The sequence below is a fragment of the Leisingera coralii genome (assembly GCF_049056525.1).
GTDB lineage: Bacteria > Pseudomonadota > Alphaproteobacteria > Rhodobacterales > Rhodobacteraceae > Leisingera > Leisingera coralii.
This window is the reverse complement of sequence record NZ_JBHUPT010000016.1, coordinates 1-51373: the sequence shown is the minus strand read 5'-3', so window position 1 is coordinate 51373 and position 51373 is coordinate 1. Positions and strand designations below refer to the sequence as shown.

The following is a 51373-nucleotide window of genomic DNA, read 5'->3' as shown; positions in this document are numbered from 1 at the left end:
ATCGCGCGCCGCAAGGCGCGCGATGCCACGCCCAACCGGCGCGGCGGTGCCAAAGGCACGGCCGGCGGCGGGCGGGAGTGCCTGTTTCTCAGAAATCTGATGCCGCCAGCCGCAGCTTTCCGCCGGGGCCGTCGCGGCACGCCTTGGCAAACCGCGAAACCGGTGATTGAGTGGCGCCATGCTGCGCTCCAAACGCCCCCAGATCCTCACTGGCATGGCCCTCGGCGCCCTTTGGGGCGTCTTGGTCACCGGCTTGCCGCAATGGCTGGGCTTGCCCTACATTCCCGCGCCCATCGCCTTGCCCGGCGCCTTCCTGGCGCCGGGTCTGGTGCTTGCCCTGATCATCGGCCGCCTGGCCCAGCGGCGGTTCTTTGACGACGCGATGATCGACGGAGAGCCCTTCTCCCCAGGCTCCCCGGCCGAAATCGACCAGCGGGTGCTGACCAACACCGTCGAGCAGCTGGTGCTTGCGCTCGCTGTCTGGCCCTTTGCTGCCGTCACCCTGGGCGGCGCCGTGGCCATTGCCCTCGGCCTCTCGTTTGCGCTGATGCGGCTCTTGTTCTGGGCCGGCTACCACCTGTCGCCGCCGCTCAGGGGGCTGGGCTTTGCCGGGACGTTTTATCCGACGGTGATAGCTGGGATTTGGGCGCTGGCGGTTTGGGCTTGAAACAGTCCCGCCCGGCGAAGCGCCGCCTGAAATTCCCGCCTTGCACCCCGCCAAAGCACCGTTAGTCTCTGCGCCAAAGAGGAGGGCGCGCATGATACTCGATCACCTGGCGGTGGCAGGCAAAACGCTGGAAGTCGCCGCGGCGCATGTGGAGCAATCCCTGGGCATCGCAATTGGCCCCGGCGGCTGCCATGCCCGCTACGGCACCCACAACCGGCTGATCGGGCTGGAGGACGGGCTGTACCTGGAGGCCATCGCCATCGACCCGGAGGCCCGGCCAGAGGAGCAGCCGCGCTGGTTCAATCTCGACCGCTTTGAAGGCCCCGCGCGGCTCAGCAACTGGATCCTGCGCAGCGAGGACCTGGAAGCGGCGAAGCCCCTGCTGCCGCCCCATGCGCAGCGGCATGTGCAGATGCATCGCGGCGATCTCAGCTGGCTGATGACGGTGCCAGCGGACGGGCTGCTGCCCTATTACAACCTGTTCCCGGCGGTCCTGCAGTGGCAGGCAGAGCCTCCCGCAGGCAAACTGCCGCAGTCCGGCTGCCGCCTGACCCGGCTGGTCCTCAGCCACCCGGAGGCCTCTGATTTACAGACCGCGTTGGACCGCATCCTCAGGGACCCGCGCCTCAAGGTGGAGCAGGGCGCGCCGGCAATGATGGCGGAATTCGACACGCCGCATGGGCCGAGGCAGCTCAGATGATCATCCGCCCCGCAACCCCGGCTGATGCCGAAGCCGTCTGCGCCATCGCCAACTGGGTGATCCGCGACACCCTGGCGACCTTCAACACGATCGAGAAAACACCGGACCAGGTGCGTCAGCAGATCGCCGCCAGTAACGGCAGCTACCTGGTGGCCGAACAGGACGGGGAGATCCTGGGCCACGCGCATTTCTTTCCGTTCCGCTCCGGCCCCGGCTACCGGTTCACGGCGGAGCACACCATTCATCTGCTGCCCGCCGCGCAGGGCAAGGGCGCGGGCCGCAGGCTGATCGAGGCACTGGAAGAGCAGGCCAAACAGGCGCAGATCCATGTTCTGATCGCCAGCGTCAGCAGCGCCAACCCCGGTGCCATCGCCTTTCATGCCGCCTTGGGCTACGCGGAAACCGCCCGGATGCCGGAGCTCGGCTGCAAGCAGGGGCGCTGGCTGGATACTGTTTTCATGCAGAAAATCCTGACGCCGGGGATTCCCGCCCCTGACAGTGCCGCCAAACCCGGATAGGCTGAGCCCCATGTCACTTTGGACCCGCATATCCGACGCGCTGTCGGCGCTTGCCGCAGGCGAAAGCCTGGCCGAGGTTTTCGACCGCCTGCGCGCCCCGCCCGAGAGAACCGTGGCCTTTGCCATTGCCGTCATCGCGCTTGGCGCCAAGATGGCCAAGGCCGACGGCCAGGTCACCCGCGACGAGGTCACCGCCTTCCGCGAGGTGTTCCAGATCGCGCAGGATGACGAGGCCGGCGCCGCCCGGGTCTTCAACATGGCGCGCACCGATGTGGCCGGCTACCAGGAATACGCCCGCCGCATCCAGAAGATGTTTGCCAACGATCCGACCACGCTCTGCGACCTGATGGAGGGGCTCTTTCATATCGCCATGGCGGACGGCTTTTATCACCCCGGCGAAAACGAGTTCCTGGAGGAGGTGAGCCGCATCTTCGGCCAGACCCCGCAGCAGTTCCAGGCGCTGCGGGCGCGGTTCGTGCCGGATGCGCCCAAGGACCCCTATACGGTGCTGGGGGTCAGCCCGGACATGCCGCGCGAGGAGATCCGCAAGCACTGGCGCAAGCTGGTGCGCGACACCCACCCGGACGCGATGATCGCCCGCGGGGTGCCGGAGGAAGCGGTGCGGCTGGCGGAAAAGCGGATGATCGACATCAACCGCGCCTGGGATGAGATCAGCGGGTGCGGCGGCAATGCGGCTGGCCACGTATAATATCGAGTGGTTCGCCTATCTGTTCGACAAGAACGACAGGCTGATTCTGGACGGCAAGCCGTCCGGCGTCCACAGGGTTGACCGCTACACGCAGGGACGGGCGATTGCCCATGTGCTGCGCCGCCTGGATGCCGATGCCATCATGGTGATCGAGGCCCCCAATACGGGACGCACCCAGCGCACCACCCGCGCGCTCGAGGCCTTTGCGGCGGAGGCGGGCCTGCGCGCGCGCGAGGCGGTCAGCGGCTTTGCAAACGACACCCACCAGGAAATCGCGCTGCTCTATGATCCGGACGTGCTGGAGGCAGTTCATGACGCCCGCGCCAGCGCCGCAGCGCCGCGGTTCAACGGCGTGTTCGAGATCGACCTCGACGTGGATGACCAGCGGGACACGGTTGAGTTTTCCAAACCGCCGCTGGAGCTGGCTGTCACCACCCGGGGCGGCACCGCGCTGCGGATGATCGGCGCGCATCTGAAGTCCAAGGCGCCGCATGGGGCCAACGGGCCGGAGGAGATCACAGCGCTTTCCATCGCCAACCAGCGCAAGCAGTTGGCGCAGGCGAACTGGCTGCACCGGCGGGTGGCGGAGCATGTGGCCGCGGGCGAGCATGTGATCGTGCTGGGCGATCTCAACGACGGCCCCGGCGCCGACGACTACGAAAAGCACTTCGGCCAGTCCTCGATCGAGATCGTGCTGGGCGACCTGCTGAACGACCCCAACGCGCAATCCCTGCTGCAGCCGCGCGCCACCTCGCTGCCCAGCACCTCGCGGTTCTACAATCCTGATTCCAAACGCTATTTCCCGGCGCTGCTGGACTATGTGATGATCTCCCACAGCCTGATGGGGTTCGATCCGCAGTGGCGGATCTGGCACCCGTTCGACGATGCCGAATGCTATGCCGACGAGGAGCTGCGGGAGGCGCTGCTCAATGCCTCCGACCATTTCCCGGTGACGCTGGATATTGCTTTGGCGTGAGGACAACAGAGGCCGTTGCCGGCCGTTTTGCCGCCAAGGTGCAGTAACGTCCGGGCAGGGAACGTGCGGGGAAAGTCGGCTTTGTGCCCATTGCTGCCGTCACTCGGCTGCGCGGATGCTGGATGCGCAAAGGGCCGCTCGCCCCCCGGGAGCGGGCATTGCTCTGCCGGGCACCGAGATGAAAGCGGGTCTTTTCCGGCATCCAGGACAGCGGCGGCTATGAGCAGACCTCGGGCACAGTAAGCCTTGGCACTCATGGCGAAGCCAAAGCCGGGCACGCGGCGAAACACCGTACCAAACCTCGCAGTCCGCGCAGCCGCATTCCCCAGCCAAACCCTTTTGAAAGGGGCGCCCTGATGCCCGGACGCCCCATCCGTTTCCGGGGCGGGGAAAGAGCTGCAGGCTGTATGTGCTCTCGATGCTATTCGTCAGGGCTGACCTTTATCATGATATGGGCGTAAGGGGTGTCTTTCCACATCACGTATACCGGGTCGTTCGGGTTGGTGGACAAACCGTCAAGCATTGCCTTGTCCGGCACAATCACCATCAGGTGCGGGCCTTCTTTGACCCAGTCGTCGCTTTTGCCGGGATCGGTGGCGTAGGGATCGCTGTTGCTGACACCGATGGCAGTTCCTTCGCCTGCGAGCATGTAGGACACGCTGAGTTTATCGGGTGAAAACTCCTGCTTGTTCATTAGTGCGGTAATCAGCGCATCCCAAGTCGCGTCGTTGCACATAGGGCCGATAGCTTCCTGTTGCGGATAGCATGTGTAGCCGTTTGAACCGGCACGAAGGACCGTGCCGTCCGGGGCCTTGATGGTTGCTTCCGCCGTTACCGCAGCCGGGGCAGCGCTTTCGGCGCTGGCAATCATTGCGTCAGTGTCTGCAAAAACCGCAGCAGCGCCTGCAAACAGCGCCAGGCATGTGCAGGAAAGAAGGAATGTGGTTTTCATGACGGCCTCCTGATGGAAATTTTACGAACGGAACGGACGTTCGCGCGCACCTGCATGAATTTATCTGTGGTAATAGAATACCCCTTGCAAAGTCATGCTTTGCAGGGATGCGCTTGGTCAATTTCGATTCGAAAGGACTCAGTTCCCGCAGTATACCATCTTCCCGGGTTGGGCGGTGATGGGGGCGTCCTGGCTGACCGGTCATGCCGCCCGCCCGTCGAACGCTGCTTCGGTGCATGCCCCGCCTCGGCGCCGTCGCGTTGAGCCGAGGCCGGCTCCGGGCCGTCACCCCATTTTGCAAAGTCCGCCTTCTGCGGAGAGCAGCCGTGCCGCTTCGATATGGCTGTATTCGCGGCGAATGACCGGGAAGTCCCGCCAGCCCCAATCCCGCCAAGCACGGCGCTGTTGCGCAAACCCTCTGTTCGCGCGGAGCGGGCGCCCCTATATTGGCCTCATGAAACAGATCCTTCTGCCCGCCGCCCTGATCGCCCTCCTGTCCAGCCCGCTTGCCGCCCAGGAAGCGGAAGGGGAGGACAACGGCACTTCGCTGATGGAGCGCGGCGCGGAGCTGTTCTGGGAGGGGCTGCGCCAGGAGATGGCGCCGGCGCTGGAGGACCTGCAGGGCATGATGGAGGAGATCGGCCCGGCGATGGGCGCTTTCCTGGCCGAGATGGGGCCCGCGCTGGCGGAAATCGCCAAGGAGGTGGAGGATTGGAGCGCCTATGAGCTGCCCGAGATCCTGCCAAACGGCGATATCATCATCCGCAAGAAGCCCAAGGACAACGCGCCCGCCGACAAGGAAACCGCGGAAGAGGAAGGCGTCACCGAGATCTGACGCCCTCCGGCAAGCTTATTCCTGCACCGTCTCCGGCGGCGGGGCCGGCTTTTTGAAGGTCAGCTGCACCTCCGCATCCAGCGCCTTGCCCAGAGAGTTCAGCCGGGCTTCGGCCACTTCGCCGTAAAGCGGCCGCGCCGCGTCCGGCAGGTCCACATGCAGAACCCGCTTGCGCGGCTGCCAGCGCAGGGTGCCGATGTTGCCGTTGCCGGTGACCATCAGCATGGCGCCGAACCGCATCGCCTTGCCCAGCACCTCGGCCTCGTGCTGACCCTTCTCGTCCAGCAGATGATAAAGGTATTCGAAGCTGCTGCCGCGCCGCTTGTTGCTGTAGCGGTGCAGCAGCGCCAGCCCCAGGAACACCCGCTCCGAATGCTTGAGCCCGCCCAGGTTGGCGCGGGTCGCGTTGTCGAAACAGACCTCGGCGCGGTAGTCGGGATGGGCGCGCCAGCTGACGTCATGCAGCAGGCAGGCGGCCTTGACCAGCCGCCGCTTGCTGTGCCGGGCGCCGCTGAAAATGGGGCTCACGAAATCATACAGCGTCTTGCCGAAGCCGGGGACGCGGGCGTCCTTCATCTCGGCAAAGCGGGAGGCCTCGATCAGCGGATCGCGGGCGCGCAGCCGCTGCGGCATCTGCTCGTACAGCAGCCCTTCGCGGATGCCATAGCTGGAAACCGCGATATCCTTAGGCTTGAAGGTCTTGATCAGCCGGGTCAGCACGTCGATGGCATAAGGCACCAGCGCCATCCGGCTGGAGGAGACCCCGCAGGCCTCGCGCAGCTTGTCCAGGTTGCGGGTCTCGATATAGCGGGCAGTCTCGCGCACGTCCTTGGCGGACATCCGGTATTCATGCAGCACCTTCAGCGGATAGCCGCGCCGGTGCATGTCGATGCGGGCAATGGCGCGCCAGCTGCCGCCGACCAGGAACAGCCGGTCGCGCTGGGTGCCCATCTCTTCCTTCAGCTGTTCGATGACAGTCTTGATGTAGTCCTTGCGGCCCTTGCGACCGCCCTTGATGTCGCGCAGCTTCAGCGGCCCCAGCGGCGAGGTCACCCGGCGGCCCACGGTGTTCTCCTGGATCTCCGCCAGCTCCATCGAGGAGCCGCCGATATCGCAGACCAAGCCATAGGCGCCGGGCCAGCCCAGCAGCACACCCTGGGCCGACAGCCGCGCCTCTTCGCGGCCGTCGATCACGTGGATCTTGAGGCCGGTCTCGCGCAGCACCTCCTCGCAGAACTCCGGCCCGTCCTCGGCATCGCGCACCGCGGCGGTGGCCACGGCGGACAAGGGCGGCAGCCCCATGCCCTTAGCCAGATACTGGAACCGGCGCAGCGCCGACAGGGCGCGGGCGCGGCCCTCGGGGTTCAGGCGGCCGCTGTCGGACAGGCCGGCGCCAAGCGCGCACATGATCTTTTCGTTGTAGAAATAGGCCGGGCTGCGGGCGGCGCCGTCGAACACCACCAGGCGGACTGAGTTGGAGCCGACATCGACCACCCCCACCCGGGACAGCGCCCTGGCACCGGGGTCGTGAAAGATCGGACGCCCGAAGGGGCCCCAATCGGTGCTGGCGGCGGCGGGGTCCTGGGTCACGTTCATGAGGGCTCCGTCTTGCAATCCGCGGTCAGGATGGTGCAAGGGCGGGCAGGGGTCAACCGCTTGCGGATGCGTCATTTTCCGTTGCCTCTTCGCGGATCTCCGACAGCGCCCGCACCGCCAGGGGGCGGGACAGGCTGCGTTTTTCAGCCAGCGACAGGTGGTCAAGCCGCCGCACGATCTGCGCCGCCGCGGCAAAGGAGCGGTTCATATGGGCCACCAGATAGGGAATCACATCCGGCTTGGGGGTGATCTGGCGGTCGTTGAACAGCTTGGCCAGCACTACCGCAAGCAGCTGATCATCCGGCGGCTGCAGCTCAGCATGGGTGGCGGCCTGCACCCGGCTTTGCAGGTCGGGCAGGGTAAGGCCCCAGAGGTTGGGCGCTCCCTGGCCGGTCATCACCAGCGAATGCCCCTGCGCCAGCACCAGGTTGTGCAGGTGGAACAGGGCGTTCTGCCGCTCCGCATCGCCGGCGATCTGCGGCACGTCCTCCACCGCGATGGGGCCGTGCGCCAGCTCCGGCACCGCCTCCGCCGTCAGCTTGGCCGCGGGGATGATGCGCGCCCCGGTCTGGCTGGCCCAGACATGCGCCAGATGGGTCTTGCCGGAGCCCTTGGGCCCGGTCAGCACCAGCTTGCCGCTGGGCCAGGCAAAGCCGGGATCGAGCAGAGCCACCGCCATCGCATTAGAGGGGGCCACAAAGAAATCATCCCGCCCCAGCGCCGGTTTCGCCGGGAGATCAAAGCTCAGCTGCTGTGCCATGACGTTATTCCGATCCCGCGTCGCGGTGGCCCTGGCCCTGGTACAGGCGGCTGTCCAGGTACTGCTCGGTCACGAAGCGGGCAATCACTCCCAGCGCTGCGGCGACGGGCACCGCCACCAGCATGCCGACAAAGCCGAACAGGGCGCCGAAGACCGACAGCGCCAGCAGCAGCCAGACCGGGTGCAGCCCGACCGAGTCGCCCACCAGCTTGGGGGTCAGGAAGTTGCCTTCGACCACTTGGCCGATGGCAAAGATCAGCGCCACCAGCCCGATCGAGACCCAGTCGCCCCAGAACTGGAACAGCGCGAGGCCAATCGCCAGCGCGCCGCCAATGAGCGCGCCAAGATAGGGGATGAAGGTGATCAGCCCGGCGATGAAGCCCACGGCGAGGCCGAAGTTCAGCCCCACCACCATCAGCGCCACGGCGTAATAGGTGCCAAGGATCAGGCAGACGGTGCCCATGCCGCGGATGAAGGACGCCAGCGCCGCGTCGATTTCACCGGCCAGGCGGCGGATCACCGGCTGGTGGTCGCGCGGCAGCAGCTCGTCGATGCGGGCGACCATCCGGTCCCAGTCCAGCAGCAGATAGACCGCCACCACCGGCACGATGACCAGCAGGATCACGATGTTGAAGAAGGAGGCCGCGCCGCCCAGCACCGATTGCAGCACCTCCATCGCACGCGACTGCAGCGTCTGCATGAAGGAGGTGATCGCCTGGTGAATGCGGCTGTTTTCCTCGAAGACGGAGGGGAAATGCTCGATGGCAAAGGTGCGGGCATCGCGCAACAGCTGCGGCAGCACCTGGGCCAGGTCGATCATCTGCGAAATCAGCGTTGGCACCACGATCAGCAGCAGCAGAAGGAAGATCAGCAGCGCGCCGACGGTGATGGTGGCGGTGGCGCCGGTGCGGCTCATGCCCCAGGCTTCCAGCCGGTCGGCAACCGGGTCGATCAGATAGGCGATGGCGGCGCCCAGCACGAAGGGCATCAGCACATTGCCAAGCGCCCACATCACCACCGCAAAGACCAGGGCGGCGATGCCCCAGTATTTCAGCTGCTGTTTTGCTGGTAGCGCCATGGTCCGCGTGCCGCCTTTGGTCCGTTTGCATCAGGATCTTGGCGCCAGTCTTCCCTGATGGGGCAGGGGCTTGCAAGGGGCGGGGGCGATTCCCCTGTGGGCAAGGCGGGGATAAGGCGGAAAAGGCCGGGGGCAAGTGGTGGAAACACTTGCGTTGTGGTTCTCATTTGAAGGGCGAAGATGTTTCAACCGAACGGTTTTGAAACTAATGGCCAGCCGGGCATTCCCTCATGGCTTTACTTACCTCGTTCTCTGAACTCCTGCCCGCGATGTCGTAGTACAGCGCAACGGCTGCCCGGCACCCGGCTTCTTGCGTTTCTGCGAGAGCGAACAGATTGATGAATTTTATCAGGACTGGACGCTCGCCTGTCAAAGTGACATCGACCCTTTTTGTGAAATCTTCCGCGCGCATCAGGCCGCCGTGCATTGCAGCCTGCTGTTCGAGGGATCCCAGCTGGTAAATGGATTCCGGTTCTGCCAGGAAATAGACCCACACGTCAGCTTCCCAGAATGAATGCCAGTCTGGCGCGTAGCTTACGAGTCGTGTCTTGGCGTCCAACTCGCGGAGTTTTTCACGGAACCCCGCGGGGGCTTGGTGCACTGACATCGTAAGCGGACGCTCGAACTTTGCCGCAAAGGCCTCCAGTCGTAAGTCCTGAGCAAAAGAAGGCGCAACGGGTAAGATAGCAAGCAAACCCGCAAGCGTTGATGAAAGAATGTGTTTGCCACTCAGGGCGCGTGCTTGGACTTGAGCAATAAGTTTTTTCATAAGGTCCGACTGAAATGGATTGGACTTGCAGGGCTCAATTTCGGCTATCAGAAACTTGGCGAACGTGCCCTGAATTGGCAGGCTTTGCCAAGTCCCGAATTTTCCGCCTTGATCATTCAGCTGCGAAGGGTCCCCAGCTCCGGGGTGTCTTCGCCTGCATCCTCATCCGGCCAGTTGGTGCGCCAGACTTCGGCCGACCAATGGCCGCAATGCACCGCGGGGCGGTCAAAGCCTTCGACCGGCGGCAGCAGCGGCGCGACCACCACGTCATGGCGCGGCACCGCGAAATAGGGGAAGGAGTAGCGCTCCCGCCCGGTCTTGTTCACCACCCGGTGCGGGGTGGAGACCAGCCGCCCGCCGGACCACAGCTCCAGCATGTCGCCGATATTCACCACAAAGCCGCCGGGCGGGCGGTCCGGGGTGATCCAGCCGCCGTCACGGGTCTGCACCTCCAGCCCGCCGACCGGGTCCGGTGCGATGATGGTCAGAGTATCGGTGTCCTTGTGCGGGTGGATGCCAAAGCCTTCTTCCTCCGGCGCCTGCGGCGGGTAGTGCAGCAGGCTCATGTTGGTGAGGGGCGTCTCGAACGGCTCCTGAAACGCCGCGGGGTCCAGCCCCAGCCCCTCGGCCAGTGCGCCCAGAAGGAGGTGAAACACGCCGTCCAGCTCCGCCCAGTAGCCGAGGATCACCTCCCGCGCCTCCGGCACCTCCGCGGGCCAGCGGTTGGGGCCGTAGAGCGGGCAGGCGGCGCGGATGGGATCACCTGCCGCGACTTCATGGTGCAGCTTGTAGCCCTCGTATTTGTCCGCCGTCCCCGAACCGTCGTTCGGCGTGAAGAAACCCATCGGTATATAGCCGCGGTAATTCTCCCGCGTAATTGCCTGATCCCACTTGGATTTCTCATCCACGGCAAAGATCGCTTGGACCGCCTCCCGTACCCTCTCCACCGTCTCCTGCGCCACGCCGGTGCCGGTGACCGACAGGAACCCGATGTCCTCCGCCGCTGCCAGAATGGCCTCGACGGTCTGCTGCCGCTGCGGATGGCTGGCCTCCCGCAGCGGCGTGATGTCGATGGTCGGGATGGCTTGCGTCAATGGATCCGTACCCCCTGGCGTTTCAGCTCGGCCTGCACGGCGGTGATGTCCACCGCGTCGAACTCGCAGCCCGATTTCACCGACAGCGCCGCGGCGATGCCCGCGCCCTGTCCCGCAACGGCGCAGCAGGCCATGTTGCGGGTGGCGGCATGGGCGATCTTGTCGCCGCCAATAGCACGGCCGGTGACCAGAAGGCCCTGAACGCCCTTGGGCAGCATCGAGCGGTAGGGGATCTGCATGTAGCGCCCGGTGGTCGGCAGGATCAGCACGCCGTAGCCGTCGATGAACTCCGGATAGATCCCGATGGTGTCGTCAAAGCGGCCCTGGTTGCGGGTCTCATCCTCGGTGATGTTGTGATAGGCGTCGATCTTGCGGGTGTCGCGGATGCCGATGGTCATGCCGAAGTTGCGCAGCCGCGCACCCTCGCAGCCCGGTGTATAGGCGCGCAAGGCATCAATCGCATGCATCGCCTGCTTGCGGCCCTCGATCTCGCCGCGGGTCATGCTGTCGGGGTCGGTGCCGTCGATGCCCGCCAGATGCACCAGGTTCATATAGGTCATTTCCCCTGAGTCATGCACCGCGCCCCAGGTGCCGCCGATGGTGTTGAGATGCGCCGGAATGACCCCGTCGCGGATCGCCTGGGCAAATGGCTTGGCCAGGAAGGGAGAGAACATCTCGTCCTCCTTGCCGCTTGTCTCCACCTGCCATTCGCCGGTCGACCAGTTGGCATAGGTCTGCGGGTCGGCCTTCACGCCCTCCATGAACTTCTGCTTGTCGACGCCGGCGATGTGGAACATCACGCTGGCCGCCTGCATCTGCTCCACCGGGGTCTTGATGCAGGGCGCGCCCATCATATGCGCGATGTCGGCATCGCCGGTGGCGTCGATCACCCGTTTCGCCAGCACCGCCTCGCGGCCCGCCTTGCTCTCGACGATGACGCCGGTGATCCGGCTGCCCTCGCGGATCGGGGCCACGAACACCCGGTGCAGCATCGGGTGGATGCCGGCCTCTTCCACCAGCTTGTCGGCCACCAGCTTGAAGCCCTCGCTGTCCAGCTCATAGCTCAGCGACTGGCTTTCCGGCACCGCCGCACCCATCGCCTTGGCACGTTCCTCGAACTCCCAGCCGATGCCGCCGGCCTCCACCGTTTCCTCGTGGCGGTACCAGGCAAAGCCTTCGACGCCCACGGTGGTGATATTGCCGCCGAAACAGCCGAAGCGGTCCAGGAGGGTGACCTCCACCCCCGCCCGCGCCGCCGCCAAGGCCGCCGCCAGCCCGCCGGGGCCGGAGCCCACCACCAGCACGTCTGTTTCGTGGATGACCGGAATCTCGCGCGCCGGCTCATGGATGGTTTTGGTCACGTCTCTCTCCCCACGGAATCTTTGCGCCCCGGTGTGTCCGGGGCGTTTCCGCTAACACTTTCGAATCTTGAATGGCGATTCAAGTTCTTTTGCGCCGCGGGGGCACAAAAGCGACATGGAAGGGGGAGGTCAGGGTGTGCAGTCCTGCCGCCCTCGCGCACCCCAAGGCCCGCGCCTTCCCGGGGGGAAGGTCAGGCGCGGGCCGTGCCGCTGCGCGCCACGTCCCAAGGGCACACCGCCGCCGCCGCATTGGATCATCCCCTTGCCCGTCCCCCTCGCAGCCACTAAACCGGGCGGGAATGTGACCTCTCAAGCCTTCATGGAGCCAAGATGCGCCTGTCCCGCTATTTTCTGCCGGTTCTGAAAGAGAACCCCTCGGAAGCCCAGATTGTCAGCCACCGGCTGATGCTGCGCGCCGGGATGATCAAGCAATCCTCCGCCGGGATCTACTCCTGGCTGCCCTTGGGCTTCAAGGTGCTGAAGAAGATCGAAAGCATCGTCCATGACGAGCAGATCCGCGCGGGCCACATCCCGATGCTGATGGCCACCATTCAGCCCGCCGACCTGTGGCGCGAGTCGGGCCGCTATGACGACTACGGCCAGGAAATGCTGCGCATCAAGGACCGCCATGATCGCGACATGCTGTTCGGCCCCACCAACGAGGAGATGATCACCGACATCTTCCGCGCCCATGTGTCCTCCTACAAGGACCTGCCGCTGACCATGTACCAAGTGCAGTGGAAGTTCCGCGACGAGATCCGCCCGCGCTTCGGCGTGATGCGCGGCCGCGAATTCTACATGAAGGACGGCTACAACTTCGACCTGTCGAAAGAAGATGCGCTGCACGCCTACAACCGCCATCTGGTGAGCTACCTGCGCACCTATGAGCGGATGGGCCTGCAGGCGATCCCGATGCGCGCCGACGGCGGCCCGATCGGCGGCGACTACACCCATGAATTCCTGGTGCTGGCGGAAACCGGCGAGTCCGAGGTGTTCTATGACTCCGCGGTGACCGACCTCACCTTCGGCGACCGTGACATCGACTATGACAACGTGGCGCAGTGCCAGGCGGTGCTGGAGGAATTCACCTCGCGCTATGCCCGCACCGACGAGACCCACGATGAGGTGGTGTTCCAGGAGCAGGTGCCGGAAGAGCGCCGCCGCTTTGCCCGCGGCATCGAGGTGGGGCAGATCTTCTACTTCGGCACCAAGTATTCCGAGTCGATGGGCGCCACCGTGCAAGGCCCGGACGGCAAGCCGGTACCGGTGCACATGGGCTCGCACGGCATTGGCGTGTCGCGCCTCCTGGGCGCGATCATCGAAGCCAGCCACGATGACAAGGGCATCATCTGGCCCGAGGGCGTGACCCCGTTCCACTGCGGTATCGTCAACCTCAAGCAGGGCGATGACGAGGCCGATGCGGCCTGCAACCAGCTCTATGCGGCGCTGAGCGCGGCCGGGCTGGACCCGCTGTACGATGACCGCAACGAACGCGCCGGCGGCAAGTTTGCCACCATGGACCTGATCGGCCTGCCTTGGCGCATCACCGTCGGCCCGCGCGGGCTGAAGAACGGCGTGGTCGAGCTGACCTCGCGCCGCACCGGTGAGAGCGAGGAGCTGAGCCCGGAAGAGGCGGTGAAGAAGGTGGTTGCCATCTTTGAGAAACACCGCACCGGCCGCGGCTTCTGAGCTTCGGCGCGCAACAGTTTGTACGGAAATGGAAAAGGGGGCCGTTTGGCTCCCTTTTTTACGGGCTGACAACGCCCCGTGCGGCTCCTCTCAGTTGCGCGCATGGCTTTCTTGTTCCGTTGATGGCTGATGGCCTGCCTTTTCTCTTGCCCGGACCCGCCGCCCGCCGCAGGGTGCCGTCGAAGGAGGACTTGAGATGAAACAAATCCTGGCATTTGGCGACAGCCTCACATGGGGCAGCGATCCGCACAGCGGCGGGCGGCATCCATACCGAGACCGCTGGCCGGTGGCACTGGGCGAGGGGCTGCAGGACGCGGTCGTCTTTGCGGAAGGCCTGCGCGGGCGGACGACGGTGCACGCGCGCAACTCCGCCTGTGTGGAGATGCGCGGCGATGCGGTTCTGCCGGTGCTGCTGCACAGCCATGCGCCGCTGGATCTGGCGGTGATCATGCTGGGCACCAATGACATTTACGAAGGCCACGCCAGCCACCTGATCCGCGACGGGCTGGAACGGCTGGTGGAAATCATCCGCCATCACCCCTGGCGGCTGCCGGAGCCGGCTGCGCCCGGAATCCTGCTGGTGGCACCGCCGCCGATGAGCCCGTGCGGCGACCCGGATATCACGCCGGACAAGGTGGCCCAGTCCGAAGGGCTGGCGTCGGTAATCGAACCGCTTGCCGTGCAGCTGGGCTGCGGTTTCTTCGATGCGGCAGGGGTGGCGCGGGCCTCGGAGGCGGATGGGTATCACCTGGAAGCCGCGGACTCGCGGGCGCTGGGCGAGGCCTTGCGCGCGCCGGCGGCCCGCCTGCTGAACGGCTGAGCCTTGGCGGCCAAGAGTTTTGAGAAAAACTCTTGGCAAATCTTTTCCCAAAAAGATTTGCGCGCCCGGGTGCGGCCGGATCCTGCCGCGGCAGGCGGATAACCGGGCGGAAATGCAACCACACCTTGACCTCGCGCGTCAGGCAGCACAGGTTGCGGGCAAAATTCCCGGGCAGGACCGCATATGGCCACGACACCACCGCCGTTTTCACGTTTCGAATGGATCATCGCCTGGCGCTATTTGCGCGCCCGCAAGGCCGAGGGCGGGGTCAGCGTGATGACCTGGATCAGCCTGATCGGCATTACGCTCGCGGTCTTTGCGCTGATTGCCACGCTGGCGGTGCGCTCCGGTTTCCGGTCGGAATTTGTCGGCACCATCCTGGGCGCCAATGCCCATGTCACCGTCTATTCCTATGGCGAGGTGAACGAGGCCGGGGTGCTGGACCGCTCGCTGAAGGATTACGAGGCGCTGGCAGAAACCGTGGCCGCGGTGCCCGGCGTCACCCGCGCAGCCCCGCTGGTCAAGGGGCAGGTGATGGCGAACCTGCGCCAGCGCAACGCGGGGGTCGAGGTCTATGGCATCTCCGCCGCGGATATCCAGGGCATTCCGGGCGTCGCCCAAAGCGAGGAGGCGCTGGGCGATCTGGTCCGGTTCGAGGAGGGCATCGCCATCGGCTCCGGTGTTGCGCGCGAACTGGGGGTCTCGGTCGGCGACAAGATCAAGCTGATCTCTCCCAACGGTGTGAAAACCGCCTTTGGCACCAGCCCGCGGGTCAATGCCTATGAGGTGGTCTATATCTTCACCGCCGGGCGCTGGGACATCGACCGCACCCGGGTCTATCTGCCCTTTGCCGAGGCGCAAGCGTTCTTCAACCGCGAGGGCGTCGCGGATGAGATCGAGGTGATGGTGGAGGACCCCGAAAACGTTGATGCGCTGGCGCTGGAGATCCAGCAGGCGGCGGGCGGCACCACGGGCGTCTGGACCTGGCGTGATGCCTCCGGCGGCTTCCTGCGGGCGCTCGAGGTCGAGGACAACGTGATGTTCATCATCCTGTCGATCCTGGTGCTGATCGCGGCGATGAACATCGTCTCGGGCCTGATCATGCTGGTCAAGAACAAGGGCCGCGACATTGGCATCCTGCGCACCATCGGCCTCAGCGAAGGCTCGGTGATGCGGGTGTTCTTCATCTGCGGCGCCTTCACTGGCGTCATCGGTACCGTCTGCGGCGTGGTGCTGGGCTGCCTGTTCGCGCTTTATATCGATCCGATCTTCTCCTTCGTGAACTACCTGATGGGCGGCGGTGTCTGGGATCCGTCGATCCGCGGCATCTATGCGCTGCCGGCCGAGTTGCGGCTGGCGGATGTGCTGTCGGCGACGGCGCTGTCGCTGGGGCTGTCGTTCTTCGTGACCATTTTCCCGGCCCGCCGCGCGGCGCGGCTGAACCCGGTGGAGGCGCTGCGCTATGAGTGAGATCACGCTGGAGCTGAAGGGGATCACCAAATCGTATCTAAAGGGCACGCCGGGGCAGGTGGACGTGCTGCGCGGCGCCGACCTGACCTTGCAAGCGGGCGAGGTGGTGGCGCTGGTGGCGCCATCGGGCGCGGGCAAGTCGACGCTGCTGCATATCGCAGGCCTCCTGGACACGCCGGACGCGGGCGAGGTGCGGGTGGCCGGCGAGGACGTGACCCGCAAGGGCGACCGCCGCCGCACCCGGGTGCGCCGTCAGGAAGTGGGCTTTGTCTATCAGTTCCACCACCTGCTGCCTGAGTTCACGGCGCTGGAGAACATCGTGCTGCCGCAGCTGGCCAATGGTGCGGCGCAAAAGGCGGCAGTTGCGCGGGCGGCTGACCTTCTGGGCACCGTGGGCCTTGCAGGCCGCGCTGATCACCGGCCTGCGGCATTGTCAGGCGGGGAGCAGCAGCGGGTCGCCTTCTGCCGGGCGCTGGCCAATGCTCCGAGGGTGCTGCTGGCGGATGAGCCGACGGGGAACCTTGATCCAGGCACCTCGGACCAGGTGTTTGCGGCGCTGATGGAGCTGGTGCGCGGCACCGGCATGTCAGCGCTGATTGCCACTCACAACCTGGAGCTGGCGGCGCGGATGGACCGGCAGGTGAAGCTGGAGAACGGGCTGCTGGTGCCGGTTTAGGTGCCTACCGCCCGGAACAAGGCGCGCAGCGCCGCCGGGCGAGCGCCTGCCCGCCCCACCGGGCTGGCGCTTTCGAGAGGGCAGTGTACCTTTGTTAACTCGTACGGACGCAGCAGGGATAAAGTGGCATTCACCAGCGTTGCAGCGCCATCCCGCGGGCAGGCGCTCGCCCGGCTGTTCCCCCGCCATTTGACCTGATCCTCGGCACTGGTCCACTCTTGTCCGGAATGGTTCCAGTGACGGTGGTTTCGGATGCAAAAGACGGTCTCGGTCCTGAAGGATCTGGTGGTCCTGTTGCGCGATATGTCGGTGATTGCGCTGTTTGCGGTCTTCCTGCTGTTTCCGCAGAAGCTGAACGGCATTCTGGTCAGCGCCGGTTTTGAGGAGGGCAGCTTTGCCGGCTTCAAATGGAAATTCAGGCTGGTCGAATACGACAGCACGGTGGCGGAGCTGCAAACCGCGCTGGCGGAAGCGCAGAAGGTGAACGCCCGGCTGACCGAGGCGCTGCGGGCGGCGGAGGCCGGGACCGGGGACTTGCAGCGCGAGGCGGAGCTGGTGCAGCAGGACGCGGCGGCGGCGCTGGAGGCGGCCAGCAAGACGGTGGCCGGAAATCAGCAGCTGGTCGCACAAGCCAGGGCGCAGCTGCAGGAGGAAGCGATCCGCTATTGCTACCAGGAGGACAGCGGCAGGAAAGGGGCGCAGAACTTTCTGGTGGCCTGCCACACCACGCCGGAGCGCTGTGAGCGGGCCAAGGAGAACCCGGCCACAAGCTCCTCTGCCTGCGTGGCATTGGACATGAACACGGCGCCCTGGCAGCCCAGCCCCGGCGGTTTCTGGGGGTCGCTGTTCCAGTACAGCGCCGCGCCGCTGCCCGCGCCCTTCCCGCAGGTGGAGTGACGGCACCGGCGGAACCTTGCCTGCCGGACCGGTGCGGCTTTGGCCCGGGGGCGGCATTTTGCTAACAGGTGTTCAAGCCGGGGCTAGCAGGCTAGGCTGGCCAGGGATGCGCAGAAAGGGCTGAAACGTGGTGAATTCCGTAATCGAAAAAGACGTGACCGTTGAAGGCAATATCTCTTCCAGCAAGGGCAGTGTCGAAGTCCGCGGCCGGGTGGTCGGCGATCTGTCGGCGCAGTCGGTCACGGTGCACGCAGGCGGCACCGTTGACGGTGCCCTGACGGCGCAGTCGGTGGCGGTGGAGGGCACCTACAGCGGCAAGATCCAATGCGACGACCTGCGGCTGGCGGCGAGCTCTCAGGTGCAGGCGGATGTGTCGGCCAAAACCATGGCCACCGAAAGCGGTGCGCAGCTGGAGGGCACGATCCGGATCACCGGCAAGGAGTAAGGCTGCTGGAACACCGGCCCGGAGCGGGGCTTGGAATTGCTGCTGGCGCCCATGCGGATTGCCGGCTAGGAGCGGGTGTATGACTGACAGTTTGCCGCCGTGCCCCGAATGCGCCTCTGCCTATACGTACCAGGTGGATGCCCTGCTGATCTGCCCTGAATGCGCACATGAATGGCCTGCGGACGGGACCGCGGACACTGCCGTGGAGATCCGTGACAGTGTCGGCAACTTGCTGAGCGATGGGGATACCGTGACGGTGATCAAGGACCTGAAGCTGAAGGGCACGTCCTCAGTGATCAAGGTTGGCACCAAGGTGCGTGGCATCCGGTTGGTGGATGGCGATCACGACATCGACTGCAAGGTGCCGGGGGTAGGGCCGATCGGGCTGAAGTCCCAGTTCGTGAAGAAAGTGTCCGGCTGAAAACTGTGCGCCGTCAGGCCGGAAACCGCAAGGCGGATGCTGCGAAGACGTCATTGCTGCGGCGTGCCGGTTTCGGCCCGCCCGGCTGTCAGCGAAACTGACAGTTTTGATCCTGTCGCCACAATTGCCGCAAGCATTATCAGGGCAAAGATAGAAAAGGCCGGGATGCGCCAGACCAGGGACCGTTTTGTGATGGCGGCTCCGGTATCCTGCCGCTTGGCGGCAACTGCACCGTAGAGCCAGATCCCGGCCAGCATCCCGGCCAGCATGGGCAATGACGCCAGTATCACGATAAGGCCGTCGGGCCAGCCGTCCGGTTTGCCGGCGGGGAACGCGGCGGGAAACAGCAGGTTTGCAGCTAGGGTGCCAGCCAGCCCGCCGGTGAGGGTGTAGACAAACAGGAGGGGGAGCTGCCGCAGGCGTGTGTTCTTGTTCATAGGAATTTACCAAAAATAATGGAGCGATACGTCGCCTTTTCTAACGCCGCCTACTTAAAAGCACACTCGGGTTGCTGAATGCGTGACTGGGTTTTCCACGCGAACAGCACCATGTTAAGGGGCGTGATGGCGCGCCAGCCGGGCATAGGACGTGTTTGAGGAGTCCTTCACGCCATCTGGGTGATCCAAACCCCCAGCGCCATCACGGAAATACCGGCCGCGCGGGTCAGGGTCAGCGGGCTGATCTGGGCGCCGAACAGCCCGAAGTGGTCGATGGCTGCGGCAGAGATCAGCTGGCCGATCAGCACGAAGAACACCGCGTTGCCGACCCCGAAATGCGGCGCCACATGGGTGATCGACAGGACGTAGAAGGCCACCAGAACCCCGGCCAGGAACAGATGCTTGGGCGCCGCCGGGATCTTTGCCAGCGCCTGCGGGCCTGCAATCAGCGCGTACAGGATTGTTGCGAGCAACGCGATCAGGAACAGCACCACAGCGGCGGAGGCGGGGGAGCCGATCAGCTTGCCCAGTGCTGCGTTCAGAGCCGCCAGAACCGGGATGCCAAGGCCTGCGGCCAGCATGATGAGGGCATATTGGGTCATGTCGCGGCTCCTGCAGGTGTCTCTGCGGTTTTGTGGACGCAAATCCCCTGGCAGCACAAGTGCTACGTTGCGGCCCGGTGCCGGAATTCGGCGCGAATTCCGGCCATGAAAAATCGATTTTTCATGGCCGTTTGCCTCGCAGGAAAACGGCGGGTCAATCGCAGATGCCGTCGAGCTCGGCGCCTTTCCACGGAAGGTAGACATCGCTTTCGCGGCTTTGCGGCAGCGGGCTCACCGGCATGGCGGCGGCCAGCATCCGGTGCAGCCGCCGGGTGCGGGGCGCCTGCGGGGCCAGGGCGCGGCAGCAGACGTATTCCTCCATGATGGCGCCCTGCTGCTCATACCCGTAGGTCAGGAAATCCGGCTCCCCTTCCAGGTCGAACAGATAGGGGTCGCGGCTTTGGCCATGCTCCACCGCCGCCCGCAGCGGCGAATAGCCGGTGCGCCTGCGGTTCTGCCATTGCCAGGCGTGGGTGACCTCATGCGCCAGCAGCATCGCCTCCACCAGGTGCAGCCGCTCCGGATACTCCGGCAGGTAGTTCTCCAGGTACCAGTCGCGGGTGAAGAAGATCCGGTTGAACAGCGCCACCGCGGCGGGGGAGGAGGTCACGATCTCCTCCTTCACCGGCGGCAGGATGCGCTCGCGGCAGGTGACGCGCGGGCGCGGCATCCGGCGGAAGGTGACGGCGCCGACCGGTGCGCCCTTCACGATGCGGATCCTGTCCGCATTCAGGCTGGCGCCGTGCAGCCCATCCAGATAATCGCGTTCAGTCTGCGTCAGCGGGCGGCCGCAGGCGGTGAGGATCAGGAATGCGAGGAGCAGCAGGCGGATCATCTGCGGGGGCCTTTGCGTCAGCAGCTCATCGCCAGCACGCGGCTGATTTCGGTGAGCGAGCGGCCTGATTGCTCCATCCATTCGTTGAAGGCAGCTTGCACCGCCTTGAGCGCGGTCTTGGAGGTGGCGGGTTTGTCGATCACGCCTTCGGCGATCAGGCGGGCGGTGACGTCCTGGCTGAGGATGAAGCTGTCGCGGCCGGCAAAGCGCATGGCGTACTGGCCGGTGTTGCCGCCAAGGCGGGCGCCGCGTTTCTTGAGCATCTCCAGAAGGCCGATGTAGCCGGTGGAGGGCCAGCCGCCGAGCACCTTTCCCGCGCCGCCCTCATCGCGGAGCTCCATCAGGAAGGCGGCGTTGGCGCGCACGGTCGCCAGCTTGGCGCCGTTGCGGACCACGCGGGTGTCGCCGAGGATCTGGTCAAACTCGTCCTCGGCCATGAAGGCGCAGGGACCCAGTTCGAAGCCGTGGAAGACCTCCTCGAACCCGTCCCATTTCGCCTCGATCACTTTCCAGTTGAAGCCCGCCTGGAAGATGCATTTGGTCATGGTCGAGAGCCAGCGGTCCTCGGGCAGTTCCGTCACCTTGGGGTCGGGTTTGGAGAGCTTTTCCTCCAGCGCCTCCGGCCCGCCGTGGCGGTCTGCGGAAATGGCGTAGATCTCATCAAAGCTGCGCATGGCGGGTCCTGTTTTCGTCTGGTCAGGTTAGCGGCGCTGGCGCAGCTCGACAATGGATTTGCCGAGGCGGAAGGGGGCGGCGAAGCTGACCAGGCAGAGGGCGATGATCTGCAGCACCAGGATATGAGCGTTGTCCTGCAGGTATTCCCATTCGTCCTTGAGCTTGGCGACATGGGCGATCAGGTCGTCATAGGCGCGGGCGATGATCAGGTAGTCGCCGGCGATGGCAGGCACCTTGCGGCGCAGGGTGTCGACCGCGGCCTGGGCGGGGGCGTCGAGCGAGGTGAAGACCAGGAAGGCCTCCGGGTCGAAGGCGCTGGCCTGGGCTTCCATGTCCTTCATCTCGTCCCTGCCGCCGCGGCTGCCGAACAGGAAGCTGAGGCCTTGCAGCGGCGCGACCTCATCCGTCACCGCGATGAACAGCGGCAGTTCAGCGTTGCCCGCGGTGGAGGCGGAGAGGAATTCGACCTTTTCGCACAGCACCGCGATGTCGGTGTCATAGGCGGGGTCGCAGAAGCGCAGGCGGAAGCGGGCGGCGTCGCGGTCGAAGGCTGCCGTTGCGGCATAGGCGATGTCGATCTGGCGTTCGAGCTTGGAGCTGTCGGCGGCGTAGATGCCGGAGATCACCGCGACCAGCGCGCCGAAGCCGCCGAGGACCACCCAGACGAGGTCCGCCAGCTTCCACGCGCGGTGGCCTGCCGGTTTGCGGAACAGGAAGGCGGTGCCGACCAGCCCTGCAAAGAAGAACAAGAGGAGCAGGGGCAGCTGGTTGTCCGCGATGAAGGCCATGCCCGGTCTCCTGGTTGGGGATGCTGGCCTAAGCTTAGGAAGGGAAAGGGGTTTCAGGCAACCGGCTTCACGCAGGTGTCATGCGGGCACAGGGGTTCGGCCCGGCGGAAGGGGGCTCCGTCCGGGGGGATGGCTGTGGGGCCGGATTGTTTTCTGGCCGGTGTTCAGTGGCCGGATAAGAGGAGGCGGCGCCGCCGGAGGGCGGAGGGCCGGGCAGGGGGTCGCAAGCCCCCATGTCCGCTTGAAAGCTCTCGGTTTGCGGAGAACCCCTGCACCCGATGAAGGAGGTGGTCTTGGGGGTTCCCGTATCTCCTGGTGGTGCGGGGTGTCAGTCCGCACCGGTGTCGCGACGGTTTGGAGGATGGCAGAGCGGGGTTAAGGGCGCGCAAGCGGGGCGTGCGGTGGTTTGGGGTTTGGCGCAACACCCTTGACCGGGCCGCTTGCGGCCCGGTCTGCGCCCGACCTCCCCCACGGGAGGGCGCATTCGCTTCCTCCCGAGGCCGGGCACAGACCTATTGGTGGATGCCCCCGGCGGGAGTATTTTTGCAAAGGTGAATGGTGGGGCGGTGTGCCCACCTTGGACGTGGCGCGCAGCGGCACGGCCCGCGCCTGACCTTCCCCCCGGGAGTTCACGCCGGTTCCCGCAGGGACAAACAGTCCGGGGGACTGTTTGAGGCGGGGACGGGCGGAGCCCTTCGCTGATGCCGGTGCCTTGGAAGGTGACGGTGGCGGTGTGTCCCCTGGGTCGTGTCGCGCAGCGGCACGGCCCGCGCCTGACCTTCCCCCTGGGAGGGCGCTTCACGCCTCCCCAAGGTCAGGCGCGGGCCTTGTGGTGCGGGAGGGTGGCAGGAAAACGCGCCTTGGGCTCCGCCCGATCAGGCCTGAAACGCTCCCCCGGAGCGTTTCCGGGACGGCCTTCACTCCCCCCGGGAAGGCGCATTCGCGCCCTCCCAAGGTCAGGCGCGGGCCTTGTGGTGCGGGAGGTCCGAACTGCGATCTTTCTTGAAATTCGGGAGCAGAGTTGCTAGGTAGAAGACGCAGGTTGCGACCACTCGAATGAACTGGAGTGCACCTGCTTTTGGAGGCGGCTTAAAGGGCCGCCTCTTCTCATTTTTTCAAGAAAACAATTCCATCTGCTCTGGAAGGGTTCACCTTCCTATTTCTCACCTGTTTTGGAATTTGGTCGAAAAAGTTCCCGTGTCCAAGTGACGCCTGCCGAGCGCCGAGAGTGCCTTTTTCGGATTTAACTTTTGAAAGGGCTGCATAGGCCACTAGATCAGCGATTTGAATAAAGTGAGAAAGTTTGGAGTCTTTAAAATTAGCATCCTTCAACCCTCTGTCTAGTGGAATGCTTTTGGACTTGGTGCCAGTTCCCCAAGCGCCAAACGCTGACCCTGTAGGTAGGTGGACTCTAGCCTTTCGGTAGAGCTTTAGATATTCTCCGTGACCTTCATCAAAGAATACCAAACAGGAGGACTTTTGGACTTCCATTGATTTTTGAAGTCTTTGCAGCATAGCATACAAAGAACTCTCCAACTTGTTGTATCCATACAGCGAAGCTCCTCGCTCGGCAGCGACTGCAAAAACGGAACTATCTGGAAGAAAGCTCAAAGTAGAAAGGGCATACCGATAGGCATCCGCAGCTTTCGGTCCGTGTAGGCGCGCTTTGCCACCATTGTAGGAATTCCTACCTGGGGCAAGTTTCGACCCTTTGAGCTCTTTTTTTACCGGGATGTTGAAATGGTGCTTCAAACTGGCTCGCCAGTCTTTAGCTTTGCTAAGAAAATCGTCCCAATTTTCTTGGATATAGGGAGCGCCGCCAGATATTCTGCTTTTCAATGTAGGAACAAGGACGCAAGACATCACGAAGATGTCTTTGTCGTCTGATTCATCAACGTATGCAGAAAAAATCTTATCCGAAGGTTTCAAATTTATCCCTTTTTTTCTGTATATTCCTCAAACATCCAGCTCCTCCACGAACTTCGCGTTTTCCTGGATATACTGGAAGCGGAGCTCGGGTTTCTTGCCCATCAGGCGCTCGACCAGGTCGCCGGTCTCGCCGGGCTCGTCCTCGTCGATGGTAACGCGGATCAGCTTGCGGGTCTTCGGGTCCATCGTGGTCTCCTTCAGGTCCTTGGCGTCCATTTCGCCAAGACCCTTGAAGCGGGAGACGTCGATCTTGCCCTTGCCGCCCAGGCCCTTCTCCAGCCATTTGTCGCGCTCGGCCTCGTCCAGGCAGTAGACGCGTTTCGCGCCTTGCGTCAGGCGGAACAGCGGCGGGCAGGCGAGGTAGAGGTGGCCGCCGTCGATCAGCGGGCGCATCTGGGTGAAGAAGAAGGTCATCAGGAGCGAGGCGATATGGGCGCCGTCGACGTCCGCGTCGGTCATGATGATGATCTTGTCATAGCGCAGATCGTCGAGGTTGAACTTGGTGCCGAGGCCGACGCCAAGCGCCTCGCAGAGGTCGTTGATTTCGGCGTTGGAGCCGAGCTTGTTGGAAGCGGCGCCGAGGACGTTGAGGATCTTGCCCTTGAGGGGCAGCAGCGCCTGGTTCACGCGGTTGCGGGCGCCCTTGCCGGAGCCGCCCGCCGAGTCGCCCTCGACGATGAACAGCTCGGTGCCGGAGCGGTCTTTCGACGTGCAGTCGGTGAGCTTGCCGGGCAGGCGCAGTTTCTTGGTGGCGGATTTGCGCTGGGTCTCCTTCTCCTGCTTGCGGCGCAGGCGTTCCTCGGCGCGCAGAACCAGGAAGTCGAGGATGGCGCCGGCGGATTTGGTGTCGGCCGCCAGCCAGTTGTCGAAATGGTCGCGGACTGAGTTTTCCACCATCTTGTTGGCGGCCTCGGTCGACAGGCGGTCCTTGGTCTGGCCGACAAAGGCCGGGTCGGCGATGAAGCAGGAGACCAGCGCGCAGCCGCCCGCCATCAGGTCGTCGCGGGTGATCTGGGCGGCCTTCTTGTTGCTCACCAGCTCGCCATAGGCCTTGATCCCCTTGAGGATCGCGGACCAGAAGCCGGTCACGTGGGTGCCGCCCTCGGGCGTGGGGACGGTGTTACAGTAGGACTGGGTGAAGCCGTCGCGCGACGGGGTCCAGTTGATCGCCCATTCGACATAGCCGGGCTCGCCGAATTTCTCGCGGAACTCGACCTTGCCGGCAAACGGCGCGTCTGCGTAGACGGAGGATTTGCCCAGCACCTCGGTCAGGTAGTCGCGCAGGCCGCCGGGGAAGTGGAAGGTGGCCTCGGTGGGGGTTTCGCCGTCGTCGATTTCGGATTTCCAGCGGATCTCGACGCCGGAGAACAGGTAGGCCTTGGAGCGCACCAGGGTGAACAGGCGCTTGGGCTTAAAGCGGTGGTGGCCGAAGATTTCCTCATCGGCGTGGAAGGTCACGAAGGTGCCGCGCTTGTTGGGGGCGGCGCCGATTTTCTCGACCGGGCCCAGGGGCAGGCCGCGGGAGAAGCGCTGCTCGAACAGCTCCTTGTTCTTGGCCACTTGCACGACCATGGAATCCGACAGCGCGTTCACCACCGAGGAGCCGACGCCGTGCAGGCCGCCCGAGGTCTGGTAGGCTTTGCCGGAGAACTTGCCGCCCGCGTGCAGGGTGCAGAGGATCACCTCCAGCGCGGACTTGTCCGGGAACTTGGGGTGCGGGTCGATCGGGATGCCGCGGCCGTTGTCGGAGATGGTGACGGCGTAATCGGAATGCAGCGTCACCTCGATGCGGTTGGCGTGGCCGGCCACGGCCTCGTCCATCGAGTTGTCGAGGATCTCCGCCACCATGTGATGCAGCGCGCGCTCATCGGTGCCGCCGATATACATGCCGGGGCGCTGGCGGACCGGTTCGAGGCCTTCCAGAACCTCGATCGAGGAGGCGTCATAGGTATCGGCTGCAGGCGTGCTGAGAAGGTCGTCGGCCATGTGCGGGAACTGCTCTTCCTTGGTGTTGATTGGCGGCCATTATGGCAGGTGTTGGGGCTGGGTGGAAGAGGGCCGCAAGGGGCTGTGGATAAGGCTGGGATAGGCTTTCTATCGTCTTGAATCTTATGCGGTGAGGGCTGTGCCCGGCTGCGGGTGGGGCAAAGCTCCCGCCGTTATGCTGAAAGCATGCCTCCGGCAAGACGGGGCGGCCGGGGGCTGCCCGGCGTGCCGCCGGGCGGGACGTACTGCAGTGCGTCTGCGTTCGTCTCGACCGGTGGCAGCTGGGAGCGAGTTTTCAATCCCTCGAAGGTAAGTTCCGGATATCCGGGGTGCGTCGATATTTTCCGTGCGGCGCAAGGGGATGCGGGCTAAACCTCTGCCAGCTAAGGGCATGAGGAGGGCGCGCGGGTGGCTGAGAAGGGAATCAAGACGCAGGACTGGGCGGCGTTCCGGGCGGAGGCGCAGCGGATGCTGGAGGCGGCGCTGGATCAGATGCAGCAGGCTGCGGAGCGTCCCTGGCAGCCGGTGCCGGAGGACATTGATGCGCGCTATGCGGTGACGGCAGAGGCGCGCGGGCCGCAGGAGACCGTGGACCGGATCATCGAGGACGTGCTGCCCTATCACGGCGGCAATATCCATCCGCGGTTCTGGGGCTGGGTGCAGGGGTCGGGGCTGGCCTCTGACCTGATCAGTTCGCTGGCAGCGGCGGCGGTCAATGCCAATATGGGCGGGCGCGATCACGGCGCCAACTACATGGAGCGCGCGGTTGTGGACTGGACCCGCCGCAAGATGGGACTGCCGGAAGGTGCCAGCGGGATCTTGGTGACCGGCACCTCGCAGGCGACGGTGATCGCCTTTCAGGCGGCGCGGCTCAGGGTGCTGAAGGATCTGCGCAAGCAGGGGCAGGGCACTGTGCGGCTGACCGCCTATGCGGGCGAGGGCGTGCATAATGCAACGCTGAAGGCGGTGGAACTGATGGGCATCGGCTCGGACAACCTGCGCAAGGTGCCGCTGAGGGAGGGCCGGATGGACTGCAGCGCGCTGGCGGCGCTGGTGGCCGAGGACAAGGCCGCCGGGGCGCTGCCCTTCCTGGTGGTGGGCAATGCCGGCACGGTGGACCTGGGGCTGTTCGATGATCTGAATGCCTTGGCGGATGCGGCGGCGGAGCTGGGGCTGTGGCTGCATGTGGACGGGGCCTTTGGCGCCTGGACGCGGATTGCGGCGGAGCCCTGGCGGTCCTTGTCCGACGGAATCGGGCGGGCCGACAGCATTGCGCTGGATTTCCACAAGTGGATGTATGTGGGCTATGACTGCGGCATGGCGCTGTTGCGCAACGAGGATGAGCACCGGGCGGCCTTTGCGGCGCGGCCCGCGTATCTGGAAGGCGCCGAGCGCGGGCTGGCGGGCGGTGAGCCGTGGTTCTGCGATTACGGCATTGATTTGTCCCGCGGCAACCGGGCGCTGAAGGTCTGGACGGCGCTGGAGACCTATGGCGAGGCGGCGTTCTCCGAGGCGATCACCGGCAATTGCGAATTGGCGGCCTTCATGGCGGCCGAGGTGGAGGCGCAGCCCAATATGGCGCTGGGGGCACCGGTGGTGTCGAATGTCTGCGTGTTCACGGCGCGCAGCGATCTGGAGCCTGCGGCGCAGTCGGAGCTGAACGCGCATATCGCCCAGACCCTGCAGGAGAGCGGCGAGGCGGTGTTCTCGACCACCCGGGCAGGCGGCAGGGTGATGCTGCGGGCCGCGATCACCAACCATCGCAGCCGCGAGGCGGATGTGCGGGCGGCCATTGCCGCGGTGGCGCGGGAGGCCGCCGGTTGATCCAATGAGAGGAGCCCCGCGCCTGCCTGGGCTGGCGCGGATGCGTAACAGGTCGTCTGAAGCGCCGTTTGGATTTCTGACACAGCCGTCACGGCAGGCTGTACGGTAGAACGCGCCTGCCGGGGGGCAGGCAGGCGCGGGGCGGCGGTCCCGCCCGGGTGAGTCTTGGTGACGCGCCGTTTTGTCTTCCATTGGGAAGGTCAGCCGCTACTCTCCCGGCACAACAATCAGGGAGAGAGACATGGCCTGGATCAGAACCGTTCCGTTCGAGGACGCCACCGGCAAGCTGAAGAAGCTCTATGATCGGGTGACCGGGCCGGGGAACAATGTCGACAACATCATGATGGTGCATTCCCTGCGGCCGCATTCGATGGAAGGCCATATGGCACTTTACAAGAACGTGCTGCACCACACCGGCAACACGGTGCCGAAGTGGTTCCTGGAGGTGCTGGGGGTCTGGGTGTCGTCGCTGAATGACTGCGCCTATTGCGTGGAGCATCACTTTGCCGGCCTGCAGCGGCTGTTGGGGGATGAGGCGCGGGGGCTCGCGATCCGGGCGGCGATCGAGGCGCGCGATCCGGAAGCTGCGCCGCTGGAGCCTGCGCAGGTGCTGGCGATGGGCTATGCGCGCAAGCTGACCGAGGCGCCGGCCAGCGTCAGCGAGGCCGATGTGGCGGCGCTGCGGGAGGCAGGCTTTGACGACGGGCAGATCCTGGAGATCAACCAGGTGACCGCCTATTTCGCCTATGCCAACCGGACGGTTCTGGGGCTGGGATGCTCCACCAAGGGTGACGTGCTGGGGCTGAGTCCGAACAACTCGGATGATCCGGGCGATTGGGGGCACAGGTAGGGGCTTTGCCCCTCGGCCCTGGCGGGCCTCACCCCAGGATATTTTCAGCCAGATGAAAGGGATCAAGCGGCCTGCTGGGGCCGCTTTTTGTTGTGCCGGTGCGGTATCTTTTGATGCAGGTCAGCGCGGGGCGGCGGCGGGGGCGGTAAGGTTGCGGCGCAGATTGGAAGAAGGAGATTTTGATGGACGCCGCAGCAGGGAAAATTGTGAACGGCACCGCAGGGACAGTGCAGGCACCGGAACAGCCAGCGGCCGCCGCCGCGCCGCGCACGCCAAGTGCAGAGGACATCCGGCGGGCCTTTGAGAGCGGCGAGTACCCGTACCCGCGCAAGATGGCACGCCGGGTCTATGAGGCGGAGAAGGCGCGGCTGCAGGCGGAGCTGTTGAAGGTGCAGCTGTGGGCGCAGGAGACCGGCGAGAAGTTCGTGATGCTGTTCGAGGGCCGCGATGCGGCCGGCAAGGGCGGCACCATCAAGCGGTTCACCGAACACCTGAACCCGCGCTCTGCCCGGGTGGTCGCCTTGAACAAGCCCTCGGACGAGGAGCGCGGGCAGTGGTATTTCCAGCGTTATGTGCGGCATCTGCCAACCAGCGGCGAGATCGTGTTCTATGACCGCTCCTGGTACAACCGGGCGGGTGTCGAGCGGGTGATGAGTTTCTGCGAGCCCAATGAGTATCTGGAGTTCATGCGGCAGGCGCCGGAGTTCGAGCGGATGCTGGTGCGCTCTGGCATCCGGCTGTACAAGTACTGGTTCTCGGTCACCCAGGAAGAGCAGAAACGCCGGTTCGACTCGCGCGGGACCGATCCTCTGAAGCAGTGGAAGCTGTCGCCGATCGACAAGGCGAGCTTGGGCAAGTGGGATGACTACACCGAGGCCAAGGAGGCGATGTTCTTTTATACCGATACCGCGGATGCGCCCTGGACGGTGATCAAGTCGAACTGCAAGAAGCGGGCGCGGCTGAACTGCATGCGGCACTTTCTGGCGTCGCTGGAGTATCCCGGCAAGGATCCGGAGATCGCGGCGGTGCCGGATCCGCTGATCGTGGGGCAGGCGCATCACGTGATCCATCAGTCCGACCATATCCTGGGCAAGGCGCTGCATCCGGATACAAGGGCGCGCTGATCCTTGCCTGCAGCAAGGCCCTGCGCTTGCGGGGCCGTCCAACTGGGCTTAGATCTTTGGGCATGAAACGTCTTGTTCCTTTGCTGTCGCTTGCGCTGCTGGCCCCGCATGGTGCCGGGTCGCATCCGCATATCTTTGTCGATACCGCGCTGAAGGTGATTGTCTCGGATGAGGGGCAACTGGAAGCGGTTGAGATCACCTGGGCCTATGACGAGTTCTACTCGCTGCTGATCTTCGAGGACCGGGGGCTGGACAGCGATCACGATGGCGTGCTGACGGCGGAGGAGCTGGCAAAGCTGCAGGGGTTCGACATGGCCTGGACCGAGGGCTTCCAGGGCGACACCTACCTGAGCCGCGACGGCGCCGCGCTGGAGCTGGGGGCGCCGGTGCATCTGGCGACCGAAGTCGCGGACGGGCGCATCACCACCCGGCACCGCCGAGCACTGGTGCAGCCGCGGGCAGCGGACGGGGTGGTGATCAAGGCTTATGACCCCACCTATTACACTGCCTACACGCTGACCGGCGGGCTGGACATAAGCGGCGGCTGCCAGGGCAGCATCACGCCGCCGGATCTGGATGCGGCCTACACCAAGGTGGAGGAGCTGCTCTATGCGATGCCTGCGGATCAGGCAGAGGAGGCTTATCCGGAGGTGGGGGAGGCCTTTGCCGATACCGTGCGGTTGAGCTGCGGAACGTAAGGTGCGGATTTTCCTGACCATAGCTGCGCTGGGCGTGGCGGGTCTGGCGCTATGGCTCTGGGGCTTTGGCGGCGCCGGGCTGGTGTCGGCCTGGGCGGCGGAAGGCCAGAGGGAAGCGCAGAACGCAATGGCGCGGGGGCTGCGGGCCTTGCGCGCAGGCGAGCCGGGGGCGCTGATGGCGCTTTTGTCCCTGTGCTTTGCATACGGGTTTTTCCACGCCGCCGGGCCGGGCCATGGCAAGCTGGTGATCGGCGGCTATGGCATGGGCAAGCCTGTGCCCTTGGTGCGGCTGACCGGGCTGGCGGTGGCGTCCTCGCTGGCGCAGGCGGCCACGGCGGTGCTGCTGGTGGCTGGCGGGCTGATGCTGCTGGACTGGGGGCGCGAGCAGCTGACCAGCGCCGCCGAGGATGTGCTGGCGCCGGTGTCTTATGGGCTGATTGCGCTGGTGGGCCTGTGGCTGCTGGCGCGGGGCTTGCGGCGGCTGCTGGGCAGCCGGGCTGGCGGACACGGCGCCCATGGCCATCACCACCATGATCATGAGACCGGGGAGGTTTGTTCCTCCTGCGGGCACCGGCACGGGCCGACGGCGGAGGAAGCTGCCAATGTCCATTCGCTGCGCGATGCGCTGGCCATTATCGGCGCGGTGGCGCTGCGCCCCTGCACCGGGGCGGTGTTCCTGCTGCTGCTGACCTGGCGCATGGGCGTGTTGTGGTCCGGGATCGCCGGCGCCTTTGCCATGGGTTTGGGCACGGCCACCGTCACCGTCGCTGTTGCGGCCGCTGCCGTGACCATGCGCAAAGGCGCGCTGGCGCAGATGCAGGGAACGGGCGCCTTGCGGGCCGCGGCAGTGCTGGAGATCCTGGCGGGCGGGGTGGTTGCCGTGCTGGCCGGTCAGATCATGCTGCGGGCGCTGTAACAGTCACGCGTCCAAGGCTTCCTGCAGAAGAGTGAACATCGGCTCCAGCGTCAGATAGGCGGACATCAGCGCCGCCATCGGGGCGGCCTGTTCGCGCGGGCTCATCTCGTGCCAGAAGGTGAGGGACTTGCGCTGCAGCAGGTGCCCGTGCGGATGCGCCTTGCCATAGGGAGCGGGGACGCGTTTCAGCTCGGGCTCATTAGAGGCAAAGCCCTTGAGCGCGAGGATGTCCACGAGGGCTGCGGCTTCGTCCCCGGTTTCACCGTCCACCGCCTCGCGCCAGACAGGCAGCTGCGGCTTGGTGAAGTTCATGATGCCGCCGCCGGTGGTGCAGGACTTGGGGTCGATGCCGAAGAACAGCGCGCAGCCTGCGCCGTTTACCGTCCACATCATGTGCAGATGGGTCTTGTAGGGCGTCTTGTCCTTGGAAAACCGGATGTCGCGCTGCGGGCGGAACAGCCGGGGCACGGCCTGCACACCGGTCCGTTTGGTGATCGCCTGCGCGACCTCGTCCAGCAGCAGCAGGGCGGGCGACTTGAGCTGTGTCTCATAGCGGTCCTTGTGCGCGGTGAACCAGTCGCGGCTGTTGTTCTGTGAAAGCTCCGTCAGAAAGGCGCGGGCATCGGGGATCAGCTGCGCAAAAGGGTCGGTCATCGGAAAAGGCTCCTGCAAGCGGTGGGGCGGTCTGTGCAGAATACCACCATGGGCCTGTGCGGGGGGCAAGGAGACTCTGCTCTTGCCGGAGCTGTCCGGCGGGCCTAAGGCTGGCTTTATGAGCAAGTTAACGGTCACACACTCCGAAATGTCCCCCGGCGGCCACGCCCGGGCAATTGCCGTTCTTGGCCTGCCGTTGATCGGCGGCCATGTGGCGCAGTTTGCCATCGGCCTCACCGATACGGTGATGCTGGGCTGGTACGGGGTGGAGGCGCTGGCGGCGGTGACGCTGGGCTCGACCTATTTCTTCTCGATTTTCCTGCTGGGCTCCGGCTTTGCCTTTGCGGTGATGCCGATGGTGGCGGCTGCGGCGGGCGCCGGGGAGGACCGGCAGATCCGCCGCTCCACCCGCATGGGGCTGTGGCTGTCGCTGGCCTATGGCGCGCTGGCGATGCCGCTATTGTGGTGGTCGGAGCCGATCCTGCTGCTGCTGGGGCAGGAGCCGCAGGTGGCGCATGCGGCGGCGGAATATCTGCGGATTGCCGGCTGGTCGGTCTTTCCGGCGCTTCTGTACATGGTGGCCAAGTCCTATCTGGCGGCGCTGGAGCGCACCCAGATCGTGCTGTGGCTGTCGGTGTTCGGCGCGGTGGTGAATGCGCTGGTGAACTATGCGCTGATCTTTGGCAACTGGGGCGCGCCGGAGCTGGGGATCACCGGGGCGGCGATTGCCTCTTTGGTGACCAACGGGGTGTCCTTTGCGCTGGTGCTGGCCTATGCGCTGAAGGTGCTGCCGGAGCATGAGCTGCTGAAGAACTTCCAGCGGCCCGACTGGGAGATGCTGGGCCGGGTGTTCCGCATGGGCACGCCGATCGGGCTCACGACGCTGAGCGAGAGCAGCCTGTTTGCGGCCTCGGCGATGATGATGGGGTGGCTTGGCACGGTGCCGCTGGCGGCGCACGGGATTGCGATTTCGCTGGCGGGGCTCACGTTCATGGTGCACCTGGGGCTGTCCAATGCCGCCACCATCCGCGCAGGCAATGCCTTTGGCCGTGGCGACCGGGCGCATATGGCGCGCGGCGGCAAGGTGGTGACGGCGATGTCGCTGGGGGTTTCGGTGGTGGGGATCACCCTGTTCCTGACCATTCCCGGCCCGCTGATGTCGCTGTTCCTGGACGCGCAGGACCCGCAGAAGGATCAGATCCTGCTGATCGGTGCGGGGCTGCTGGCGGCGGCGGCGCTGTTTCAGATGATGGACGGGATGCAGGCGATTGCGCTGGGCCTGTTGCGCGGGGTGCAGGATACCGGCGTGCCGATGGTGATTGCCGCGCTCAGCTATTGGGCGGTGGGCATTCCGGCGTCCTATGTCATGGGGTTCGTGTTCGGCTGGGGCGGTGTCGGCGTCTGGATGGGGCTGGTTGCCGGTCTTACGGCGGCCGGGCTGTTCCTGATGAAGCGGTTCTGGGGCCAGTCGATCAAGCTGGTGGGGGCGAAGGCCGCGTAAGCCGGGCGGCTCTGTACCCAGCTTGTCAGTCCTCTGCGGTGCTGCGGCCCATGGTGTGGATGGGCGAGAACGCGCCCAGGATCAGGCGGCGGTGGTCGAAGGGGATGTCCACCGGGATGTCGAAGCGGGTGTCCTTGGCGATCCGGGCCTCGGCCTCTTCCATCTCTTCCCGGCTGGGCCAGACCTGCCAGGAGAGGACGATCCGCTCGCCGCGCCGGGCGGCGACGGCGCGGCGGAAATCGGTGTGCTTGCCGTCGGGCACGTTGTCCTCCCAGGAGTCGACGATCTCCAGGCAGCCGTATTCGCGGAACAGTTCGGCACTGGCTTTGGCCCAGGCCTTGTAGGCCTCGAAGTTTTCTTCGGGAACGGGAATCACAAATCCGGCGACATACATGGCGGCCCTCCCAAGGCGTGTCCCGGGCAGCACCCGGCCGCGGCGAGTTTGGCACGGGGAGGCGCGTCACTCCAGCCTCTTGCTGCGGACCGCGGCGCGGGGTTGACCGCCTTGTGTCCTGCGGGCAGGGTTCCTGCAGATGCCTGATTTCCAACCGAAAGGCCCCATTCCCATGATGACCGACGACGACAAGCGCCTGCTGCGGATTGCCTATGAGGAAGCCAAGGCGGGTTTTGACGAGGGCGGCTGCCCGATCGGCTCTGTGCTGGCGCGGGACGGCCAGGTGGTGGCGCAGGGGCGCAATCAGCGGGTGCAGAAGGGTGACCCGATTGCCCACGGCGAAATGGACGCGCTGCGCAAGGCGGGGCGGCAGAAGTCGTACCGCGATACGGTGCTTTATACCTCGCTTTCGCCCTGCATGATGTGCAGCGGCACCATCGTGCAATTCGGCATTCCGCGGGTGGTGATCGGCGACACGCAGAATTTTGGCGGCAACGAGGAGTTTCTGCGCTCCAGGGGGGTGGAGGTAGTGATTGCCGAGGACCCGGACTGCATCGCGCTGATGCAGCGGTTCATCCGCGAAAAACCGGAGCTATGGGCGGAGGACATTGCCGAGTAGGGCAAGGCGGTCAGAACCAGTAATAGGGAACCTGGTAGTGATCGTAGATGCTTTCCTCGTGCTTGCGGTCCCGGTGCCAGCCCTCGTACCGGGCCGGGGCGCTTTCGGGCTGCTCCGGGGTGGTGCTGGTGCGAAAGCCACCCAGGCCGCTGCATTGACTGCGCGCCACATGTGCTAGGCTGGCAGCACCCCCGCCGAAGCGGCGGAAAGGAGGGCTGCCATGGCTTTCAGGTGTGCTGGAAAATGCGCTGGCCGGCTGCTGGCCGTGCTGCTGTTGTGCCTTGTGCCCGTGGCATTGATGGCGGAGCCGCCGCGGGCCGGGCTGATGTGGAACCGCACCGGGCTGCCGGCGGTGTTCCCCTTGCAGGTCAAGACGCCGGCGGGGGCGGATTATTACCTCACCCTCAGCGATGCGGAGACCGGAGAGGCGGCGCTGGCGGCCTATATCGCGGGCGGTGATTTCTTCAAGGTGCTGGTGCCGCCGGGGCGCTATGTGCTGCGCTTTGCCAGCGGGGAGGGCTGGCAGGGCGAGGATCAGCTGTTCGGGCCGGGCAACCAAACGCAGCAGTTCGAGCTGCCGCATGTGCTGGAATTTGCTATCCGCGGGGCGGGCGTCAAGGCCGGGCATCTGGTGACCCTGTCGCCGGATCTGCCGGGCGGCGGCCTGCAGGCGGCGGTGAAGGACCAGTACATCTGCCAGATCGCCAGTGTGGAGGGTGCGGAGCCGTTGCCTCGGCACTTGCAGGCAAGCCGCCCGTTCTGGCTGGGCGGCGATGCGCGTTCACGGGGAATACTGCATCTGCGGTGGCGGCTGGAACTGGGCGGGCCCCGGGCCGGAACGCCGCTGGAGCGGTGGCAGCGCAGTCTGTTTGTGCTGGGAAACCCGCTGCTGCCCCCGCGTCCTTCGGGGCTGGACAGCCGGGTCAAACAGCGGCCGCCGGCGCGGTTCCGGTCATATTCGGTGCGGTCGTTGTTCTGCGGCTGATTTGGCCACTGAAACAGGGGCTTATTCGCCGCCCCGGGCCTTGATCAGCCGGTCGGCCTTCTTGCGTACCAGCACGCTGCGCAAGTCGTGCATGGCCAGCAGCAGGGCGTCCGTGACCTCCTCCAGCTGCTCGTCCGTCGCACGGCTGTTGGCCCAATGGGCGGTGAGGTTCAGATGGTCGATGGCGCGGTGGATATCATCGACGTCGCGGGCGGCGAGGGTGGCGGTGCGGGCCTCCATCCAGGACTTGATCTCGGCAATATCCTGATCGCTGAGCTGGCGCTGGCCGTGCGGTTTGATCTCGCCGTTGCGGATGTTCACCACGGCGATCTGGTCCATCTCGATCCGCCGCTGGCGGTTCTCGGTGTCGACGCGGAAGACAAAAGCGCCGTTCTCGCGGACGCGGAAATAATACTCCGGCAGTTCGGCGCTCATGCCCTGTCTCCCGTTACTTGAGCGCGGCGCAGAAGGTCTGGATGCGGCGGCAGGCCTCCTCCAGCGCTGCATCCGAGGTGGCGTAGCTGACGCGGAAGTTCGGCGACAGTCCGAAGGCGGCGCCAAAGACCACGGCGACGTCGGCCTCTTCCAGCAGGGCGGTGGCGAAATCCTCATCCGTTTCAATGCGTTTGCCCGCGGGCGTGGTCTTGCCGATCAGACCGGCGATGGAGGGGTAAACATAAAATGCACCCTCGGGCGTGGGGCAGGAAACGCCGTCGATTTCCGACAGCATCGACACCACCAGATCGCGGCGGCGTTTGAAAATCTCGTTGTTGGAGGCGAGAAAGTCCTGGGTGCCGTTCAGTGCCTCCACAGCGGCCCACTGGCTGACCGAACAGGGGTTGGAGGTCGATTGAGACTGCACCTTGCGCATCGCCGCGATCAGCTTTTCCGGGCCCGCCGCATAGCCGATGCGCCAGCCGGTCATCGCATAGGCCTTGGACACGCCGTTGCAGGTGAGTGTGCGGTCATAAAGCGCCGGTTCGACCTGCGCGGGCGTGCAGAACTCGAACCCGTCATAGGCGAGGTGTTCATACATGTCGTCGGTCATCACCCAGACATGCGGGTGGCGCATCAGCACATCCGTCAGCGCCTTCAGCTCGTCCCAGCTGTAGCCCGCGCCGGTGGGGTTGGAGGGGGAGTTGAAGATGAACCATTTGGTCTTGGGGGTGATCGCGGCCTCCAGCTGATCGGCGGTCAGCTTGAAACTGGTCTGGATCGAGGTCTCGGCAATCACCGGCGTGCCGCCGGCCAGCAGCACCATGTCGGGGTAGGACACCCAGTAGGGAGCGGGAATCACCACCTCGTCACCCTCGTTCAGGGTGGCCATCAGCGCATTGTAAAGCGTCTGCTTGCCGCCGGTGCCGACCGAGACCTGGGCGGGCGTGTAATCGAGCCCGTGGTCGCGCTTCATCTTGGCGCAGACCGCCTGTTTCAGCTCCGGGATGCCGTCGGGGGCGGTGTATTTGGTCTTGCCCGCGGCAATGGCGGCAACGGCCGCGTCCTTGATGTTCTGCGGGGTGTCGAAATCCGGCTCGCCCGCGCTGAGACCGATGACGTCGCGTCCGGCTGCCTTCAGTTCGGCCGCCTTGGCCGTCATCGCGATGGTGGGTGACGGTTTGACACGGGATAAGGTCTCGGACAGGAAAGACATGGTCTGCGGCCTCGGTTTGTATGTTGCTCGCAACTGTCATAGGGTGCGGCTCGACGGCGATCAAGCCGCGTTCAAATGGGATTAGGAGAACTGGCAATGACGGAGCAGACTACAGACTGGTACGGCCCGGACGCAGCGACATTCGGCGACCGCGTTGCGGCCGCACGGGAAGCTGCCGGGATGACCCAGGGCCAGCTTGCGCGCCGGCTCGGGATCAAGAAATCCACCCTCAGCGCCTGGGAGCGCGACCTGGCTGAGCCGCGCGCCAACAAGCTGACCATGCTGGCCGGCATCCTGAACGTGTCGATGTCCTGGCTGCTGACCGGCGAAGGCGAAGGCATGTCGGAACCGGCGCCGCTGGAGCTGGAAGCCGGTGATTTTGCAAGCGTTCTGAACGAGTTGCGCGACCTGCGCAGCGAAATGCGCCAGAACGCGGAGCGGGCAGCGCGGCTGGAGAAGAAGCTGCGGACCCTGCTGCAGGTCAACGACAGCCAGGCCTCAGAGCCTGCTTGAGGCCGCGATGCAGGAAGACCGGACCATCCGTTTGAAGCGGCTGCAGATGCGCTCGATGCGCCGGGGTATCAAGGAAATGGATATCCTGCTGTCGGCCTTTGCAGCCGCGAATCTGGAGCAGATGGACGATGCGCAGCTGGATCTTTATGACCAGCTGCTGCACGAAAACGACCAGGATCTGTACCAGTGGGTGACCGGCCAGGCGGAGCCGCATGAGCGGTTCCGCGCACTGGTCGCAGACATAGCGCAAACGTACCAAAAATAATAAAATTCCGGCTTAACCGATTTTTCGGGAATTGTTGGCATCTTGTCTCAGAAGCAAATTCGAGTCGGAGATGCGAATGAGTATGGAAATGCCAATTGGCCAGACGGACCGCAAAGGTTTCATGACTGGCTACCTGGAGGCGCTGGCGCTTGTCGAGCGTCTCCACCGTCTGCTGCTGGATGTCATCAAGGACGAGTTTGAACGCGTCGGCGTGCTGGAAATCAATGCGGTTCAGGCGCTCTTGCTGTTCAACATCGGCGACAATGAGGTGACGGCCGGGGAACTGAAGACCCGCGGCTATTATCAGGGCAGCAATGTCAGCTACAACCTGAAGAAGCTGGTCGAGATGGGCTATATGCACCACCAGCGCTGCGAGATCGACCGCCGCTCGGTACGGGTGCGGCTGACCCAGCGCGGCCGGGAAATCCGCGATATCGTGTCGGCGCTGTTCTCCCGCCATGCCGAAGGGCTGGAAGGCAAGAACGTGATCTCGTCGGAAGGGATCGAGGATATTACCGCCTCGCTCAAGCGCGTCGAGCGCTACTGGTCGGATCAGATCCGCTATATCTACTAAGGCGCTGGCCGGGGGTCATCCCGGCGGGCAACGGGCCGCAAAAGCCGGCAAAGCACCGGCAGGCCAAAACGGGGCATGAGGGGAAACCGTGCTCCGGCTGTATTGAAGGGCAAAGCGCCGGGACCCGGACGGGGCCACGGCTGAAGGTTGCAGAAGTGACCGCCCTTGCTGCCGCGTGAGGATATTGCCTTGGGGCGGTTTGTCCCGCTGGAGCGGGAAATTGTTATTGGTTTGTGCTTTTCAGAAAACCGGAAGGCGGGATGTTGCACCGCCGCGCACGGACAGCACCACTCAGGCGCTGTGCCGGTTTTTTTCATTCTGGGGGGATACAGCCGCTGGCACCCGGAGCGTGGAGGTTGGCGCGCAGGTGGCCGGCTGAACTGATCCAGCTGCAGAGCACGGGCAGGCGCAAGGGCTCCGATGGGCTGCCTTTGGCGGCAGCAGGGTAGGACCGGGGCAGGGCGGTCAGCAGCCGGTTCCATTCCTCCACCTCACAGAATTACCTGCTTGGCGAACTCCTGTTCCACGACGCTGCGGATGAAGTCCGCAAGCTTCAGGTAGGCGGGCGGGCTGCCGCTGCTTCGGCGCCAGGCGAGGCCGGCCTGCCGGTAGAGCACCGGCTGCATGGGGACCACCGAGACATCGCCTTCTCCGCGTTTGACCTCCGACTCGACATAAAGCGCCGGCAGCAGGGTCGCCCCCATGCCGAGCGACACCATCTGGCGGAGCGCATCGAGGCTGGTGCCTTCGAAATCCTCGCGAAGGTTTGCCCCTGAAGCCGCGCTGAGGTGCGATACTTGGCGGCTCAGCGTGTAGGAGGGGTTCAGGCTGAGCAGGGTCTCCCCTTCAAGGTCCGCGGGCCGCACGCGTTCCCGGCCGACCAGGCGGTGGTCCCGCGCCACGGCCAGGCTCAGCGGCTCCCGGAACAGGAACGTGTGGCGGATGTCATCGCGCGGCACCGGCAGCTGGGTCAGGATCAGATCGTGCCGGCCCGCCAGCAGATCCTCGGTCAGCTCCCGCGGCGGGGCGTCGCGGATGACCAGCTTGAGATCCGGAAAGGACTGATGCAGCCGCCGCAGCACCCGCGGCAGCAGGTAAGGGCCGATGGTCGGCGACGAACCCAGCCGCAGGGTGCCCTCAAGCTGGTTTCCGGAGGCCCCTGCGGTCTGGCTGAGCCGGTCCACGTCCTGCAGGATCCTATCGGCCTGGGCTGCGGTGTCCCGGCCCGCCGGGGTCAGGATCAGGCCGCTGCGCCGCCGTTCAATCAGCCTAGTGTCCAGCGCCTTCTCCAGGGCGGCGATCTGGAGGCTGAGGGAAGGCTGGCTGATGCCCAGCTGCCGGGCGGCATTGCGGTACTGCAGGGCTTTGCTGAGCACGGCGAAATAGCGGAGCTGGCGCAGGGTGATCTCCGGCATATGCCGCCCTCCTTGGTGCAGGATTGGAAAAACCTATCTTAAAGCACAATAAGATTGGCTTTTCAAAAATCAACGCCTGCCCATGTAGAGAGCGTGGCCGCGGTGTGCCGCGTCGCCGGAGACCGGAAAAGGAGGCAATTGATGAAGAACAGTCCACGGGTAAAGGTTTTTTCGTTGCAGGTGAGGCTGGCCAAGCTGCGCCTGAAGCATCAGTCGCTGAAGGCGAAAATCGCCAAGGAGCTGAAACGCCCGTCGCCGTGCAGCATGATGCTGCAGGGGCTGAAGCGCCAGCGCCTGCGGACCAAGGATGAGATCATGCGCTGTCTGGGCCAGCTGCGCCGCAGCGGGCTGGCGGGCTTCCAGCAGCAATCCGCATAGGGAGGCGGCGGTGATGTTTCAGTATACCCATCCGCTCCGCGGTGCGGGCTTTATGCACAGCGCCGATCTGGACGACATGCGGGCGGCAATACTTGATGAGGGAGAAGAAGAGGACGATGACGGTCCCGATGGCGGCAGCCCCTTCATCGCCGAAAAGCGCGCGAGGGTGACGCTGACGTTCGGATACCGGACCCGCCGGGCCTGAGGGGCCGGACACAGGCGCATCCCGCGCCGCCGCATGACGCCCTCCGGTGCAAGCCGGAGGGCTGTTTCTTTTAAGATGTGCCATTCAGCGGCACGGGAGGCCCGAGGCTTGCCGACGGTTACCAGTGGCCGGTGTTTTCCATGCTCGCCCAGGGTTCAGCCGGGGCCAGCGACTCACCGTTCTGCAGCAGTTCGATCGAGACATTGTCGGGCGAGCGCACAAAAGCCATATGCCCGTCGCGCGGCGGCCGGTTGATGGTGACGCCGTTGTCCATCAGGTGCTGGCAGGCGGCATAGATATCGTCCACCCCATAGGCGAGATGGCCGAAATGGCGGCTGTCGCTAGGCAGCCCGTCGTCGCCGTCCCAGTTGTAGGTCAGCTCCAGCGGGGTTTCCTCCTGGCCCGGGGGTGCCATGAAGACCAGGGTGAAACGGCCCTGTTGGTTTTCCCAGCGGCGGGTCTCCTTGAGGCCCAGCAGCTCATAGAATGCCATGGATTTCTCCAGATCCTTCACCCGGACCATGGTGTGCAGATATTTGAGGGGCATGGGGGTCTCCTGTTATCGCTCCCGGGGACTTTAGCGGGGCGGCGCGCGAAGGCCAGCAAAAGCGCCGGGGCGCTCTCAGAATTTTGACTCGATCCCCAGCGAGATGGAGAACTCCGAGCTGTCGAAGCGGCTGTGGTTGGAGCTGCGCTTGCCGGCCCGGACCCGCAGCATGGGAGCAAAGCCTGCGTAGTCATAGTCCTGGAAGAACAGGTTCAGATCGGCATAGACGGAGTGATCCTGGCGGCCGCCGGGAATCGGCTGCCAGTCGGTGCCGTCGTAGAAGACGTGATCCGGGTAATTGGCGGTCCCCAGAATCAGGCCGGTGCTGATCGTGGCAGGGCCAACAGGCTGCCCGAAGGCATAGCCGACGCGGAACGTCGCACTCTGTCCTCTGGAGTTCACGCTTTCTGCCTGGGTGTCGCGCAAGCCAAGCGTGAAGCTCAGGCTGTCGCCGTTCTCGAGCTTGCGGGACAGCGACGCCCCGAGGCCGAAGACATCGGCCTCCAAGGTGGTCAGGCGGGGATCCAAGCGGTGTTCGGCACTGCCGTCGATGGTGAGGCGGCTGCGGGGGGAGAGCGCCCAGCTGCGGGCGGCGGACAATTTCGCGAGGTTGTAGTTTCTTTCGCCGCCGTACCAGGAGGTGGCGCCCGTCAGGGCGATCCGGGCGCTGCCGCCCTGTTCCGCCGGGCCGGCAGCGAAGGCGTGGCTGAGGGTGATCTCGCCATAGGTGGATCCGAATTCGGAGTTCCGCGGTACCGTGGTCCCGGTGCGGGCGGCAAGGTCTGCGGCCTTTGCCTTAGCGCTGGAGGAGAGGGCCACGCGCTGCACATAGAGCCGCCCGCTGAGCGTGGTCAGGCTGGTTTCGCTTTGCCGCAGGCGGCGGCCTATGCCGGCATCGAGGGTGCCGATGAGGCCGGACAGGGCAATCGCCCGAGGCCCGAACCTGTTTTCATGCGAAGACAGCCCGTCGATTTCCTGCGTGGCGGCATCGGACCCGTTGTTGACGTTGTTTGACGGCTTCAGACCGCCGCTCAGCCGGAAGGACCAGGGGCTGATGCGGCGCAGTGCCTGATAGTCCTTGGCGATCAGCTCTTCGGCTTTCCTGTCGGGGGCATAAACAGCCGTGCGGCGCAGCCAGTACTGCGACAGGACCGGGCTGCCGCCCTGAAAGGCCAGCCGCGAGGCGAGCTGCGCCATCTGGTACTTGGTGGCGCTGTCGGGGGCAAAGCGGAAGGCGCGGGCGGCGGACTTGCGGCCTTTTTCCGGCTGGCCGGTCTGCGCATAGGCGGCGGCCTGAAGATGCCAGGCCAGGTGGTTCTTGCTGTTTGCTTGCAGCAGGGATTGTGACAACTGAAGGGCCAGCTGCGGATTGCCGGAGTTCAGCGCATGCGCAGCCATAACCTGTCCCTGCTGGAGGGACAGATGCAGCTGTTGCCTGGGTGGTTCCTGAGCGTGCGGCTGGGCCGTTGCCAGGCCCAGCAACAAAAGTGCCGCTGCGGCCTTGCGCATGGTTTAAGGGTCAGGCTGGTTGCAGACCGGGTCTGGGCTGGCGCCATCGCAGGAGCCGAGAACAAAGACGCCGTATTCTTCAATCGGGACGTTGTTGCCTGAGAAGGCGCCGATATGTTCTGTAGCATGAACAGAACCTGCCACCGCTGCAGCATCCGTACCGGAAAACACGCCGCCGTACTCTCCGCGGGTCGTGACTCCCTGCCGAACTTCGCCAGCGAACGCGCCATTGGAATCAATGGTTGCATTCCAAAGGTCGAGATCCTCTACCGTTGTTCCTGGCTGGTCCGTGATCTGACGGTTGTAGATACGCCCTTTGACTTCGTTGTCCTGAGTGAAGTCCGCGTTGATGAAGATATCGCCGGTAACCTCCGCAGATTGTCCAGGAAGGATTTCGGAGGGGGTGCCTGATGTCGGTGTCAGCAGGTCGCCGCCGTCCCCATCGATGTTCAGCAAGCCGACATAAGTGCCTGCGTAGCTGACGATGCCGCCTGGGGTGGAGGTGTCCGGGGCATCAAAACCGCCAGTGCGTCCGTAAGTTGTGCCGCCCTGGTAAGTACCGAATTGCCCGCCGGTCACCACGACAGCTGCGAATCCGCCTTCGGCCTCGCGCACGTAAGCAGTCGAGTGCTCGGTCAGGGCATTGTCCTGTACGGTGTAAGCTTCGTACCCGCCACGGTCCAAAGCCGGCTTGCGTACATAGGTTGCGGTAAAGGGCGTTTCATCCAAGCCAACACCCGTGACGGTCAGGGTCTGGTTGTCTGGATCATAGGCCACGCTTTCGACATCGTTGGCCAATTCCGCTGCGATAGTGATCCCTGTATCCGGGTCGTCGGGGTCCGTCGTCGTGGTTGTGAACGGGTTGCCCCCGCCGCATGCGGACAGCGCGGACGCTGCCGCGATCCCTAGCCAAAAGCGCCTCATCTGCCTCTACCTCAATATCTTTTTTCGTTTTGCGCTACCTTCGGGCGGCGGCGGGGTAAAGTCAATTGAACAGTGCGGATTTGGGTGCAACCGTGGCGGATGCGCTACCTGTATGTAGGTTTGGTGCGGGTCGGGCGTGGCATATCTTGTGTGGCGGTGCGGGCGCCGCGGTAATTTTTACCCTTGGCGGCGGGCCAGGCAGCGGGTATTCCGGGCGTGATAGTCGGGTGAAAACCAGGGGGGCTTCATGCAGCAGTATCTGGATCAGCTACGCCACATTCTGGACAATGGCGTGCCGTCGGGCGACCGCACCGGCACCGGCACGCTGAGCTGTTTCGGGATGCAGGCGCGCTACAGCCTGGCGGACGGCTTTCCGCTGGTGACCACCAAGAAGCTGCATCTGCGCTCGATCATCCATGAGCTTTTGTGGTTTCTCTCCGGCGACACCAACATCCGCTACCTGAAGGAAAACGGCGTCTCGATCTGGGACGAATGGGCGGATGAGAACGGCGATCTGGGACCGGTCTACGGCCATCAATGGCGCCGGTTCCCCAAGCTGGAACCGCTGGAAGGCACCACCGGGGATGAGCCGCTTTACCGTGCCGGCAGCGTCGATCAGATCGCGGATCTGGTGGAGATGATCCGCAAGAGCCCCGACAGCCGCCGCCTGATCGTGTCTGCCTGGAACCCGGGTGACGTGCCCGACATGGCGCTGCCGCCCTGCCATACGCTGTGGCAGGTGCGGGTGGCGGGCGGCAAGATGCATCTGCAGCTGTACCAGCGTTCGGCCGACATGTTCCTGGGCGTGCCGTTCAACATCGCCTCCTATTCGCTGCTGCTGGCGATGCTGGCGCATGTAACCGGGTATGAGGCGGGGGATTTCGTGCACACGATGGGCGATGCGCATATCTATTCCAACCATGTGGAGCAGGTGCAGCTGCAGCTGTCGCGCACACCCAAGCCGCTGCCGCAGCTGCGCATCAAGCGGCAGGTCAGCTCGATCTTCGATTTCAAGTACGAGGATTTCGAGATCCTGAACTATGCCCCCGATCCGGCGATCAAGGCGCCGGTTGCGGTCTGATTTCAAAGGAAAACATCCATGATTACCCTGATCGCTGCGCGGGCGCGCAACGGGGCCATTGGCAAGGACAATGACATCCCCTGGCACGCGCCGGAGGATCTGAAGGCTTTTCAGCGTGAAACCCTGGGCGGCGCCATCATAATGGGCCGCAGGACCTGGGACAGCCTGCCGGTGAAGCCCTTGAAGAACCGGCTGAACCTGGTGGTGTCCGCGAACCCTGAGGCGGCGGAGACCGTGCTGCCGTCGGTCGAAGCGGCGGTGGAGGAGGCCTATGCGCAGGGGTGCCGGCGGATCTACGGGATTGGCGGCGAGCGGATCTACCGCGGGATGCTGGGCATGGCGGACCGGCTGCTGATCACCGAGGTGGATCTGGCCATAGCAGAGGCCGACGCCTTTTTCCCGGAGTTTGATCCGGACGAATGGATCAAGGCCGGTGAATCGGTTCTGAGGGAGAGCGATCCGGCCTGTGTGATGGTTGAGTACCTGCGGCGGGCCTGATGGGGGCGTAAAGCCCGGCCCGCGATTGCCTGCGCCCAGCCCAAGTCCGGGCGCAGTGCATAATCAATTGATCAAAGCGCCTTGAGTTCAGCTGCCATTTTCCGGCCGTCGCGGCCTTCGGACAGTTCGTAGCCGATCTTCATATTGTCGGCGAGGCCGGTCATGCCCGACCGCTCCACCGCTGAAATGTGCACAAACACATCCTTGCCGCCTTCATCGGGTTCAATAAACCCATACCCCTTGGTGGTGTTAAACCACTTCACGGTGCCGCTTGGCATTTCCCGTGTCTCCTTCTACTTTGCACTCTGCCTTGGGGGCCGCCCAGGGCATCCGGCCCGTTCCTTGCCAAATTTCAGCAGGGCGGGGCGGACAACCTTGAGTTTTACACGGGCCGGGCAAAAATCAAGAGAAACCGGTGAATTCTACCATAAATTGTATGCGCCCCGCCGCGGGGCAGTGGGGGAAGTATGAAAATCTACGGGCTGAAGACTTGCGATACCAGCCGTAAGGCATTGAAGAAGCTGCCGGATTCGGCTTTGATCGATATCCGCACGGATGGGCTGCCGGACGGCCTTTTGGAGGCGGCGTATGCACAATTCGGCGGCAAGCTGGTCAATACGCGCTCAACCACCTGGCGCGGGCTCAGCGAGGCGGAGCGGGGCGGCGAGCCGCTGGCACTGCTGCGGGCGCATCCGGCGCTGATGAAGCGGCCGCTGATCGACCGTGACGGGGAATTATTCCTGGGTTGGGATCAGAACGTGCGGGCCGCCCTTGGTGCCGCATGACCGGCTGACTATGTCGGTACGGCAGATTTTGGGAGATTGTAGATGCGCAACGCAGCCCTTGTTCTGGGGATCATTGCCGGGATTTTCGGCATGATTATAGGGTTTTTCGGCTATGGCTACACCGCTGCGGTCGAGCATTTCGGCGAGGTTGAAGGGCTGGCCGAACAGGTCGACAATGTGGAGCAGCTGCGGCTGCTGGCGGTGCTGTCGCCGCTGCTGGCAATTGCCGGCGGGGCAATGGCGCGGGCGCGTGCCCTGTGGGGCGGCGTGCTGCTGCTGGGGTCTGCTGCGGGCATGTATGCGGGCTTTGGCTTCAATGTCTTCACCATCTTCCCGATCAGCTTTGCCGCCACCGCCGGGCTGATGGCTATTGCCGCGGGCAAGCCGGATGAGCCCAAGGCGCATTTCTGACGCTTGACTGGGAGCATGAAAAAGGCGCCGCTGCCGGGGCAGGGCGCCTTGTTTCATTTCCGGCCGGGCGGGTCAGGCTGCGGCGGGCTTGGCCAGCCGCCGCAGCAGGGCGTCAACGGACAGCGGGCCTGCGCCCTTGATCACCAGCACCAGCAGCAGGAAGGTCCACATCACGCGCTGGTCGATCAGCCCGATGCTGTTGTCGAACAGGCCGCCGAGCTTGACGCCGTGGCCGGTGACATCGACGAGGGTCTGCACCCAGATGAACCCGATGGTGCCAAGCGCGGCCAGGCGGGTCAGAAGGCCAACCAGGATCAGCGCGGGCAGCACGTATTCGGCCACGGTGCCGGCAAAAATCACCAGGCGCTGGAAGATGTTCATCTGCGAGACGTCATAGAGGACTTCCTCTGCCGCCTTGGGGAAAATCTGCCCGAAAGCGCCGGCCGAGGGCGTGAAGATCGAGCCGTCGATCTTCAGCCCGGCGGAGTTCCAGTAGTAGACCAGCAGGACGGCCGCAAAGACCAGCCGTGCCAGGGTCGGGACCAGGAAGCCCGACAGATCGTCGGCCTTGCCGGTGATGGAATAGTACTTGGAGACTAGTGCGTGCATGGTCTTACCCTTTGCTGTCCAGACCGGTTACTGCGCCGCCCTGCAACAGCAGGGCCAGCGTGGCACCCAGGTCGAATGCTTCGTCTTCGGCAGCGGCTTGTTCCATCGCCTCGCCGATGGTGGCGCCCGCCATCAGGGCGCCAGCCCAGACCGCGCCGGCGGGCGGCAGGACCTGGGGAATGGGGTCGAATTCGGGGCGGGTGATCAGCACGTCCTGGGCCTGGGCTTCAGGCTTGGGCGCGCCGTCCTCGGTGTTGTACCGCCATATGCCGTGAATGGGCCAGGGCGAGCGCAACACCTGTACCGCCGGTGCCAGCGCCAGCCGGGTGTTCAGCAGTGTGTCCGGCGGCAGGGCGCCTAGCGCTTCCGGCGCAATGGGGGCGGCATCGGCGGCGTGGTAGGCGCGGCGCAGGGCCAGCTCCAGCCGGGCCACGTCCCCCAGGTAGCCGAGGTGGCGGAGCTGCTCCATGCCCTCCAGGAAGGCCGGGAAATGCTCGCCATAGAACATCATCAGCGGTGAAGAGGGCGGGTGGCGGCGCAGGTAGATGCCGGCCAGCCCGTCCATGTTCTGCTTGCCCAGAAGCTTGGCAATCACCGGAAAGGCGCTGTGCATCGCCTCGGTCAGCGAGACCGCGACATTGTTGCGGTAGACGCTGAAGCGACGGCCCGCGGGTTCGCCGAGGTGGTCGGTGAGCCCGTCCGGCACCGGCTGGCCCGCATCCATCATGGCGCGGGTGAAGTCTGCCTGCGAAACACTCATGCCGGGATGCGCTCCAGCGCGGTTGCGGCGCGGGCGGCTTCGGCCTCCAGCACCGGCCAGTCCGGCACGTCGTTATCCCATTCGATCAGCACCGGCCTGGGGCCGGACTTGGCGAGGGTGTAATCCAGCAGCGCCCAGACCGGGTCCACAACCTTGCGCCCGTGGCTGTCGATCAAGAGCGGGCGGCCGTGGCCGTCCTCATTCTCGTCATGGCCGCCCAGGTGGATTTCACCGACCTTGTCCAGCGGGAAGGCGTCGATGTAGCCCTGGGGGGAGAAATCCAGATTGGTGGCCGAGACAAAGACGTTGTTCACGTCCAGCAGCAGCCCGCAGCCGGTGCGGCGGGAGATTTCCGCCAGGAACTCCGGCTCGGACCAGGTGCTCTCGGCAAAGGCGAGGTAGCTGGAGGGGTTCTCCAGCAGCATCCGCCGCCCGATGGTGTCCTGCAATTGGTCAACATGCTCGCAGATCCGCTGCAGGCTGGCGTCCGTGTAGGGCAGCGGCAGCAGGTCGTTGTAGAAGTGGCTGTCGTGGGTGGACCAGGCCAGATGCTCGGAGAAGCTGGCCGGATTCAGCCAGCCCACCAGATGCTTGAGCCGGGCGAGGTGGTCGGTGTCCAGCGGCCCTTCGCCGCCGATCGACAGGCCGACGCCATGCACCGACATGGCAAAACGTTCGGAGAGATGGCGCAGCTGCGCGAGCGGCCGCCCGCCGTCGCCCATATAGTTTTCCGCGTGGATTTCCAGCCATTTGACAGCGCCGGGGTCCGCGGTGATCTGGGCAAAATGCTGCGGCTTGTAGCCAACGCCGGGGGCGGAAGGCAGCTTGTCATGTGCAGCGGCGTCAAGCATGGCGGGTCCTGTGTCCGGGTGCAAAAGGGGCGGGAAGTCGCACTCCCGCCCCCGAATTCCAGCGGCAATTATGCCGGCAGGTCACGCTCCAGCGGCTCCAGCGAGCCCTTGCGCTCGGTGCCGTCTGCCGTGGCCGGCAGTTCCATGCCTTCGCAGGTGCCTGCGTCAACCAGGGTCCAGGCGTTGCCCTGGTAGTCGACGGTCGAGGTGCCTGCGCAAGTGGTGCCGGGACCCGCGGCGCAGTCGTTCTGGCCTGCCAGCGACACGCCATAGCACTTTTCCTTGGTGCCGGCGGCGGCAGGGATGGTGGAAGCTGCGGTCAGCGCCGCGGCAACGGCACCTGCAACGGCCAGGGATTTTGCGGTGTTCGACATCTCGTGAATTCCTTTCGGTTCTACATGCGGTGTCGTGATGACAGGAAAACACTAACCCGAGGTTCGCTGGACTTTAAGTCACGAGGCCGTGTCTCACATCCGCGTCAGAGCATGTGACCCGCGCGGGGGCCGAAAGGATGCGCAAGAGTATGTTTTTAAGGGTTTTTGGAGGGGTTTGAAACAAAACGGCCCCCGGGTGGGGGCCGCTGGCGTTCAAATTGGCAGGAATTGTTACAGAAGATCCGGCGGGGTGGCTTCCACCGCCAGCGCCTTTGTAACATTTTCGAGGCTTTCGACTTTGGTCTGCTTCTCGCCGAGACGGCGTACGGAGACAGTGCGCTCCTCCACCTCGCGGTGGCCGACGGCGAGAATGACCGGCACCTTGCCCACAGAATGCTCGCGGACCTTGTAGTTGATCTTCTCGTTGCGGATGTCGGCCTCGGCGCGGACGCCAGCCTTCTTCAGCTCGGCGACAACCTCCTGCACGTAATCGTCGGCCTCCGAGGTGATCGAGGCGACCACCACCTGGCGTGGCGCCAGCCAGAACGGCAGCTTGCCGGCGTGCTCCTCGATCAGGATGCCGATGAAGCGCTCGAAGCTGCCCAGCGTCGCGCGGTGCAGCATGACCGGGCGGTGCTTGGCGCCGTCGGCGCCGATATAGGTGGCGTCCAGGCGTTCCGGCAGCACGAAGTCTACCTGATGGGTGCCGCACTGCCAGTCGCGGCCGATGGCGTCGGTCAGAACGAACTCCAGCTTCGGCCCGTAAAAGGCGCCTTCACCCGGGTTCAGTTCCGGCTCGATGCCAGCAGCGCGGGTGGCGGACAACAGCGCGGCCTCTGCCTTGTCCCAGACCTCATCCGAGCCGGCGCGGGTGTCCGGCCGGTCGGAGAACTTGACCGAGAATTTCTCGAAGCCCAGATCCTTGTAGATCGTCGACAGGAAGTCGATGAAGGTGGCGGTTTCGGATTCGATCTGGTCTTCCGAGCAGAAGATATGCGCGTCGTCCTGAGTAAAGCCGCGCACCCGCATGATGCCGTGCAGCGCGCCCGAAGGCTCATACCGGTTGCAGGAGCCGAATTCGGCCATGCGCAGCGGCAGGTCACGGTAAGACTTGAGGCCCTGCTTGAAGATTTCCACGTGGCAGGGGCAGTTCATCGGCTTTAGCGCGTTCACAGCCTTTTCGCGGGCGTGCTCCTCGTCCACTTCGACGATGAACATGTTTTCCTGGTATTTGTCCCAGTGGCCAGAGCGTTCCCACAGCTTGCGGTCAACAACCTGCGGGGTGTTCACTTCTACATAGCCGCCCTTGCGCTGCTGGCGGCGCATGTAGTCCTGCAGCTGGGTGTAGACGGTCCAGCCGTTCGGGTGCCAGAAGATCTGGCCCGGCGCCTCTTCCTGCATGTGGAACAGGTCCATCTCGCGGCCCAGCTTGCGGTGGTCGCGCTTGGCGGCCTCTTCCAGCATGGTGAGGTGGGCTTTCAGCTTCTCCTTGCCGGTGAAGGCAACGCCGTAGATCCGCTGCAGCATGGCGCGGGAACTGTCGCCGCGCCAGTAGGCGCCTGCGATGCTCATCAGCTTGAATGCATCGCCCGGCAGCTGGCCGGTGTGCTGCAGGTGCGGGCCGCGGCAGAGGTCCTGCCAGTCGCCGTGCCAGTACATGCGCAGCGGCTCATCACCCGGGATGCTTTCGATCAGCTCGACCTTATAGGGCTCGTTGTTGTCGGTGTAATGCTGGATCGCGCGGTCGCGCTCCCACACCTCGGTGCGGACCTCATCACGCTTGTTGATGATTTCCTTCATCTTTTTTTCGATGGCGCCGAGGTCTTCGGGGGTGAAGGGTTCCGCGCGGTCGAAGTCGTAGTACCAGCCGTTTTCGATCACCGGGCCGATGGTGACCTTGGTGTCGGGCCAGATTTCCTGCACCGCACGCGCCATCACATGCGCCAGGTCGTGGCGGATCAGCTCGTTGGCCTGGACCTCGTCCTTCATGGTGTGGATGGCGATGGTGGCGTCCGCATCGATCGGCCACTGCAGGTCCCAGTGCTGATCGTTGACGGTGGCGGAGATGGCCTTTTTGGCCAGCGAGGTGGAAATGCTGGAAGCCACCTGCGCGGGGGTTACGCCTGCGTCATAGGATCGTGCATTGCCATCGGGAAAGGTGAGAGAGATTTGGGCCATTGGCTGGCTGCTCCTCGTCGGTTTGGCGCCCACTGAACGCCCGGTTGCGGGTATGAGTTTGGTCCGCGCGTTGTGCGGCCAATACGAGGGCAAGTCAAGGCGGCTTTGCATGTGATTGTAATTGCGCCGGAAAATCCGGTTGTGTGCCTGTGCATGCGATTGCACATATGTGTATACTGGTAAGTAATTGAAAAATAACAAAAAATAACTTGCCATGCGCGGTGGGGCGGGGCAGGGTGGCCGAAATCAGTAGCCTAAGGACATACCAGGAGTGTTCCGATGACCCGCCCGAACCCGAGCTTTGACCTGACGGTTGAAGATGTGGACCTGATTGAAACCGCGCTGTGCCAGTCCCGGGAAATCCTGTCGCAGCGCCATCTCTCTTATGAGCATTGCGCGCATATCGAGGGCGGGGCGAGCCAGGAGAAGGCGGTGCGGACCGGGGAGACACTGGGCCGGATCCAGGACCTGCTCGGGCGCTTGAAAAGTCAGAAGTCCGCCGGCAGCCCAGCGGCAGCCCTGTCATGAGGCTGCCAGCTGGTGTTTGCCGGTCTGGTCCTTGAATTTCAGGCCGGCGAGGGGCCGGCCCCTCGCG

The 51373-nt window shown here is 64.6% G+C and carries 61 protein-coding genes; 31 read left to right on the top strand and 30 right to left on the bottom strand.

The window, feature by feature from the left end:
- On the bottom strand, positions 1–180 hold a 180-nt coding region (locus ACFMBG_RS06535; protein ID WP_421053900.1), incomplete at its 3' end, for a hypothetical protein.
- Between ACFMBG_RS06535 and ACFMBG_RS06530 the strand changes: the two genes are divergently transcribed.
- The 5 genes from ACFMBG_RS06530 to ACFMBG_RS06510 all read left to right on the top strand — a co-directional run bounded on the left by ACFMBG_RS06530 (position 179) and on the right by ACFMBG_RS06510 (position 3570).
- On the top strand, positions 179–667 hold the full coding sequence (locus tag ACFMBG_RS06530; protein ID WP_421053899.1) for an MAPEG family protein: 489 nt from the start codon (positions 179–181) through the stop codon (positions 665–667). The genes ACFMBG_RS06535 and ACFMBG_RS06530 overlap by 2 nt on opposite strands.
- A gap of 91 nt (positions 668–758) precedes the next feature.
- Complete coding sequence (locus tag ACFMBG_RS06525; protein ID WP_421053898.1) at positions 759–1367, top strand: VOC family protein; 609 nt, start codon at positions 759–761, stop codon at positions 1365–1367.
- The gene (locus tag ACFMBG_RS06520; protein ID WP_421053897.1) at positions 1364–1885 is read left to right on the top strand and encodes a GNAT family N-acetyltransferase; all 522 of its coding nucleotides are present in this window, start codon (positions 1364–1366) and stop codon (positions 1883–1885) included. The genes ACFMBG_RS06525 and ACFMBG_RS06520 overlap by 4 nt, the downstream gene beginning before the upstream one ends.
- A 10-nt stretch (positions 1886–1895) precedes the next feature.
- Entirely contained in the window at positions 1896–2594 is a 699-nt protein-coding gene (locus ACFMBG_RS06515; RefSeq protein WP_421053896.1) for a TerB family tellurite resistance protein, read from the top strand.
- A complete protein-coding gene (locus ACFMBG_RS06510; RefSeq protein WP_421053895.1) occupies positions 2575–3570 on the top strand; it encodes an endonuclease/exonuclease/phosphatase family protein in 996 nt (331 codons plus the stop codon). The genes ACFMBG_RS06515 and ACFMBG_RS06510 overlap by 20 nt, the downstream gene beginning before the upstream one ends.
- Before the next feature lie 421 nt (positions 3571–3991).
- On the opposite strand, the gene ACFMBG_RS06505 is transcribed toward ACFMBG_RS06510, so the two are convergent.
- Positions 3992–4522 (bottom strand): hypothetical protein, encoded by a 531-nt coding sequence (locus tag ACFMBG_RS06505; protein ID WP_421053894.1) that lies wholly within the window; start codon positions 4520–4522, stop codon positions 3992–3994.
- A gap of 454 nt (positions 4523–4976) precedes the next feature.
- Here ACFMBG_RS06505 and ACFMBG_RS06500 point away from each other — a divergent pair, with 454 nt between their 5' ends.
- Positions 4977–5357, top strand: coding sequence for a hypothetical protein (locus tag ACFMBG_RS06500; RefSeq protein ID WP_421053893.1), 381 nt, complete (start codon positions 4977–4979; stop codon positions 5355–5357).
- A 15-nt stretch (positions 5358–5372) separates the two neighbouring features.
- Here ACFMBG_RS06500 and ACFMBG_RS06495 read toward each other — a convergent pair whose 3' ends face one another.
- The 6 genes from ACFMBG_RS06495 to ACFMBG_RS06470 form a co-directional block, all read right to left on the bottom strand.
- A complete protein-coding gene (locus tag ACFMBG_RS06495; protein ID WP_421053892.1) occupies positions 5373–6953 on the bottom strand; it encodes a Ppx/GppA family phosphatase in 1581 nt (526 codons plus the stop codon).
- A 52-nt stretch (positions 6954–7005) separates the two neighbouring features.
- Positions 7006–7713: an HdaA/DnaA family protein gene (locus ACFMBG_RS06490; protein WP_421053891.1), complete on the bottom strand. Its 708-nt coding sequence runs from the start codon at positions 7711–7713 to the stop codon at positions 7006–7008.
- A 4-nt stretch (positions 7714–7717) separates the two neighbouring features.
- Positions 7718–8791, bottom strand: a complete 1074-nt coding sequence (locus ACFMBG_RS06485; RefSeq protein ID WP_421053890.1) for an AI-2E family transporter — start codon at positions 8789–8791, stop codon at positions 7718–7720.
- Positions 8792–8996: 205 nt separating this feature from the next.
- The gene (locus tag ACFMBG_RS06480; RefSeq protein WP_421053889.1) at positions 8997–9560 is read right to left on the bottom strand and encodes a hypothetical protein; all 564 of its coding nucleotides are present in this window, start codon (positions 9558–9560) and stop codon (positions 8997–8999) included.
- Positions 9561–9676: 116 nt separating this feature from the next.
- A complete protein-coding gene (locus ACFMBG_RS06475) occupies positions 9677–10654 on the bottom strand; it encodes an isopenicillin N synthase family dioxygenase (protein WP_421053888.1) in 978 nt (325 codons plus the stop codon).
- Positions 10651–12015, bottom strand: a complete 1365-nt coding sequence (locus tag ACFMBG_RS06470; protein ID WP_421053887.1) for an FAD-dependent oxidoreductase — start codon at positions 12013–12015, stop codon at positions 10651–10653. The genes ACFMBG_RS06475 and ACFMBG_RS06470 overlap by 4 nt, the downstream gene beginning before the upstream one ends.
- Positions 12016–12345: 330 nt before the next feature.
- Between ACFMBG_RS06470 and proS the strand changes: the two genes are divergently transcribed.
- From proS to ACFMBG_RS06435, 7 genes are all read left to right on the top strand, one after another.
- Positions 12346–13704 (top strand): proline--tRNA ligase, encoded by a 1359-nt coding sequence (gene proS, locus ACFMBG_RS06465; RefSeq protein ID WP_421053886.1) that lies wholly within the window; start codon positions 12346–12348, stop codon positions 13702–13704.
- Positions 13705–13900: 196 nt separating this feature from the next.
- The gene (locus ACFMBG_RS06460; RefSeq protein WP_421053885.1) at positions 13901–14524 is read left to right on the top strand and encodes a GDSL-type esterase/lipase family protein; all 624 of its coding nucleotides are present in this window, start codon (positions 13901–13903) and stop codon (positions 14522–14524) included.
- A gap of 183 nt (positions 14525–14707) precedes the next feature.
- On the top strand, positions 14708–15994 hold the full coding sequence (locus tag ACFMBG_RS06455) for a lipoprotein-releasing ABC transporter permease subunit (protein ID WP_421053884.1): 1287 nt from the start codon (positions 14708–14710) through the stop codon (positions 15992–15994).
- A complete protein-coding gene (locus ACFMBG_RS06450) occupies positions 15987–16670 on the top strand; it encodes an ABC transporter ATP-binding protein (protein ID WP_421053883.1) in 684 nt (227 codons plus the stop codon). Before ACFMBG_RS06455 ends, ACFMBG_RS06450 begins: the two co-directional genes overlap by 8 nt.
- A gap of 252 nt (positions 16671–16922) precedes the next feature.
- Entirely contained in the window at positions 16923–17567 is a 645-nt protein-coding gene (locus ACFMBG_RS06445) for a hypothetical protein (RefSeq protein WP_421053882.1), read from the top strand.
- A 127-nt stretch (positions 17568–17694) separates the two neighbouring features.
- Entirely contained in the window at positions 17695–18012 is a 318-nt protein-coding gene (locus ACFMBG_RS06440) for a bactofilin family protein (RefSeq protein WP_421053881.1), read from the top strand.
- A 79-nt stretch (positions 18013–18091) separates the two neighbouring features.
- Positions 18092–18433, top strand: coding sequence for a zinc ribbon domain-containing protein YjdM (locus tag ACFMBG_RS06435; RefSeq protein ID WP_421053880.1), 342 nt, complete (start codon positions 18092–18094; stop codon positions 18431–18433).
- 50 nt (positions 18434–18483) lie between these two features.
- Here ACFMBG_RS06435 and ACFMBG_RS06430 read toward each other — a convergent pair whose 3' ends face one another.
- The 7 genes from ACFMBG_RS06430 to parE all read right to left on the bottom strand — a co-directional run bounded on the left by ACFMBG_RS06430 (position 18484) and on the right by parE (position 25685).
- The gene (locus tag ACFMBG_RS06430) at positions 18484–18870 is read right to left on the bottom strand and encodes a hypothetical protein (RefSeq protein WP_421053879.1); all 387 of its coding nucleotides are present in this window, start codon (positions 18868–18870) and stop codon (positions 18484–18486) included.
- Positions 18871–19037: 167 nt separating this feature from the next.
- Positions 19038–19472, bottom strand: a complete 435-nt coding sequence (locus tag ACFMBG_RS06425) for a DMT family transporter (RefSeq protein WP_421053878.1) — start codon at positions 19470–19472, stop codon at positions 19038–19040.
- 154 nt (positions 19473–19626) lie between these two features.
- A complete protein-coding gene (locus tag ACFMBG_RS06420; protein WP_421053877.1) occupies positions 19627–20307 on the bottom strand; it encodes a hypothetical protein in 681 nt (226 codons plus the stop codon).
- Between the two features lie 17 nt (positions 20308–20324).
- Entirely contained in the window at positions 20325–20981 is a 657-nt protein-coding gene (locus ACFMBG_RS06415) for a DNA-3-methyladenine glycosylase I (protein ID WP_421053876.1), read from the bottom strand.
- Positions 20982–21008: 27 nt separating this feature from the next.
- Positions 21009–21770, bottom strand: coding sequence for a hypothetical protein (locus tag ACFMBG_RS06410; RefSeq protein WP_421053875.1), 762 nt, complete (start codon positions 21768–21770; stop codon positions 21009–21011).
- 1107 nt (positions 21771–22877) lie between these two features.
- Positions 22878–23699, bottom strand: a complete 822-nt coding sequence (locus ACFMBG_RS06405) for a DUF3800 domain-containing protein (protein ID WP_421053874.1) — start codon at positions 23697–23699, stop codon at positions 22878–22880.
- A gap of 27 nt (positions 23700–23726) precedes the next feature.
- Positions 23727–25685, bottom strand: a complete 1959-nt coding sequence (parE, locus tag ACFMBG_RS06400; protein WP_421053873.1) for a DNA topoisomerase IV subunit B — start codon at positions 25683–25685, stop codon at positions 23727–23729.
- Between the two features lie 408 nt (positions 25686–26093).
- Between parE and ACFMBG_RS06395 the strand changes: the two genes are divergently transcribed.
- From ACFMBG_RS06395 to ACFMBG_RS06375, 5 genes are all read left to right on the top strand, one after another.
- Positions 26094–27509, top strand: coding sequence for a pyridoxal phosphate-dependent decarboxylase family protein (locus ACFMBG_RS06395; protein ID WP_421053872.1), 1416 nt, complete (start codon positions 26094–26096; stop codon positions 27507–27509).
- A gap of 241 nt (positions 27510–27750) precedes the next feature.
- Positions 27751–28359, top strand: coding sequence for a carboxymuconolactone decarboxylase family protein (locus ACFMBG_RS06390; protein ID WP_421053871.1), 609 nt, complete (start codon positions 27751–27753; stop codon positions 28357–28359).
- A gap of 182 nt (positions 28360–28541) precedes the next feature.
- Entirely contained in the window at positions 28542–29483 is a 942-nt protein-coding gene (gene ppk2, locus ACFMBG_RS06385; RefSeq protein WP_421053870.1) for a polyphosphate kinase 2, read from the top strand.
- Positions 29484–29545: 62 nt separating this feature from the next.
- On the top strand, positions 29546–30181 hold the full coding sequence (locus ACFMBG_RS06380; protein ID WP_421053869.1) for a DUF1007 family protein: 636 nt from the start codon (positions 29546–29548) through the stop codon (positions 30179–30181).
- A 1-nt stretch (position 30182) separates the two neighbouring features.
- A complete protein-coding gene (locus tag ACFMBG_RS06375; protein ID WP_421053868.1) occupies positions 30183–31097 on the top strand; it encodes a nickel/cobalt transporter in 915 nt (304 codons plus the stop codon).
- Between the two features lie 3 nt (positions 31098–31100).
- Here ACFMBG_RS06375 and ACFMBG_RS06370 read toward each other — a convergent pair whose 3' ends face one another.
- Entirely contained in the window at positions 31101–31751 is a 651-nt protein-coding gene (locus ACFMBG_RS06370; protein WP_421053867.1) for a TIGR02453 family protein, read from the bottom strand.
- Between the two features lie 118 nt (positions 31752–31869).
- On the opposite strand from ACFMBG_RS06370, the gene ACFMBG_RS06365 reads away from it, so the two are divergent.
- Positions 31870–33252, top strand: coding sequence for an MATE family efflux transporter (locus tag ACFMBG_RS06365; protein ID WP_421053866.1), 1383 nt, complete (start codon positions 31870–31872; stop codon positions 33250–33252).
- 25 nt (positions 33253–33277) lie between these two features.
- Here the strand turns inward: ACFMBG_RS06365 and ACFMBG_RS06360 are convergent, their stop codons facing one another.
- Complete coding sequence (locus tag ACFMBG_RS06360; RefSeq protein ID WP_421053865.1) at positions 33278–33646, bottom strand: DUF1428 domain-containing protein; 369 nt, start codon at positions 33644–33646, stop codon at positions 33278–33280.
- A 175-nt stretch (positions 33647–33821) separates the two neighbouring features.
- Between ACFMBG_RS06360 and ACFMBG_RS06355 the strand changes: the two genes are divergently transcribed.
- Positions 33822–34265 carry a nucleoside deaminase gene (locus tag ACFMBG_RS06355; RefSeq protein WP_421053864.1) on the top strand — a complete coding sequence of 148 codons (444 nt, stop codon included), beginning with the start codon at positions 33822–33824 and terminating at the stop codon, positions 34263–34265.
- Positions 34266–34275: 10 nt separating this feature from the next.
- Here the strand turns inward: ACFMBG_RS06355 and ACFMBG_RS06350 are convergent, their stop codons facing one another.
- Entirely contained in the window at positions 34276–34434 is a 159-nt protein-coding gene (locus ACFMBG_RS06350; RefSeq protein ID WP_421053863.1) for a hypothetical protein, read from the bottom strand.
- 51 nt (positions 34435–34485) lie between these two features.
- Here ACFMBG_RS06350 and ACFMBG_RS06345 point away from each other — a divergent pair, with 51 nt between their 5' ends.
- Positions 34486–35250, top strand: a complete 765-nt coding sequence (locus ACFMBG_RS06345) for a hypothetical protein (protein WP_421053862.1) — start codon at positions 34486–34488, stop codon at positions 35248–35250.
- Between the two features lie 21 nt (positions 35251–35271).
- Here the strand turns inward: ACFMBG_RS06345 and ACFMBG_RS06340 are convergent, their stop codons facing one another.
- Together ACFMBG_RS06340 and ACFMBG_RS06335 are read right to left on the bottom strand one after the other, a co-directional pair.
- The gene (locus tag ACFMBG_RS06340) at positions 35272–35685 is read right to left on the bottom strand and encodes a hypothetical protein (RefSeq protein WP_421053861.1); all 414 of its coding nucleotides are present in this window, start codon (positions 35683–35685) and stop codon (positions 35272–35274) included.
- Positions 35686–35698: 13 nt separating this feature from the next.
- Positions 35699–36901, bottom strand: a complete 1203-nt coding sequence (locus ACFMBG_RS06335) for a pyridoxal phosphate-dependent aminotransferase (RefSeq protein ID WP_421053860.1) — start codon at positions 36899–36901, stop codon at positions 35699–35701.
- A 96-nt stretch (positions 36902–36997) separates the two neighbouring features.
- Here ACFMBG_RS06335 and ACFMBG_RS06330 point away from each other — a divergent pair, with 96 nt between their 5' ends.
- The 3 genes from ACFMBG_RS06330 to ACFMBG_RS06320 all read left to right on the top strand — a co-directional run bounded on the left by ACFMBG_RS06330 (position 36998) and on the right by ACFMBG_RS06320 (position 38253).
- Positions 36998–37414, top strand: a complete 417-nt coding sequence (locus tag ACFMBG_RS06330) for a helix-turn-helix domain-containing protein (RefSeq protein ID WP_421053859.1) — start codon at positions 36998–37000, stop codon at positions 37412–37414.
- Positions 37415–37421: 7 nt separating this feature from the next.
- Positions 37422–37679: a succinate dehydrogenase assembly factor 2 gene (locus tag ACFMBG_RS06325; RefSeq protein ID WP_421053858.1), complete on the top strand. Its 258-nt coding sequence runs from the start codon at positions 37422–37424 to the stop codon at positions 37677–37679.
- Between the two features lie 76 nt (positions 37680–37755).
- Entirely contained in the window at positions 37756–38253 is a 498-nt protein-coding gene (locus ACFMBG_RS06320; protein ID WP_193748761.1) for a MarR family winged helix-turn-helix transcriptional regulator, read from the top strand.
- 491 nt (positions 38254–38744) lie between these two features.
- Here ACFMBG_RS06320 and ACFMBG_RS06315 read toward each other — a convergent pair whose 3' ends face one another.
- Complete coding sequence (locus ACFMBG_RS06315) at positions 38745–39668, bottom strand: hydrogen peroxide-inducible genes activator (RefSeq protein ID WP_421053857.1); 924 nt, start codon at positions 39666–39668, stop codon at positions 38745–38747.
- A gap of 141 nt (positions 39669–39809) precedes the next feature.
- Between ACFMBG_RS06315 and ACFMBG_RS06310 the strand changes: the two genes are divergently transcribed.
- Both ACFMBG_RS06310 and ACFMBG_RS06305 read left to right on the top strand, forming a co-directional pair.
- The gene (locus tag ACFMBG_RS06310; protein WP_421053856.1) at positions 39810–40046 is read left to right on the top strand and encodes a YdcH family protein; all 237 of its coding nucleotides are present in this window, start codon (positions 39810–39812) and stop codon (positions 40044–40046) included.
- A 13-nt stretch (positions 40047–40059) separates the two neighbouring features.
- The gene (locus tag ACFMBG_RS06305) at positions 40060–40251 is read left to right on the top strand and encodes a hypothetical protein (RefSeq protein ID WP_421053855.1); all 192 of its coding nucleotides are present in this window, start codon (positions 40060–40062) and stop codon (positions 40249–40251) included.
- A 118-nt stretch (positions 40252–40369) separates the two neighbouring features.
- Here the strand turns inward: ACFMBG_RS06305 and ACFMBG_RS06300 are convergent, their stop codons facing one another.
- The 3 genes from ACFMBG_RS06300 to ACFMBG_RS06290 all read right to left on the bottom strand — a co-directional run bounded on the left by ACFMBG_RS06300 (position 40370) and on the right by ACFMBG_RS06290 (position 43231).
- The gene (locus tag ACFMBG_RS06300) at positions 40370–40798 is read right to left on the bottom strand and encodes a VOC family protein (RefSeq protein ID WP_421053854.1); all 429 of its coding nucleotides are present in this window, start codon (positions 40796–40798) and stop codon (positions 40370–40372) included.
- A gap of 75 nt (positions 40799–40873) precedes the next feature.
- Positions 40874–42196 (bottom strand): hypothetical protein, encoded by a 1323-nt coding sequence (locus ACFMBG_RS06295; RefSeq protein ID WP_421053853.1) that lies wholly within the window; start codon positions 42194–42196, stop codon positions 40874–40876.
- 114 nt (positions 42197–42310) lie between these two features.
- Positions 42311–43231 (bottom strand): thymidylate synthase, encoded by a 921-nt coding sequence (locus ACFMBG_RS06290; protein ID WP_421053852.1) that lies wholly within the window; start codon positions 43229–43231, stop codon positions 42311–42313.
- Between the two features lie 247 nt (positions 43232–43478).
- Between ACFMBG_RS06290 and ACFMBG_RS06285 the strand changes: the two genes are divergently transcribed.
- Both ACFMBG_RS06285 and ACFMBG_RS06280 read left to right on the top strand, forming a co-directional pair.
- Positions 43479–44312, top strand: coding sequence for a thymidylate synthase (locus ACFMBG_RS06285; protein ID WP_421053851.1), 834 nt, complete (start codon positions 43479–43481; stop codon positions 44310–44312).
- Between the two features lie 18 nt (positions 44313–44330).
- Positions 44331–44810, top strand: coding sequence for a dihydrofolate reductase (locus tag ACFMBG_RS06280; RefSeq protein ID WP_421053850.1), 480 nt, complete (start codon positions 44331–44333; stop codon positions 44808–44810).
- 71 nt (positions 44811–44881) lie between these two features.
- Here ACFMBG_RS06280 and ACFMBG_RS06275 read toward each other — a convergent pair whose 3' ends face one another.
- Positions 44882–45088, bottom strand: a complete 207-nt coding sequence (locus ACFMBG_RS06275; RefSeq protein ID WP_008555379.1) for a cold-shock protein — start codon at positions 45086–45088, stop codon at positions 44882–44884.
- A 189-nt stretch (positions 45089–45277) separates the two neighbouring features.
- Here ACFMBG_RS06275 and ACFMBG_RS06270 point away from each other — a divergent pair, with 189 nt between their 5' ends.
- Positions 45278–45595, top strand: a complete 318-nt coding sequence (locus ACFMBG_RS06270; RefSeq protein WP_421053849.1) for an arsenate reductase family protein — start codon at positions 45278–45280, stop codon at positions 45593–45595.
- Between the two features lie 42 nt (positions 45596–45637).
- The gene (locus ACFMBG_RS06265; protein WP_421053848.1) at positions 45638–46006 is read left to right on the top strand and encodes a hypothetical protein; all 369 of its coding nucleotides are present in this window, start codon (positions 45638–45640) and stop codon (positions 46004–46006) included.
- Positions 46007–46078: 72 nt separating this feature from the next.
- Here the strand turns inward: ACFMBG_RS06265 and ACFMBG_RS06260 are convergent, their stop codons facing one another.
- The 5 genes from ACFMBG_RS06260 to thrS all read right to left on the bottom strand — a co-directional run bounded on the left by ACFMBG_RS06260 (position 46079) and on the right by thrS (position 50778).
- The gene (locus ACFMBG_RS06260) at positions 46079–46615 is read right to left on the bottom strand and encodes a DoxX family protein (protein ID WP_421053847.1); all 537 of its coding nucleotides are present in this window, start codon (positions 46613–46615) and stop codon (positions 46079–46081) included.
- A 4-nt stretch (positions 46616–46619) separates the two neighbouring features.
- Positions 46620–47375 (bottom strand): HvfC/BufC N-terminal domain-containing protein, encoded by a 756-nt coding sequence (locus ACFMBG_RS06255; RefSeq protein ID WP_421053846.1) that lies wholly within the window; start codon positions 47373–47375, stop codon positions 46620–46622.
- A complete protein-coding gene (gene bufB / locus ACFMBG_RS06250) occupies positions 47372–48226 on the bottom strand; it encodes an MNIO family bufferin maturase (RefSeq protein WP_421053845.1) in 855 nt (284 codons plus the stop codon). Before bufB ends, ACFMBG_RS06255 begins: the two co-directional genes overlap by 4 nt.
- A 68-nt stretch (positions 48227–48294) precedes the next feature.
- Positions 48295–48600 carry a BufA1 family periplasmic bufferin-type metallophore gene (locus ACFMBG_RS06245; RefSeq protein WP_421053844.1) on the bottom strand — a complete coding sequence of 102 codons (306 nt, stop codon included), beginning with the start codon at positions 48598–48600 and terminating at the stop codon, positions 48295–48297.
- A 231-nt stretch (positions 48601–48831) separates the two neighbouring features.
- Positions 48832–50778, bottom strand: coding sequence for a threonine--tRNA ligase (gene thrS / locus ACFMBG_RS06240; protein ID WP_421053843.1), 1947 nt, complete (start codon positions 50776–50778; stop codon positions 48832–48834).
- A 279-nt stretch (positions 50779–51057) separates the two neighbouring features.
- On the opposite strand from thrS, the gene ACFMBG_RS06235 reads away from it, so the two are divergent.
- Positions 51058–51306: a hypothetical protein gene (locus ACFMBG_RS06235; protein ID WP_421053842.1), complete on the top strand. Its 249-nt coding sequence runs from the start codon at positions 51058–51060 to the stop codon at positions 51304–51306.
- The last annotated feature ends 67 nt before the right edge of the window (positions 51307–51373 follow it).

What these genes read in the sequence shown, in the direction of transcription:
- ACFMBG_RS06530 (WP_421053899.1), top strand. Translation starts at nt 179, where the DNA reads ATGCTGCGCTCCAAACGCCCCCAGATCCTCACTGGCATGGCCCTCGGC.
- ACFMBG_RS06525 (WP_421053898.1), top strand. Translation starts at nt 759, where the DNA reads ATGATACTCGATCACCTGGCGGTGGCAGGCAAAACGCTGGAAGTCGCC.
- ACFMBG_RS06520 (WP_421053897.1), top strand. Translation starts at nt 1,364, where the DNA reads ATGATCATCCGCCCCGCAACCCCGGCTGATGCCGAAGCCGTCTGCGCC.
- ACFMBG_RS06515 (WP_421053896.1), top strand. Translation starts at nt 1,896, where the DNA reads ATGTCACTTTGGACCCGCATATCCGACGCGCTGTCGGCGCTTGCCGCA.
- ACFMBG_RS06510 (WP_421053895.1), top strand. Translation starts at nt 2,575, where the DNA reads ATGCGGCTGGCCACGTATAATATCGAGTGGTTCGCCTATCTGTTCGAC.
- ACFMBG_RS06505 (WP_421053894.1), bottom strand. Translation starts at nt 4,522, where the DNA reads ATGAAAACCACATTCCTTCTTTCCTGCACATGCCTGGCGCTGTTTGCA.
- ACFMBG_RS06500 (WP_421053893.1), top strand. Translation starts at nt 4,977, where the DNA reads ATGAAACAGATCCTTCTGCCCGCCGCCCTGATCGCCCTCCTGTCCAGC.
- ACFMBG_RS06495 (WP_421053892.1), bottom strand. Translation starts at nt 6,953, where the DNA reads ATGAACGTGACCCAGGACCCCGCCGCCGCCAGCACCGATTGGGGCCCC.
- ACFMBG_RS06490 (WP_421053891.1), bottom strand. Translation starts at nt 7,713, where the DNA reads ATGGCACAGCAGCTGAGCTTTGATCTCCCGGCGAAACCGGCGCTGGGG.
- ACFMBG_RS06485 (WP_421053890.1), bottom strand. Translation starts at nt 8,791, where the DNA reads ATGGCGCTACCAGCAAAACAGCAGCTGAAATACTGGGGCATCGCCGCC.
- ACFMBG_RS06480 (WP_421053889.1), bottom strand. Translation starts at nt 9,560, where the DNA reads ATGAAAAAACTTATTGCTCAAGTCCAAGCACGCGCCCTGAGTGGCAAA.
- proS (WP_421053886.1), top strand. Translation starts at nt 12,346, where the DNA reads ATGCGCCTGTCCCGCTATTTTCTGCCGGTTCTGAAAGAGAACCCCTCG.
- ACFMBG_RS06460 (WP_421053885.1), top strand. Translation starts at nt 13,901, where the DNA reads ATGAAACAAATCCTGGCATTTGGCGACAGCCTCACATGGGGCAGCGAT.
- ACFMBG_RS06455 (WP_421053884.1), top strand. Translation starts at nt 14,708, where the DNA reads ATGGCCACGACACCACCGCCGTTTTCACGTTTCGAATGGATCATCGCC.
- ACFMBG_RS06450 (WP_421053883.1), top strand. Translation starts at nt 15,987, where the DNA reads ATGAGTGAGATCACGCTGGAGCTGAAGGGGATCACCAAATCGTATCTA.
- ACFMBG_RS06445 (WP_421053882.1), top strand. Translation starts at nt 16,923, where the DNA reads ATGCAAAAGACGGTCTCGGTCCTGAAGGATCTGGTGGTCCTGTTGCGC.
- ACFMBG_RS06435 (WP_421053880.1), top strand. Translation starts at nt 18,092, where the DNA reads ATGACTGACAGTTTGCCGCCGTGCCCCGAATGCGCCTCTGCCTATACG.
- ACFMBG_RS06430 (WP_421053879.1), bottom strand. Translation starts at nt 18,870, where the DNA reads ATGAACAAGAACACACGCCTGCGGCAGCTCCCCCTCCTGTTTGTCTAC.
- ACFMBG_RS06425 (WP_421053878.1), bottom strand. Translation starts at nt 19,472, where the DNA reads ATGACCCAATATGCCCTCATCATGCTGGCCGCAGGCCTTGGCATCCCG.
- ACFMBG_RS06420 (WP_421053877.1), bottom strand. Translation starts at nt 20,307, where the DNA reads ATGATCCGCCTGCTGCTCCTCGCATTCCTGATCCTCACCGCCTGCGGC.
- ACFMBG_RS06415 (WP_421053876.1), bottom strand. Translation starts at nt 20,981, where the DNA reads ATGCGCAGCTTTGATGAGATCTACGCCATTTCCGCAGACCGCCACGGC.
- ACFMBG_RS06410 (WP_421053875.1), bottom strand. Translation starts at nt 21,770, where the DNA reads ATGGCCTTCATCGCGGACAACCAGCTGCCCCTGCTCCTCTTGTTCTTC.
- parE (WP_421053873.1), bottom strand. Translation starts at nt 25,685, where the DNA reads ATGGCCGACGACCTTCTCAGCACGCCTGCAGCCGATACCTATGACGCC.
- ACFMBG_RS06390 (WP_421053871.1), top strand. Translation starts at nt 27,751, where the DNA reads ATGGCCTGGATCAGAACCGTTCCGTTCGAGGACGCCACCGGCAAGCTG.
- ppk2 (WP_421053870.1), top strand. Translation starts at nt 28,542, where the DNA reads ATGGACGCCGCAGCAGGGAAAATTGTGAACGGCACCGCAGGGACAGTG.
- ACFMBG_RS06380 (WP_421053869.1), top strand. Translation starts at nt 29,546, where the DNA reads ATGAAACGTCTTGTTCCTTTGCTGTCGCTTGCGCTGCTGGCCCCGCAT.
- ACFMBG_RS06370 (WP_421053867.1), bottom strand. Translation starts at nt 31,751, where the DNA reads ATGACCGACCCTTTTGCGCAGCTGATCCCCGATGCCCGCGCCTTTCTG.
- ACFMBG_RS06365 (WP_421053866.1), top strand. Translation starts at nt 31,870, where the DNA reads ATGAGCAAGTTAACGGTCACACACTCCGAAATGTCCCCCGGCGGCCAC.
- ACFMBG_RS06360 (WP_421053865.1), bottom strand. Translation starts at nt 33,646, where the DNA reads ATGTATGTCGCCGGATTTGTGATTCCCGTTCCCGAAGAAAACTTCGAG.
- ACFMBG_RS06355 (WP_421053864.1), top strand. Translation starts at nt 33,822, where the DNA reads ATGACCGACGACGACAAGCGCCTGCTGCGGATTGCCTATGAGGAAGCC.
- ACFMBG_RS06345 (WP_421053862.1), top strand. Translation starts at nt 34,486, where the DNA reads ATGGCTTTCAGGTGTGCTGGAAAATGCGCTGGCCGGCTGCTGGCCGTG.
- ACFMBG_RS06340 (WP_421053861.1), bottom strand. Translation starts at nt 35,685, where the DNA reads ATGAGCGCCGAACTGCCGGAGTATTATTTCCGCGTCCGCGAGAACGGC.
- ACFMBG_RS06335 (WP_421053860.1), bottom strand. Translation starts at nt 36,901, where the DNA reads ATGTCTTTCCTGTCCGAGACCTTATCCCGTGTCAAACCGTCACCCACC.
- ACFMBG_RS06330 (WP_421053859.1), top strand. Translation starts at nt 36,998, where the DNA reads ATGACGGAGCAGACTACAGACTGGTACGGCCCGGACGCAGCGACATTC.
- ACFMBG_RS06325 (WP_421053858.1), top strand. Translation starts at nt 37,422, where the DNA reads ATGCAGGAAGACCGGACCATCCGTTTGAAGCGGCTGCAGATGCGCTCG.
- ACFMBG_RS06320 (WP_193748761.1), top strand. Translation starts at nt 37,756, where the DNA reads ATGAGTATGGAAATGCCAATTGGCCAGACGGACCGCAAAGGTTTCATG.
- ACFMBG_RS06315 (WP_421053857.1), bottom strand. Translation starts at nt 39,668, where the DNA reads ATGCCGGAGATCACCCTGCGCCAGCTCCGCTATTTCGCCGTGCTCAGC.
- ACFMBG_RS06310 (WP_421053856.1), top strand. Translation starts at nt 39,810, where the DNA reads ATGAAGAACAGTCCACGGGTAAAGGTTTTTTCGTTGCAGGTGAGGCTG.
- ACFMBG_RS06305 (WP_421053855.1), top strand. Translation starts at nt 40,060, where the DNA reads ATGTTTCAGTATACCCATCCGCTCCGCGGTGCGGGCTTTATGCACAGC.
- ACFMBG_RS06300 (WP_421053854.1), bottom strand. Translation starts at nt 40,798, where the DNA reads ATGCCCCTCAAATATCTGCACACCATGGTCCGGGTGAAGGATCTGGAG.
- ACFMBG_RS06295 (WP_421053853.1), bottom strand. Translation starts at nt 42,196, where the DNA reads ATGGCTGCGCATGCGCTGAACTCCGGCAATCCGCAGCTGGCCCTTCAG.
- ACFMBG_RS06290 (WP_421053852.1), bottom strand. Translation starts at nt 43,231, where the DNA reads ATGAGGCGCTTTTGGCTAGGGATCGCGGCAGCGTCCGCGCTGTCCGCA.
- ACFMBG_RS06285 (WP_421053851.1), top strand. Translation starts at nt 43,479, where the DNA reads ATGCAGCAGTATCTGGATCAGCTACGCCACATTCTGGACAATGGCGTG.
- ACFMBG_RS06280 (WP_421053850.1), top strand. Translation starts at nt 44,331, where the DNA reads ATGATTACCCTGATCGCTGCGCGGGCGCGCAACGGGGCCATTGGCAAG.
- ACFMBG_RS06275 (WP_008555379.1), bottom strand. Translation starts at nt 45,088, where the DNA reads ATGCCAAGCGGCACCGTGAAGTGGTTTAACACCACCAAGGGGTATGGG.
- ACFMBG_RS06270 (WP_421053849.1), top strand. Translation starts at nt 45,278, where the DNA reads ATGAAAATCTACGGGCTGAAGACTTGCGATACCAGCCGTAAGGCATTG.
- ACFMBG_RS06265 (WP_421053848.1), top strand. Translation starts at nt 45,638, where the DNA reads ATGCGCAACGCAGCCCTTGTTCTGGGGATCATTGCCGGGATTTTCGGC.
- ACFMBG_RS06260 (WP_421053847.1), bottom strand. Translation starts at nt 46,615, where the DNA reads ATGCACGCACTAGTCTCCAAGTACTATTCCATCACCGGCAAGGCCGAC.
- ACFMBG_RS06255 (WP_421053846.1), bottom strand. Translation starts at nt 47,375, where the DNA reads ATGAGTGTTTCGCAGGCAGACTTCACCCGCGCCATGATGGATGCGGGC.
- bufB (WP_421053845.1), bottom strand. Translation starts at nt 48,226, where the DNA reads ATGCTTGACGCCGCTGCACATGACAAGCTGCCTTCCGCCCCCGGCGTT.
- ACFMBG_RS06245 (WP_421053844.1), bottom strand. Translation starts at nt 48,600, where the DNA reads ATGTCGAACACCGCAAAATCCCTGGCCGTTGCAGGTGCCGTTGCCGCG.
- thrS (WP_421053843.1), bottom strand. Translation starts at nt 50,778, where the DNA reads ATGGCCCAAATCTCTCTCACCTTTCCCGATGGCAATGCACGATCCTAT.
- ACFMBG_RS06235 (WP_421053842.1), top strand. Translation starts at nt 51,058, where the DNA reads ATGACCCGCCCGAACCCGAGCTTTGACCTGACGGTTGAAGATGTGGAC.